Source organism: Geotoga petraea, assembly GCF_900102615.1.
GTDB classification, from domain to species: Bacteria; Thermotogota; Thermotogae; order Petrotogales; family Petrotogaceae; genus Geotoga; species Geotoga petraea.
The window spans coordinates 115,343-173,013 of sequence record NZ_FMYV01000002.1 but is presented as its reverse complement, the minus strand read 5'-3'; the positions used below and the strand labels follow the sequence as shown (position 1 = coordinate 173,013).

The window sequence follows — 57,671 nt, the reverse complement described above, 5'->3', positions numbered from 1 at the left end:
TATCAATAGAACCTTATGGTATTACTGAAAAAAATGAAAAACTCCTTTTTTATAAAGGAATAATCATCAAAGGCTGGACAGGGTATTTTAAGTTAAAAGGAAACAAAGAACTAATATCATTGACTCTCAACTCAGGGTTAGGAGCCAAAAATGCACAAGGTTTTGGAATGGTAATTCCAGCTGATAAAGACAATTATACTACACAATTAAGCCAAGAAGAGAAATTTGCTTTTAGATAAAATAGTAGGGGGGTTATAATAATGGGGAAGAACGCGGTTTATGCTCAATCCGGTGGAGTAACAAGTGTTATAAATGCTTCTGCTTATGGTGTAGTTAGAAGTTCTTTTAAATCGTCAAGCATTGACAACATTTATGTTGCTATTAACGGAATTAACGGAATAATTGGTGAGAATTTAATTAACATGAAAAATTTACCAAATAAAGAAATTGAATTACTCAAATATACTCCTTCAAGTACTTTTGGTTCATGTAGAAGAAAAATTAAAGACGATAACGATCCAATTTTTACCACAATTTTTGAAATTTTTAAAAAGTATAATATAGGTTTTTTCTTTTATAACGGGGGTAATGATTCTATGGATACCGCAAATAAAATATCTAATTATGCTAAATCAATTAATTATGATTTAAAAGTTATTGGTATTCCCAAGACAGTAGATAATGATCTTCCTTATACGGATCATACTCCTGGTTTTGGTTCGTCTGCAAAATATTTAGCTACTTCCATTTTAGAAGGAAGCATAGATGTAAAAAGCATGTCTAAAGATTCAACTAAAGTATTTGTTCTTGAAACAATGGGAAGGCATGCAGGTTGGTTAGCTGCATCAACTGCTATGGCTAATATAAACAACAAATTTGGGCCACATATAATACTTCTTCCAGAAGTACCTTTTGATAAAGTAAAATTTTTCAATAAGATAAACGACTTTATAAATGATGATGGTTACTGCTCTATTGCTGTATCAGAAGGAATAAAATATCCTGACAATAATTTTGTTTCTGATTTAGGATACAAAGATAATTTTGGTAATAAACAATTAGGATACGCAGGAAAAGTTATATCTGATATGGTCCATAACGAATTGGGGCTTAAAGTTCATACTGCAATCCCAGACTATCTACAGAGGAGCGGAAGACATTTATCTTCTTTAACCGATGTAGAAGAAGCTATAAAAGCTGGAGAAAAAGCTGTAGAGTTTGCCACTAATGGAATAAGTGGTTATATGGTGATCTTTGAAAGAGTATCAAATAACCCATACAAGATAGACTTCAAGTTAGAAAAATTGAATAAAATTGCAAATGGTACTAAATACCTTCCAAAAGAATTTATTTCTGAAGATGGTTTATATGTAACTGAAAAGTTTTTAGAATATTGTAAACCTCTAATAGAAGGAGAATTCACACCTCCATATAAAAATGGAATTCCTGATTATTTAAAATTAAATATTTATCAATAAACTAAAACCAGCTCTTTAGCTGGTTTTAGTTTAAGTATTTATAAATAATTTCAATTAATTTTATCTCCAAATCTTTTATGTCATTCATGTCTTGTACTGAATTATTTATTAATATGGTAAAAATGTAAAAATTATTATTAGAACTTTCGAGAATTCCCGATATTGCAGAATCAGTGAACAATGTGCCGGTTTTTACCCATAAATTCGATTTATTATATCTATTATAAAAAACACCTTTTTCAAAAGAAGTTGTTAATAAATATTTTGTTTTTTCAAGTGAAACTTCATCCACGATTTTTAAGATAATTTTATTCATTATCGATGGGGTTACTAAATTATATGTAGATAGCCCTGTGCCATCAGTTATTATAAACTCTTTATTTATAAATTCTATTTTTTCATTGATTTTGTTTATTATGTCTTTATATGAATAATTCATTCCCATATCCCATTCGTTTAGTAAATATCTGAATAAATGTTCTGATATGAAATTATCACTTTCTCTATTCATAAATTCTAAAATACTTTCCAATTTTTCAGAACTGTTAGTAAAAAAGGGATTGTAATTTTCTGGGACTTTATCTTCATATATTTCGCCTTGAAAATTTATTCCTAAATCATTTAGTAGATATACTGTTAAATACTTTATTCTATCTTTTTGACTTTCGTATGTTGTTTCTTTTGATATGGCATTGTTATTAGTCCAGATATTTAATGGAAGGATTTGTGGTTGTGGGTCGTTCCATATCCAACCCTCTCCATATCCAACTTTTTTAAAATAAGTAAAGTCAAATATTAGGTCACCATATATAGTATCAACACCACTTAATTTAAGCTTGTTAAGAAAGCTTTTATACTCTTCAACAGTTAAAAAAGGATCTCCTTTCCCTTGTATATATACATTAGAATTTAGCTGACTTTTTGGAGTTTCTTCTAAATAGATATAAGTATAAAAATTCTTATCCAAACCAAATTCATCTATTGACAGATATGTGGTTATCAATTTTGTTAAAGAAGCTGGACGAAAATATTTTTCAGAATTTATAGATACAACATCATTTCCTTTAATATCATCTATATCAATGCCAATAAAATAATTATTTTTTTCAATAATTTCTTCTAATCTATTCAAAAGATCTTCATTAGCTAACACATTAGTAATATCTGTTGATTCATTTTTGGGCTTGTAATTATAGTAGAATTCTCCTGTAGCAGAAAAAATAAGAATAGATAAAATTAAAGATATTAAGATAAAAACTTTTATTTTCATGTTATATCTCCTTATAAGTGAAAATATAAGATTTTATTTTTCCATTTAATATGTCTATTTTTGAATAGGCCTTCATGTCAAAATATTTTTCAAAATCTTTTAAACTAGTTATCACGGTAAGTCCCCAACCAGAAAATTCTTTTTTTAAGTATCGCATCTGATTAACCAATTTAATAGCTTGTTTATTATCTTCTAACCTGACTCCATATGGTGGATTGGTAATTATAACTCCCTTTTCATCAAAATCATTTTTTACTTTTTCCATACTTGATTTATAAAAGGATATGTTCAAATTTAAACCTATGTTATCATAATTTTTTCTTGATGTTTCTATCATATCGTCTTCTTTATCTGTTCCTATTATTTTCGGATTATTAAATATCTTATTTTCTTCATTAATTTTATTGTTTTCAATTATTTCCTTGAACTTTTTCATCTTCTCAAAGTCATATTCTCTTAAGAACCCAGCTGGTATACCTGCAGCAATTAATCCTGCTTCTAAAGGAATTGTTCCACTTCCACAAAAAGGATCTATTAACGGAGATTTTTTATTCCAGCCAGAGTTTATTATAAGCGCAGAAGCTATATGTTCTTTTAAAGGGGCTTTGGAAATAAACTTTCTATAATTTCTCTTGTGTAAAGGATCCCCAGATAAGTCCATTGCAACAACTGCTTTTATACCAAAGATAAAGACTCTTAATTTGTATGTATTTTTACTCTCCATCATAAAATCTATTTTATACTCATCCATCATACTTTTATAGACAGCTTTTTGGGTTAGAGATTGAAAGGTTTTTTGTGATTTATGATATTTACTGTTCAATATGACTTTATCGATAATAACCCTGTCTTTAATATCAAAATATTCATTCCACCTAATTCTGTATATATTTTCAAAATAATCATCTAATTTTTTAAACTTAAACTCTTTCATAATTAAATAAATTCTTTCTGCCGTTCTGATCTTTTTAACATCTTTTACTTTCTCTTCTTCTACATTGAAATAAACCATTCCATTTTTAACATCTTTAATTTTGAAGTTCAATTCTTTCAATTCTTGTTTTAATATTTTTTCTAAACCCAGTGAAGTGTTTGCTAATAGTAACATTTCATAACTCCCTTGTATTAGTCAAAGAACTTTTTATTAATTTACTGTAATTATTAACTACTTTTTTGTAATCTTTATCTTTCAACATTATCCCCATTCCTTTAGTAACTGAAGTAATAAACTCAAATATATATATAGGTTCTATATCATTCCTAATATCTCCATCATCTTGGAATTCTTTAATTTTATTCATTATCAAATGTCCAAAATGTTTATAATAAAAATTATTAATGAATTCTGTATATTCTTTATGTGCCATAAGATCTTCTATGCGATATTGTTCTATCCATGCTTTAGCGTCAAAATTAATATTTTCCAAATCATTTAGAGCATCTGATAAAGATTTGTATTTATTTAATAACTCTTTAAAAGGAGGAATAATATCCTCAAGAGTAGAGCTTATAACTGCTTTTATAAAACCATCTTTATTTATAAATATTTTATAAACTGTAGCTTTACTAAGTGATGTTGAAGAAATCACTTTATCAAAACTAAAATTTGATATACCTTTTTCTAACATTTCTGCTTTTGCAATATCTAATAATATTTCAATTTTCTTTTCAGTACTTTTTTTAATTTTTATAAAAAACACCTCATTTATCATCGTATATATTTTTATATATTTTATATTATATTTTACACTGCATTATATTACTATTATTGTTTCATAAATTTATTTATTTTTAGTAAATCATAATATACTATATCTTGCATATTTATATTTATATTGTTCATATACATATTTTTTGTAATATACCCTCTTTGTATTTTAGCCATAGAAACGCTTTTAAAAACTAAATAATGTATTTGTTCATTTTAAAATGACAATCACCACACAAAGGATTTTGAAAGGAGGCCTCTGAACCCTTTATATAATCACCTTTCTAAAGCTTTATTTCAAAATATTTTTAATATATGTCGGAAAACTTAGGTTTTCCGACAATAATTATGCTCTTTTGTCAATAAAATCAAGATCAATAAAAATTTATTTTTAATAAATTAATTTCATCTCAAAAAATATTATACCATTTTGATATTACACACATAATAAAAAATTTGATATTAAAAATTAAAAAGACTTTATAATATAGTGTATAAATATTTATATATTATACATAAAATTATAGCTATATATAAATGTGATATTATATATAGCTATATATTAATAATAAAATAATATTATTATATAGATATACAATATATAACAGATATATTATTATGTAGTATATATATCTGATTCAATTCTTCCATCTTTTAATTCTATAATTCTATCCGTTTTTTCAGCAACATGTTGATCATGAGTTATTATCACAAAGGTAGTGTTTAACTCTTTATGTATTTTTCTAAACAAATTGTATATACCTTCTGTTGTATCTGAATCCAAGTTACCAGTAGGTTCATCTGCAAGTATAATTGGCGGATCATTTATCAAGCTTCTTGCTATTGCAGTTCTTTGTTGCTGACCACCAGATATTTTGTTAGAATTCGAATTAATAACGTTTTTTAAACCAACTAACTCTAACAATTCTTTTGCTTTATTCTTTACTTTTTGATTTATTTTGTTACCAGAAATCTGATAAGGTATTAACACATTCTCTAAAACAGTAAACTCATTTAAAAGATAATGAAATTGAAATATGAATCCAATTTTTTTATTTCTTAATTCTGCTAATTCTTTTTTACTCATATTCCCTGTGTTAATTCCATCTATAATTATTTCTCCTGAAGTTTGAGTATCCAATGTTCCCATTAGATTGAGAAGTGTAGTTTTACCACTACCTGATTGCCCAATAATTGAAACAAAAGAATTTTCTCTTATCTCCAAATCAAGGTCGTGTATTACATGATTTTTTATTTTATCTCCGTATATTTTGTTTATCTTTTCCATTTTAATTAAGTAATTATCCATTCTTAATCACCTCAATAGGATTTAATTTAGAAGATTTTCTTCCAGCAATAATAGATGCAATAAGAGCAGAAGAAACTGCTATGGTAAAAGATAAAAGAATAAATCCGTAATTAAAAGTAAGAGGAATTACTGGGGTCCCATCTGCATTAATAGCAAATGTGGTAAAAGATAAAATAAGTCCAACTCCTAATACAACTCCTATAATTGCACCGATAACACCAAGAAATAAACCTTCAAGTACAAAAATTAAACTCGATTGATAATTTTTTATACCCATAGCTTTTAAGATGCCTATTTCTCGCGATTTTTGTAAAACAGATACTATCAAAACAGAGGCAATCGCTAAAGAAACAGATATAATTACAAAAACTTGTATTAATATACTGGAAAGAGACTGACTACTCAAAGCTGTTAATAAATCAGCATTTAACTCCTTCCAGGTTACTATTTTTAATTGTTCATCAAGAGATAGTGATTCAATTAAATTGGATTGTACAGTTTCAACTTCTAATGGTTTATCAACTTGCATTTCTATATTAGTAACAGAATTTGTTTCAAAGAGATTTTGTGCTGTGTCCAAATTAGTAATAAGCCAACTTTCGTTGATATTTTGAACTCCAAATTTAAAGAAACCAGAGATTTTCAGTGTTTCAGTTTTAAATTTTTCAAAAATAAAGATGCTAATTTCATCTCCAATTTTAAGGCCAAATTTTTCTCTATAATAATCACCCAAAATGACTTCTCCATCAACTGGAGTTTTACCTTCTAACAACTTTTGAGAAAATTCATAAATCTTTTCTCCTGAATCAATAGGCATTCCTTTTATAAATATATTTTTATTTACTGATTCAAATTGTAGAGTTGAAGGTTTTGAAATCACTGGATTAACAACTTTAATTTCATTATTAGAATTAGATTTTTGTATTTGTTTAGTAATATTTTCATAATCTTGTATGCTTCCATTTTCTAATTTTGAAGATACTGAAATGTGTGATGAGTCTCCTATAGTTTCATTTACAAGGCTGTCTTGGAGCCCTTGAATCAAAAGACCAAGAAAAATCTGTATGGCTACTCCAATAGCTATAGCTGATATAATCAATATAGTCTGTCCTCCACCTTTTTTCATAAACCTAAACGCTATTTTTGATAAAAAAGCCATTATTTATCACCTTCAGCAAGCTTTTCTATTTCATGAAAAGTATCAAGCAAAAAGTCAGCTTTAATTTGACTAAAAATATGGGGATTTAATCTAAAAGCTCTACCACCAACAATTATCTTTGATTGTGAATTGTTTTCTTTTAATTTTTGAATAACTTTTTTTGCAGATATTATGTTATAAGGATCGCTGACGCTTAACGCTATATAATCAGGTACATATACTTTTGTCATTTTAATTATTTCATTAAGCGGAGTATTAGCCCCAACATATAAAACATCATACCCGTTAAGATAAAAAATATCTGAAACTATCCTTGCGCCTATTTCATGATATTCTCCTGCGGGACAAGCTATAAAAACTTTCTTTCTTAATTCTGTTATAGTACCTTCTTCAATCAATTTCATCCTGTTCTGCACAATATAAGGATAGTTTATTTCTATTATTGATCTTATTATAGATGTAGAAACGTGCTCTTTAAAAATACATAATTCCTGAATGTCCTCATCACAATGCCAATTCGATAGATATGGTATTAATAGTTCCTGATATAGTTCTTTATAAGTAACTTCACCATTTTCGATCTTACTTTTAATAAAAGTTATCACTTTCTCTCTTTGTAATTTTTTCATCATACCATTAAAAGTTTCTTTGATTTTAATATCCAACTTTATCACCCCTTATTTCTCCCAGATAAATCAACTATAATACTGTTTAGAAATTTCACAAGCTAATAATACGTTGTTTTTTACTAACTCTATGTTAGAATCTAAACTCTTACCTTCGGTTATATTTTTTATCTCTTCCAATAAAAATGGAGTTAATTGTTTGCCTTCTATATTAAGCTCTTTTGCTTTTATTAATGCTTTATCAATAGATTTATTAATATAAGAACTATCCATTGAAAATTCTTCAGGAATTGGGTTTGTTATTAAAACTCCTCCAGAAAGACCTAAATCCCATTTTGTTTTCATCAAACCGGCAATATCTGCAACAGAATCTAACCTAAAAGGAACTTTTAGTCCTGAATCTTTAGAATAAAAAGCAGGTAGCTGATCTGTCCTATAGCCAATTACTGGTACTCCCATTGTTTCTAAATACTCCATTGTTAGTTTTAGATCTAATATAGCCTTAGCCCCAGCACATACTACAGCTACATTTGTTCTAGAAAGTTCTTGTAGATCGGCAGATATATCAAAATTTTTTTCTGCTCCTCTGTGAACTCCTCCTATACCACCTGTAGCAAAAATCTTTATCCCTGCCATTGCAGAAAAGATCATAGTAGCTGATACAGTAGTTGCTGCATTCAATTTTTGGGATATAACATATGATATATCTCTTCTGCTTGCTTTAACGATATTTTTAGTTTTTGCAATAAATTCAAGATCATCTTCATTTAACCCAATTTTAATTTTTCCGCCAATAACGGCTATAGTGGCTGGCACTACATTTTTTTCTCTTGCTAAATTTTCTAACATTTTAGCGGTTTCTACGTTTTGCGGGTACGGCATGCCATGTGAAATAATTGTTGACTCCAAAGAGATAATAGGTTTCCCTTCATCTATAGCTTCCTTTACTTCTGGTTTAATATCCAAAAAATCAAACTTAATCTTCATCATAACTCCTCCTGTATATTTCATTAATTTTTTCTATTTTTAAAATACTGGGAAATATTTTCTCTGATCTCAAAGATAGACTGGCAAAAACATTACCATATTCAATAGACTTTATTATACTAAAATTATTCATAAGGCCGTAAACTAACCCTGCTGTAAAAGAATCTCCAGCTCCATTTGAATTGATAACATCTGAACTAATTGTTTTAATATAGTCCATCTTTTGGTCTGAATAATATAAAACTTCTTTTTCTTTATTAGTTATAATTATATCATGAAATGATTTTATATTTTTACATTTTTCGAAAATTTGATGTTCTTCATCTAAATTGTAAAAATACATAAACTCGTTCTTGTTAGTCTTGAGAATATCAACATCATATCTTAATCCTTTTAGTTTCAAAATTTTGTTCATAGATACTGTTTCTATAATTGTAATTATATTTTTTGGTGTTAAAGACAAAACTTTATTTATAATCTCAATATTTAAATTAGTATCTATTAACAAAATTTCTGTGCTTTTTAGAATATTTTCCCATAATAATATATCTTCTTTACTAATATGATCATATATACTCATATCATTGGCCGCTACATACATATCGTTGTTTACATCATTAAAGGTTATATACTTGCCTGTACTTATTTTTTTATCTTTTTTTACATTTTTACAGTTCACTCCAGCATTCTCTGTTTCTTTTAAAACAAATTCACCTTCAAAATCCAACCCAACTGCTCCAAGCATTGTAATTTCATGTTTGTGATTTTTATAAAACGCCTTTCCCAAAACTTCCGCTATATTTCTGCCTACTCCTCCCGGAGAGTAATTAATTTTTGAAGGATTAGAATCAAATGGTATAATCTTATTAAGAGAAGTGATTGTTAAATCATAATTTATTCCGCCAATAATCGTCACTTTCATTTTGTCACCTCTTTGATATAAAAAAAAAGGTGCTTTTCAGCACCATCTAATGATTTTATGAACATAGAGAGAAAAACTTGATAAAACAACTACACATATATATTATCACTTTTTTAAGTATAAATTAAATTTCTTCAAAGACAATTATAACTATTTAACATCATTTATGCCTAAATAAACTTATATATATAAAATATTCTTACTTTTATAAAAGTTAACATAATTCAAAGGAGATGGTTAATATTTTTGAAAACATTGTAAATAGAAAAAACACTAATTCAGTTAAATGGGATTTAAACGAAACTATTTTTGGAAAAAGCGACGTAATCCCTATGTGGGTGGCAGATATGGATTTCAAAGCCCCTGAAGAAGTTTTAAATGCTCTAAAAGAAGTAGTAGATCACGGAGTTTTTGGTTATCCAACCAGAACTGATAGTTATTATAATGCCATAATAAGATGGTTTGGAATTTATCATGAATGGAAAATAGAAAAAAACTGGATATCTTTTTCGCCAGGAGTAGTCCCAGGTTTGAAAATTGCAATAAATGCCCTTACAAATCCTGGAGATAAAATCCTAATCCAAACACCTGTTTATTACCCTTTTTATGAAGTTATTAAAAATAATGAAAGAAAAATTGTTAAAAATGAAATGATCTATACAGATAGCGGATATATAATGGATTTTGAAGATCTCGAAGATAAATTTAAAGATGATAAAATGAAGCTTTTCATACTTTGCTCTCCACACAACCCTGTTGGAAGAGTTTGGAAAAAAGAAGAACTGAAAAAAATTGCAGATCTCGCTGAAAAATATGGTAAAATTGTAATTTCTGATGAAATTCATGCTGATCTTGTTTATAAAGGGTTTAAACATATACCCTTTCAAAAGATAAGTGAATATGTAAAAAACAACACTATCACTTTTACTGCACCAAGTAAAACTTTTAATATTGCTGGGTTAGAAACTGCTAATGCTATTATACCAAATAAGGAACTAAAGGAATTATTTGAAAAAACCAAAACACGTTATAGTTCAGACTTAACAAACATATTTGGTATCAGGGGTTTAGAAGCAGCATACAATTACGGAAGGGATTGGCTTGATGAATTGATTTGGTATTTAGAAGAAAACATAGACTTCATTGATGAGTATTTTAAATCCAACATTCCACAAATTAAATTTTTTAAACCCGAAGGAACATATCTTTTATGGTTAGACATGAGAGAATTGGGCGATGAAGAAACGGTAAAAGATATTCTGATAAATAAAGCTGGAGTTGGATTGGAAGAAGGTAGTATTTTTGGTGAAGGGGGAAAAGGATTTTTTAGAATGAATATAGCTACAACAAGAAAAATTATAGAAAAAGCTTTAAATAATATGAATGAAGCATTTAACAATTAAGGAGGAAAAAGTATGAGAGATTTTTTGAAAATCTACAACGAATGGTTAAATTCAGATCAACTATCACAAAAAGAAAAAGAAGAACTACTTAATTTGAAGGATAACCAGGAAGAAATACAAGATAGATTTTATGAAGACCTTAAGTTTGGAACAGCTGGTTTAAGAGGTAAACTTGGGATGGGAACAAATAGAATGAATGTTTTTACTGTTGGAAGAGCTTCTCAGGGATTAGCTAATTTCATTGAATCCAAAGGTGATGAAGCAAAAAAAAGAGGAGTAGCTATAGCTTACGATGTAAGGTACTTTTCAAAAGAATTTTCTGAATTAGCCGCGAGGATTTTAGCTAATAAGGGCATAAAAGTTTATTTACATGATGATATTACTGCAACTCCTATTCTTTCTTATTCAGTTAGAGAATTAAATGCTATATCAGGAATTGTAATAACAGCAAGTCATAATCCAAGAGAGTATAATGGTTATAAAGTTTATTGGGAAGAAGGAAGCCAAATTATGGCAGATATTGCAGAAGCCATTACCTCTGAAATTGAAAAATTAGATTATTTTAAAGATATTAATCCTATGAATTTAAAAGAAGCTGTTGATAAAGGCTTGATTGAATATATTGGTCAAGATATAAAAGAAAAATATAAAAAAGAAGTTCTTAATTTAGCTATTAAAGAAAATATAGACAAAAACATTAACATAATATACACACCATTAAACGGAACTGGAAACAAACCAGTTAGAGACGTATTGAAAAGAAGAGGATTTAAAAATGTTTTTGTAGTTCCTGAGCAAGAACATCCTGATCCAGATTTTTCAACTGTTGGATATCCAAATCCTGAAGATACAAAAGCGTTTAAACTTTCCGAAGAATTAGGCAAAGAAAAAAATGCTGATATATTAATAGCAACAGATCCAGATTGTGATAGGTTAGCTGTTGAAGTTAAAAATCAAGAGGGAAAATATATAGCTTTAACTGGTAACCAAACTGGGGCGGTACTTATTAACTATATCTTAGAATCAAGAAAAGAAGAAAACAAATTGCCAGAGAAAGGTTTTATAGTAAAATCTGTTGTTACAGGAAATTTAGGAAAATCTATCGGTGAAAAATATGGAATTGATACTTATGAAGCTTTAACTGGGTTTAAGAATATTTGTGGAAAAGAAAATGAATTACTTGAAAAAGGTGCTGGAGAATTCATTTTTGGCTATGAAGAAAGTATTGGTTTTGTTGCTGGTACTTTTGTAAGAGATAAAGATGGAGTTATTGCAGCAATGTTATTAGCAGAGGCGGCTGCTTTTTACAAAACTAAAAATAAGACATTATTAGATGTCATTCAAGATATATATGATGAACATGGTTATCAGCTTGAGAACAATTATTCTATGATCTTAGAAGGAATTGAAGGTAAAAAAAGAATTGAAAGGATCATGGAGTATTATAGAGAGAACTACCCTGAAAGAATAGAAGATATGAAACTAATAAAATATGCAGATTATCTCGAGAATAAAGAGGTAGATGTGAAAACAGGAAAAGAAGAAAAATCAGAAATTCCAACTTCAAATGTTTTGAGATTTTGGTTTGATGACGGTTCTTGGTATTCAATTAGGCCTTCGGGGACTGAACCAAAAATAAAGATCTATATTTATTCAAAGGATAAGGACAGGAAGAGATCAGAACAAAAATTAGATCAGATAAACTCAAAAATAAAAGAAATTTTTGACATGGTATAAAAATAAACGATAATTAGATAAAGTAAAATTGTACTATGAAATAGAAAAATTATTATAAAATTAATAACACAGAGATATCATATAGATGTCTCTGTGTTATTTCTTTTTCTATAATTAATAGATATTATACCTATTGCAACCATAAGTAAAGCAAACAATATCTGAATGTTCAGTTTTTCACCTGGTATAAAAATACTGGATAAAACTGAGCCTGATATTGGTATCATAAATCTATATATGGTAACTTCTCCAGCTTTATTGTATTTTAAAAGTGAATACCAAAGGCTAAAGGCAACAGCTGATAAAAGAGAACTGTAAATAAGTAAAGAAAAACTCAATAAATTGAAATCAAGAGAAAAAAATCCTACTTTAAAAGAACCAATAACAATTAATATCGTTGAACCAAAAAGCATTTGAATTGCTGTAATCAAAAAAGGGTTTAGGTTAATAGTAAGATATTTTGCCAAAATAGTTCCAAATGAGGCAACTAACCCGGCTATCAATAAAAATCCTTCCCCGTTAAATGAAAAATCAAGGTTGAACCCGCTCCCCCAATTTGCCAATATTATTCCCAAAAAACCAGTTGTCAAACCAATAATTTTTCTGTTGTTGATTTTATCATCATTGTATATAAAATGAGCCAATATAACTACAAAAAAAGTTGAACTTGATTGTAGTATCGCCGCCTTCATCCCAGAAGTGTTTGCCAACCCATTGTAGAAGAAAAAATATTGTAAAGTAGTTTGTAATAACCCCAGAATAAAAATCTTATATAAAGGATTTAATTTAATTCTCATCTTTTCTTTTCTGAATAACAAAAATATAAACAATAATATACTGGATCCAAAAAATCTAAAGCCTGCAAAAAGCACTTTTGACCATATATCATTATTTGACAAATTTAACTCTTGAAATGAAACTTTTAAAGTTGGAAAAGCTGATCCCCATAGTACACATGCCAATAGGGCTACAAAAAATATAATATATTTGTTTTCTAATATATGTTTTTCTCCCATAATTCACCTCTGAATTTTTAATCTAAAATATTTTATCACAAAAAAACTATATGTCCATTAAATCTTATTGATGATATAATTAATTTGGAGGGATATGCATGTTAAATAATACAGAAAAATATATAGAAGAATTTCTTTCTCATTTAAAATACATAAAAAGAAGGGCAGATTCAACAATAAAAGAATACAGAAAAATACTCAATTCTTATAAAGCATATATAGATGAGATGGGTATAAATAAAATAGCTTTTCTGAAATATTTAGAGGATAATTCCAAACTTTCTAAAAGGACCATAAGATTGAGAGTTGTTGTTATAAGATCTTTTTTAAACTATCTTTATGAAAATCAATACATAGATGGAATTCAATATTGGAAAGATGCATACACTGAAAGTCCAAATCAAGTCCCAAAAGGCTTAACTGAAGATCAATTGGAAATAATATTCAAGCACATAAGCAAAAACGAATATGACAAGAATTTTTTTGGATTGCTTTTAAAAATAGGGTTGCGTATTTCTGAAGCTCTAAATTTGAAAAGAGAAAACTTTATTGTTCACAAAAATTATGCAGAAATAATTGTTAATGGTAAAGGCTCAAAAGAAAGAATACTAAAAATTTCTTTTGATTATGCCAAAAATATTTTAAGTCTAACAGATACTTTCATCTTTGATAAACTTTTGAAGAATAAAAATGTACCCACTTCCAGAACTATGCAAAGAAGATTCAAGAAATATGTACAAATATCCAACGAAGAAATCAAAAAAATGAATGAAAATGGTGCCAACATAAATTTGATAAATGCAACTCCTCATGCTTTGAGACACACGTGTGCAAAAAAATTGTTGAATTCTGGTAAAAATATAGAAGAGGTCAGGTATATTCTGGGTCATACGAGTATTCAAACTACTGGTATTTATTTGAGGTCTGAACAACATACATCATTACTGGATGAAATATAACGGGGGTTAAAAATGATTATAAAAGAAGAATTGAAAAAGATTAAGAATTTTATTAACAATTTTTATAAAGAATATAACTATAAAGGTGCCTTAATAGGTATAAGTGGTGGATTGGATTCTGCTGTTGCAGCAAAAATACTGGTTGATTCTTTAGGAAAAAATAAAGTGTTTGGGGTATTGTTACCTGAAAGGGACTCATCTTCTGAAACTGTAAAAGATTCTAAAATCGTTTGTGATTTTTTGGGAATAGAATACGTTAAAAAAGATATCACTCCTATATTAAGAAAGTCAGGTGTTTATAGATTAGAGCCTCCTACTTTTTTAATACCAAGATCAATACAGAACAAATATGTAAAAAAGAGGTGGGAAGAATCTTCTGATGACACTTTTATCGATGATTTGAAAGGGGATGGAGACGAAGATTTTTTAAAAGGGCTGGCTTTTTATAGAATAAAGCACAGAATAAGAATGACACAACTATATTTCGAAGCAGAAAAGAGAAATTATTTTGTTTGTGGAACGACAAACAAATCAGAATATAAAACTGGATTTTTTGTTAAATACGGAGATGATGCAGTTGAAATAGAGCCACTTTTTCACCTATATAAAACAGAAGTTATTGAAATGGCTAAATATTTGAAAATACCTAACAAAATAATAGATAAATCCCCTTCACCCGATTTAATTCCAGGAATAACAGATGAATTTGCCATGGGAATAAGCTATAAAGAATTAGACCAAATATTATATGCAAAAGAAAATAATGGCAACTTAAATGATTTTGATAAGGCCAAGGTAGAAAGAGTAGAAAAAATATTAAAAAATTCTAATAAAAAAAGAATTAAGGCACTCCATTTATAGGAGTGCCTCGTTATTATTTTGAAATATAATTAAACAGTAATTTTGTTGTATTTTTAATCGCATCCTTATGAGTTCTTTCGTATCCGTGAGAAGCAAACACACCTGGGCCTATTAATCCATGTTTAATGTCATAACCAGCCCTTAAAGTAGCTTCAACATCAGAACCATACATGGGATAAATATCAACTGCATGATCTATATTACTATAACCAGCTATATCTATTAAATCGTTAGTCACATCGTAATCATACGGCCCACCTGAGTCTTTTGCACAAATACTGACCTGATATTCATTACAGTTTAAATCGTCTCCTATGGCTCCCATATCAACTGAGATCATTTCTTTTACATCAGAAGGGATACCAGCAGATCCTCCATGTCCAACTTCTTCATAAGATGTGAACATAATATACACTTTTCTTTTTAATTTCAATTTATCATCTTTTATCATTTTAGCTATTGCAATTAAAATACCCGCACTGGCTTTATCATCTAAGTGTCTACTTTTAATAAAACCCGAATTGGTATAAATTGTTCTTGCATCAAATGAAATAAAATCTCCCGTTTTGATACCCAGTTTTTCCACATCTTCTTTTGATTCTACTTTTTCATCTATAACAACTTCTATATTTTCATCATTTCTTTCCATAGTTTTTATATCTTTATAAACATGTGTTGATGGATGATTTAATTGAATAGTTCCTGTATAATTTTTTCCATCCCTTGTATGAATAATACAGTTTTCCCCCTCTATATTATTCTCTGGATATCCACCAATCTTTGTCAGTCTTATCCTTCCATTTGATTTTATCGATCTAACCATAGCCCCCAAAGTATCTATATGAGCTGCTAATAGTAATGGATTACCTTCTCCACCTAAGTCAGTGAGAAAAGCACCTTTATTGGTGATCTCATATTTAAATCCCAGATTATCAAATTCTCTTTTTAAATACTCTATAACTTTTTTGGTGTAGCCAGTAGGACTAGGAATTTTACACAATGATATAATCTGTTCTACTGCATAGTCGAAATATTCTTCCATTTTAGAACCCCCTGTTTAAAATTTTTGCTCTATAAACATTTCTCATTAATATTGTAGAAGTTACATTTCCAACTCCTCCTGGAACGGGAGTAACATCACAAATTTTTGAAATTGTTTTTTTTGCATCTCCAACTAATTTACCGTTTTCAACATTTATTCCTACATCAATAACTTTTTGTCCTTTTGATACAAAATCCTCGTTCAAGTATTCAGCAATACCTATAGCTATAATTATAGCATCTGCAGATTTTGTAATTTCTTTTTGACCTTTGGTCTTTGAATTTATCAAAGTTAAAGTTGCGTCCCTTCCTTTTTTCTGTAAAAGAATCGAAATAGGTTTACCAACAGTATAAGATCTACCCATTAAAGCAATTTTTTTACCTGTTATGTTCAAATTATCCTCTAATATTTTGACCGCTGATTCTGCAGTACAAGGAATGAAGTATTCATCTTCGTAAAACATTGCTGCTATGTTATGATAGCTGATCCCTTCTATATCTTTTTTAGGGTTTATCAATTTTGCAACTTGTTTATCGTCATAATCTTTTTTCAAAGGTTTTGCTATAAAAAGTGCATCAACAGAAATATCTTTGTTGTATTTTTTTATATCCTCATAAAGGTTATCTGATTTGATATACTCAAAATCTATACCATATTTTTTTGCTATTTCTGCTTGTGAATTTAGGTAAGCTTTAATCGAACCGTTTAATTTTGTAGTTAAACTTAGAAGCTTTGGTTTTTCTGTTTTACTTTTCAGATATTCAATTTCTTTTTCAACTTCTTTAACAGTGTTCTCTACATCTATTACCATCTATTTTTTCACCCCAGATATTATATTATGATAAACCTTTTATATTTCCTTCGTTATCTATATCAAGATTAACAGCATTCGGTATTTTTGATAAACCAGGCATCCTCATTATCTCACCAGATAACGCAACAATAAATCCAGCACCTGCAGAAAGCTCGAAATCTCTTATAGTAAACTCATATCCACTTGGCGCTCCTAATTTCTTTTTATCATCAGAAATAGATGATTGTGTTTTTGCTATTATAATAGGTAAATGATCAAAACCATATTTTTCAAAAAATTTTATCATTTTTTTAGCTTGTAGAGTAAATTCAACATTGCCAGCTCTATATATTTTTGTCGCTATCTTTTCGATTTTTTCTTCTATATCATCTTCAGGGTTGTAAATTGGTTTGAATTTAGTATTTGAATTTTCAACAGTTTTTACTACTTTTTCGGCTAAATCAATCGTACCATCTGAACCTTTTAGAAAGGCTTCATTAACACTCACTTCTACTCCCATATCTTCAGAAAAGTTTTCGACCATTTGGATTTCTTCTTCGGAATCAGAATCAAATTTATTGATCGCAACTACTACTGGGATATCGTATTTTCTCATATTTTCTATATGAACTCTCAAGTTTTCTAAGCCTTTTCTTAGATGGTATATACTTTCTTTTTTTAATTCCTTTAAAGACATTCCACCATGATATTTTAATGCTCTTACAGTTGCTACAATAACCACTACTTTTGGATCTAAGCCATAGTTTGGACTAACGAAGTCTAAAAACTTTTCAGCTCCCAAATCTGAGCCAAACCCGGCTTCTGTAACTGTATAATCTGACATTTTAATTGCCATTTTTGTTGCTATTATTGAATTAGTTCCATGTGCGATATTTGCAAATGGTCCACCGTGAATAAATGCTGGTGTTCCATCTATGGTTTGAACTAAATTTGGATTTAGGGCATCTTTTAAAATCAAAGCTAAAGCTCCTTCAATTTTAAGATCACCTATTGTTATTGGTTTTCTATCCATATTTCTTGCTATTACTATTTTAGATAATTTTTCTTTTAAATCATCAATGTTTTCAGATAAACATAAAACGGCCATGATCTCTGAGGCGGCAGTAATGATAAATCCATCTTCTCTAACTAAACCATTAGTTTTTCCACCAAGCCCAACAACAATATTCCTCAAGGCCCTGTCGTTCATATCGAGAGCTCTTTTCCAAAATACTTGAGTTGAATCTATTTCTAAATCATTTTTAAATTTTATATGAGAGTCTATTACAGCACTAACCAAATTATGAGCCGTTGTAATTGCATGAATATCTCCAGTAAAATGAAGGTTTATGTCTTCCATTGGTAATACCTGTGAATAGCCTCCACCTGCTGCACCACCTTTTATTCCCATTACTGGTCCCAAGGAAGGTTCTCTCAAGGCAACGATTGATTTTTTCCCCATTTTATTTAACCCCATGGAAAGACCAATGGAAGTTGTTGTTTTACCTTCTCCGGCTGGGGTTGGCGTTATTGCAGTAACCAAAATTAGATTTCCGTCTTTGTTATCTTTTATTTCTTCATAATACCTCGAAGACACTTTTCCTATATATTTTCCATAAGGATTTAAGTATTCTTCTGGTATGTTTAGTTGTTCTGCTATTTTCTCGATCTTTTCAAGTTTAGCTTCTTTTGCTATTTGTATATCTGTTTTCAAAAATATCCCTCACTTTCTAATTTTTTATTTACTAATTAATATAATAGAACTTTTAGCATCTACCATATATTTTAAATCAACTTTAACGGGTTTATCAAGGATATCATTAGGTGAATTTTTAGACGTATCTGCTATTAAATACCATGATTTATTTTTAAGGCGTGGCAATTCAAACTCTAAGGGTTTTGTATAAGAATTTAAAGCAACATATACATCATTATCTATTAAATGCTCTGGATCCAAAAAATCTTCACCGCTAACCATATAAGCAAGAGTGTGGGAATCATAACTAAAATCTGGACTATATGGCTTTACACCATGCCATGTAACATCAGCTATTCCATCTCCTGTATAATCTTGTCCGGTGAAAAAATGTTCTCTTCTTAAACAAAAATGATCTTTTCTAAATTGTATGATCTTTTTATAAAAATTAAGTATATCTTTATTCTTTTTTTCCAAAGACCAATCAACCCAAGTAAGTTCATTATCATGACAATAAGCATTGTTATTTCCATTTTGTGATCTTAAAAGTTCATCACCCATAAGTAACATCGGAGTTCCCTGTGAAGTCATAAGTATCACCAAAAAATTCTTAATCTGTTTTTTTCTTAAATTTAGTATACCAATGTCATCTGTGTTTCCTTCAATACCATGGTTGAAAGAAAAGTTATCGTTTGTCCCATCATTATTATTTTCACCATTCAAATAATTGTGTTTTCTATTGTAAGAAACCAAATCCCACATTGTAAAACCATCATGAGCAGTAATAAAGTTAACACTATTTGTTGGGTTCCTTCCGTCTTTTTTAAATAAATCAGGACTTCCGGCTATTCTTGTTGCTAAATCTCCGACTTGTCCTTTATCTCCTCTAACAAATTTTCTTACCGTGTCTCTATATTTACCATTCCATTCAGCCCAACCTGTAGGAAATTCTCCTACGTAATAACCCCCTGCAGCATCCCAACCTTCTGCAATTAGTTTTGAACCAGAAATTATTGGGTCATCAGCAATGTCTTTCAAAAGAGATAAATCTCCTATCCAGTTTCCATTAGAATCTCTACCCAAAATTGCAGCTAAATCAAATCTAAAACCATCCACATGCATATCTTTTACCCAATATCTTAGTGAATCAGTTATCATTTCTTTTACAACAGTATGAGAGCAATTTAAAGTATTACCAGTGCCAGAATAATTTGCATAATAGCGCTTGTCTTTTTCTAATATATAATAAATTTCATTATCAATTCCTCTAAAGGATATTGTTGGGCCATAATGATTTCCTTCACCAGTATGATTATATACAACATCTAAAATAACTTCCATATTTCTTTTGTGGACTTCTTTAACAAAGTTTTTAAATTCAAAGACTTGTTCTCCTAATCTTAACCCTGTAGTATAATTTCCAGTAACAGCAAAAAAATTTAAGGGGTTATATCCCCATACATCTTTTAATTTTTCACCAGTTTTAGGATTTTTATTTATATTAGAATCTGGATTAAATTCAAAAACAGGCATCAATTCAAGTGAAGTAACTCCCAGATTTCTAAGATAATCCAATTTTTCAATTAAGCCATTAAAAGTTCCTCTATTTTCAACCCCTGAATTTGGATTCATTGTAAATAACCTTACATGCATTTCATATATTATAGTATCATTAAACTTTATTCTTGGATTTTTTATTCCTTCCCAATTATAATTTTTATCTTCTACAATAATACTTTTACAAGAACAACTTGAAGAATTTTTATTTGAAAACGTTAAATCGTTTTCAGTTGATTTATCATATCCATATATTTGATGTTCGCTAAAATCGTAAGTTCCTGATACAGCAATTGAATATGGATCAATAAGAAGTTTGTTTTTATTAAATTTTTTCCCTATTTTTGGATTGTATTCACCATCAACTCGCCATCCATAATATGTCCTATCTTTAATATTTTTTATATATACATGCCATATATCTCCTGTTTTATTATCTTCTTTATCTAATTCATAACTGAAAAAAGGTTTTTCATCATAAAAATTTTCATATAACTCTAAAATAACTTTACTTGCATTTCTTGAAAAAAGCCCAAAATTAACCCCCCCATCCATAAATTTAGGGCCAAAAATTGGCTCTCCTATTTCAATTTTTAGTTTTGCCATAATATCACCTCATATAAATTATACATGAATGGCACATTTTTTAATAATTTTTTTAATATGAAAAAAATTATGCTCGTTCAAGTATTATATAATAACAAAAAATGATATAATTATTTAGGGAGGTGTTATTAATGTTTAATTTATTTAAAAAAGTCAAAGATAGAATATCTAAGAATGGAGATTTTTATAATGAAGGGAAAAATATAGTTGTATACTTTAAATGTGATAATTGTGGAGAAAAATTTAGAACTCATTTAAGAAGAGGATACGATTTTTCAAGAGATTATGAAAATGGTGGTTATGTTATAAACAAAGAATTTGTAGGTAGCAAATGTTATAAAAAAATTAATTTAACTGCTAATTTTAATGAGGGTTATAAAGTTTTAAATTACGAATTGACTGGAGCAAAAGTTATTTCAAAAGAAGAGTGGGAAAATGAGTAATAATAAGGACAAAAGTATAAATGCATTTGAATATAGACCTGTTAGACCTTTTATACAAATACCTGAAAAGGTTTTAATGTACATATTACAGTTAACACCAAGTTCTTTTTCAAAAGTCTATTTATATTTATATAATATTAGTTATGGAGCGGGAAAGAATTATAATGTTATGTATACTTCTGTAAGGGAGATTGCAAGAAACCTAAATATATCTGTTGGAAGAACACATAATGCAATCTCATATTTTAAAAAGTTAAATGGATTAGTTAAAATTGAATCAAAGGCTGTTATAGGTACCAAATTCAAGGTAAATGTTCCAGAATTTTCTTCTACGGGGAATTGGTACTTTACAGAACCTGAAATGGTGAGATATTTAATGATGAAAGAAAAATTAGTTACCTCAGACAAAATCGTTGAATCTAAAATAAAAAGATATAAAAGTGTCAGGGATTCACTAAAATTAGGGCTTTTTGATAAAGAATAATTATTTAAGCCCTTTTTCAGACAATCTTTGAGCATCAATCTTACTTAATAAATTTTTTAGATAAAGAGGATTATCCTTTTCTAACTTTTCATAGTAACCGTTTATAATTATTTCAGATACAATAAATTCACTAATTCTTGAACTTAAAAATTCAATCTTCGAAGTATCTTTAGCATACGCAGTTGTGAGAACAATTTTACTTAATTTAGCCAAAGGTGATTCTATCCCCGAAGTTATTGAAACTATATTTCTTGAATACTCTCTTATAGCTTCACTTAAAATCACTATATCTTTGGTTACTCCAGTATGAGATATAACAATAATGAGATCATTAGAATTTAAAGTGGGAATTATTGAGTTCATCATATGTGTATCGCTATAATATAAAGAATATTTGCCCAAAACATTCAACTTTTTTGCGAAGTATTCACATACAAAAGATGAACTGCCTACTCCTAAAAAGAAAACTCTTTCTGTTTCATAAATTTCGTCTATAACTCTTTGTAAATCATCATAATTAAGCAAGTTTAAAGAGTCTTCAATTAAGTTGATGTTATTTTCAACAATTATTTTTGCATAACTTGGAATGTTATCATCCATATTTCTTTTTTTCTTTTTGAAAGATAATTCTTGAGTCAACTTAATTTTAAAGTCATTATAACCAATAAAACCTATCTTCCTAATAAACCTATAAACTGTCGAATCACTAATTCCAATATTTTTTGCCAATTCTGAAATAGTTGAATTTATAACAGTTTCAGAGTTATTTATAATATAGTCAGCAATTTCTTTTTCTTTTAATGATAAGCTATCATATATTCCTTTTATATATGTTTTAATCATGATTATCTACCCCATTTGATGAAATTATTTTTCACTAATATTATATAATAAAAATATATTTTTTTATAATTAATTTATTTATGTTTATTTTTAATAAATAACCGATAACATTACTGTGAGGTGATTATATGGATTTTTTAAACATTAATTCTAATTTAATAAAAAATTTCAACAGTACCATAAAAAGTGAAGAAAACAATAAAGTAAAAGCAAAGGTTCTTTTTGCTAATAAAGACTCTTTAATAGTAAATTATAGGGGGAAAGTCCTTTTATTAGAAAACAAATCTAATGTACCACTAAAACCAGGTATGATTATATATTTATCTTTTGATCAAGTACAAAATAATTCAAAAAATCAAATATTAACTAAAGCTCTGGGACAGATTGTTGAAAATATGTTCAATTTGAGTTTGATGATTAATGACAGCCCAATGAATTTTGATATAGAATTAACCAATATTCCAGATAACAAAAAAGCATCTTTTATAAAATGGTTGAGTGATTTTTTCACTACTTTAGACAAAAATATACCTGAAAAACCAGCTAATAGCGTGCCATCACTTTCAAATGATAAAATAAAATTTATTTTAAAAAATATAATTGAAGATATAGGTAAAAATTTTACAAAAAATAAATCTATAAATCCAGATCCTATACAGTTTGCAAAAAATATAGCTAAGAAACTCTTTTCGTATTTCCAAAATAAAACCAGTACAAATACTTATAAAAATATATCTAATGAAAATATTTTTCAAAAAAATAACTTTACCACATCTAAAAATAATCTCAATGAGAAAAAAAACTTTTCTAAAAATCAAACTTCTGAAATTAAGCCTAATATTATTGATCAAAAAAAAGTCAATAGTTCTTCAAATAAAGCAATTAACAACCTTCAAAATATTAAAGAATTTAATAGAGAATTATCCAAAAAATCTAATGATGAGATGATAAAAAATAATTATACCAATAAGCCTTTAAACAACAAAAAAATCATAACTCTACTAAAAACTGATAGTTCAAACAATGATAAGATCTTAAGAACTAATAATTTAAAAAATATTTTTGACAATTTTATAAAAAGTAATGACAAATCAAAAAATATTTTCTTAATTTCTAATAGTAAAAATTTTAATAAAACTTACATGGATTCTTTAACAAAATTTTTAATGAATTTTCAAGATAAGAATGAAAAAATTTTTCTTAATAAATCTAATTTTTTATTACAATCAAAAAATAACAAACCGAGTATAAAGCCACTCATACCAAAACAAAAACCAAATTTTATACTTAATATTAATCCAAAAATAATTTTAAAAACTACTATAAAAAACGAACCATTTCTATTAAAAAATCTAAATGGAAAAAATCCAATTATCAAATCTGATAAACCTATAAATAAAATATTCGTCAATTTTGAAAATTTTACTAAGAGTGAAAAGGTTGAATATTCAATAAAAGAATTTTTTCAAAAACTATCAAAAAATATACAAAAGCAAAATATAACTACAAAAAATATGAAAAATATAATAGTAATAAGGGCAGAAATACCTAATCAATTAGCAAAACCAATCAAAAACAATTTTAATTTATTATTTAATCATGATACCTTAATAAATATAGATAAAAACATTAAGGAAATTGTAGATTCAATAAGTCAAAAAGATAACTCATCTTCCAATCAAAATAATGTTTTGTTTAACAATGTAATAGATAAAGCTATTTCAGCCTATCAAAACATGGAAGGAATGAAAAATATTAGTGATACGAGTTACATGATGTTTAATATGTTTGGTTTACCTGTTTATCTTTCTTTTAACAAAGAAGAAATTGTTCAAAATGAAAATAAAAAGAGCTCAAAAACTTATGGAAAAATTAGACTAATATTACCAACAGAATCATTTGGAGTTACTGATATTAATTTATTTGTAAATGAGAGAGATGCCTTTGTAAATATAAAGATGCAAAAGAATACAGAGATATTTGAAACCGAAATTGAGAAATTGAAAAAGAATATAGAAAGCCATAACATCAATTTAAATTCATTATCAATAAAACAAGATACAGAACTTATCAATATTGAAAAAGAGATTTCTGTCTCCTAAAAGAATAATTTTTTATATGAAAAATTATATTTCGTTCAAGTATTGATGATTTTTATAAGAAATCCTAATTTTAAGTATTTTATCCAAATAAATGTTATTAAAACGATAAATTTACCCCTTATTGCTATTATTTTTATACAAAAAAAGTGTTATAATTAATATAGAATACAATGAGAGGTGATTCAGTTGATTTTTGAAGATCTTGGAATGCATTATGAAGTTCACGGTGAAGGAGAACCATTGATTCTTTTGAACGGTATCATGATGAGTGCTTTAAGCTGGAAAGATCATGTCCCTAAATTTAAAGAAGGATACCAAATTATCACGTATGATATGAGAGATCAAGGGCAATCCGCAAGGTTAGAAGAAGGATATACTATTGATGTTCATGTAGAAGATTTAAAGAAACTCTTGGATTATTTGAAAATTGATAAAGTAAATTTATTAGGTGTTTCTTATGGCTCACAAGTAGCTTTGTTATTTGTTTTAAAATATCCTGAAAGAGTAAATAGGATGATTTTACCAAATGCAACTGACTATATTGATAACTATCTTCAAGCAGTTGGAGAAGTTTGGAAAATTGCAGCTAGATCGTATGATGGTGAAAAATTTTTTGATTTAGCTCTTCCCTTTATTTATTCAAGACCTTTTTATGATACTAATTTGGAATGGCTTTTAAATCGAAGAAAAATGTTTAAAGAGACCCTAACAAAACCATGGTTTGATGGATTATATAGGTTAGCATGTTCAAACGCCGATTATGATGTTAGAGATAAAATATCCAAGATCGATAAAGAAGTTCTTTTTATATCTGGTGAAGAAGATATCTTAACTCCTCACAGTCATATGATGGAAATGCATGAAAAAATTGAGAACTCCACTTTGATAAAATTAAACGGAACTGGACATGCACTATTTTTCGAAAAACTTAACGATTTCATGGAAATAATAAATGATTTTTTGTAATATTAAAAGGCGGATAATTTAAAAATTATCCGCCTTTAATTTTTTATTTATTTTTTAATTCCATTTGTCATATATATTTTAAGTTCTTTAATAATCATTTTTTCATCATCTATTTTTTGTAAGAAAAATTTTTCAATACCCATGTAATGAGATATACCCATCAAAATATTTGATACAAGAATATCAGCATCATATTTTATATTTACCAAATTTTTCAAATAACCTTTTTCAAAACTTTCATAATAATCTCTAACGTCTTTATTTACCACAAATTCTGCTTCTCTTACAATTTCATAGTAATTCTTGTTTTCAGAGAAAAACTTCAAAAATAGATAGATACCTCTTAACTCTCTTTCAAGTCGATTTTTAGAAAATTCTGAATTTTTAGTAATGAATCTTCTCGTTAATTTACTAATTTTTTTAACTATAGTGGATAAAAATTCTTCTTTTGAATTAAAGTAAATATAAAATGTTCCAATTGCATATCCAGCTTCTTTAACTATATCGTAAATATTGACATTATAATAACCCTTACTTCCAAACAACTGAATTCCAGAGTTCAATAATCTGTTTCTTGTATCGTCTCTCTCTTTTTTATCTACATTTACTAATTCTTTATTAAAAACGCTTTCAAAATTTACCTCATCATTATAAAATATTCCATTCAATATTATATCTTTTAATTGTTCTTTCTGATATTCTTTTCCATTAAAAAGGTTTCTAATATTAATAAATCTGGCTGCACCAGCAATATATAAATATTCTGCTTCTGAAATATCCCTATTAAAAATTCTTGAAATGCCTGTTATGTAGATTCTTCTCAATCTTTTTTCATATTCAGGAAATCTATACTGAGCTTCTCTATAGATGGTAATTTGCTTTTTATACTTTAAAGAACTTTCAATTACAATATCTAAGAATTTATTCAATCTATCTTCTATAGTAACACCTCTTATTGAATTAAATTCTCTATCAAAAAATTTTATTAATTCATTTAGTTGATATTCGAAAATTCCTTTTTTATTTTTAAAATATCTATAAAAAACTCCATTAGACACTCCTGCTTCTCTACAAATTTCAGCTACTGATACAGTTTCAAACCATTTTGAGGAAAATAAATCTCTCGAGGTATCTATCAACTTTTCTAAAGTCTTAGTTCTTCTCTTTGACATTTAAATGGCTCCTTTTAAGCTAAAAAACTAGTTAATTCCTTTTTAAATAATTCTGGATCTTCTATTATTATTGAATGCCCTACATGGTCAAAATATTTTAATTCGCCATTTAGAACTTCTAATGTTTTTTCTGCCATGTCCCTTGTTATTAATAAATCTTTTTTACCAACAAAGAATAGCACAGGATTTTTAAATTTTTTAGCTAAATCAGAATAATCATACGATTCTAATGCCCTTGCATTTTCTGTAAAACATTTTGGATTCATTAATAAGCCTTCATTTGTTAATATATTCAGCATTTTTCTGTCTTCAGCTGTGGGCATAATAGATTTTAAGGATGTTTTTAAAAGTGTTTTACTCGTTTTTAGTAATTGCAATCCGTTATAGTTTTCTTCAGGAGTATTTAACCCATCAATAGGTGCTGAATCAACTAAAACTAATTTTTTAACCATATCTGGATTATTATATGCGAGTGATTGAGCAACAGCTCCTCCTAAGGAATGAGCAACTATATAAGCACTCTCAATATTTAATTTTTCCATAAATTCTTTAACATATTCTGCGTAAGTATCGATGTTTATTTCTTCTATTCTATCTGAATGCCCAAAATTAGGAAGATCTAAGGCGTAAGTCTTATATCCTTCTAAATCATTTACTTTATCAAACCATCTATGCGATCCATAGTTCCCATGTATCATTATAACAGGTTCGCCTTCTCCTTTAACATTATAGTAAAGATCTTTACCTTTAACATTAACTTTTCCAGTTGGAAAAGACTTTCTCTTCCACAAAATTCTGCTTAGAGCTACAAACGGTCTTTCAAAGTATTTGTAATATCCCATCATTATTCCATATATTAATCCTCTTGGGAAGAACAAAACAAATATAATTAACAATGAACCAAAAATTATGGACATAGGTATATCAGTTCTTGAGAATAAGAAAGGCATACCTGTTATTATAACAGCACCAACTAATCCACCATCAACAGAAGCTAAGCCGCCAATAACAATCATTGCTAAAATATTAAGAGAAGCATTTAATCCAAAATCACTTGGACCTATATAACCAATTGTATGCGCGTATAAAGTACCTGCAATTCCTCCATAAACCGCTGAAACAACAAAAGCTTCGAGTTTAACAAAAGAAATTCTCTTACCAAAAGATCTTGATGCATATTCACTATCTCTAATCATTTGGTATGAAATACCATTCGGAGACTTTATTAATTTTGTTGCTATAAAAGAAAGAACTACATAAAAAGCTAAATTTAATATATACATCCAAAAATCATTTGGCAGAATATCAGGAATATTTCTAAGCCCTATATGACCTCCAAAAATATCAAAAGAAGCTATTAATTGCTCTACTGTTATACCAAAAGCCATTGTAGCTATAGCCAAATAAAAACCTTTCAGTCTTAAGGCTGGTAATGATATTATTACACCAAGGACAGCAGAAAGAACTATAGCTATAATTAAGTTTAAAATAAAAGGTGTACCAAAGTTTATTGATAAATAAGACGTTGTATAAGCTCCTATGGCCATAAATGCAGCATGACCTATAGATATCTGACCAGTATAACCCATCAATATATTTAATCCCATTGAAGCTATACCCCATACTAACACTGTAGATAATATCATCAAGAAAAATGATTGATTTATAAATACTACTCCCAATAAAAGTCCAGCTATTAATAAAAGTATTGATTTTTTCATACTCAGACTCTCCCTTCAAATTTAGATCCAAAGAGGCCTGTAGGCTTAACAACAAGCACTACTATAATTAATATTAGGATAATAGATAATTGATAGTCTGGTGATATGTAATATCCAACTAATTTTTCCATAATACCAAGCAAAAGTCCACCAGCAATAGCACCAAATAGGTTATAAAAACCACCTAATACACCTGCTGTGAAACCATATAGTTGATAATTAGTCATCATCTGTGGATGAACATAAGTTCTAGGTGCAGCTAAAACAGCAACCAATGCTGCTAATGAAATACCAATTCCCCAAACTAATGCATCTACTTTATTTATATTAATACCAACTACAGAAGCTCCAACTTCATCCTGTGATCTCGCTCTTATAGCTGTTCCTAACTTAGTAAATTTAAGGAACAATGCCAATGCAACAGTAACTGATAAGGCAATTACCATATTAACCAAATCGTTTAGAGGTAAAACTAATAAATTATCTCCTAAATTCATTAGAAATGGGGCACCTTCTGCAATTTGCGGAAATTGTTGGTAATCAGTTCCCCAAATTATTATGGAAAGACCTTCGAAAATCATCAACAAACCGAGAGTTATTATGATCATAGCAGCATGAGAAAGATGTTTAACTGGTCTCATTAAAAATCTTTCTATTAATTGAGCTAAGATAAATCCAAATATTAAAGCTCCAATTATTGCTATGAACAAATTTTGTGTCCATGAATATACTGAAAATGCGAAAAATGCTGCCATCATACCAGATGATCCATGGGCAAAATTCATTACAAACACTGTTTTAAATATTAAAGCAATACCAAAAGCCATCAATCCATAAAGAGCACCCTGAGGTATTCCTAATAATACATTTTGTATAAATGCCATCAAATCACCCCTATATTCCTAAATACGCTTTTTTAACTGATTCATCATTCAATAAATCTTTAGCATCACCTTGAATTGCTATTCTTCCAATCTCTAATATATATGCTCTATCACTTATTTTTAGTGATCTTAAAGCATTTTGTTCAACAAGTAAAATTCCAACTCCTGTTTCCTTTAACTGAACTAAAACATCAAATATCTCGTCAGTTATTAGAGGAGCTAATCCCAAAGAAGGTTCGTCTAACATCAAAATCTCTGGAGAGCTCATTAACGCCCTTCCAACTGCAAGCATTTGTTGTTCTCCTCCAGATAACGAACCAGCTTGTTGTCTCTTTCTTTCTTTTAAAACTGGAAATAGGTCATAAACCTTTTCAAAGTTTTCTTTCTCATTACCTCTGGCAAAACTTCCCAATTTTAAATTCTCTTCTACCGATAATTGAGGAAAAACTCTTCTGTCTTCAGGAGCTAAAACAAGCCCTTTTTTTACTTTTTCTTCAGTAGAAGCCTTACTCAAATCTTCTCCTTGAAAATTTATTTTTGATGTAGATTTTACTATTCCCATAGTGCCAAAAAGAGTAGATGTTTTTCCAGCTCCATTAGCACCAAGAATGCTAACAATTTCACCTTTATCTATTTTAAAGGAAATATCTTTCACAGCGCTAACGTGTCCGTAATTTACTTTTAAATTCTCTACTTTAAGCATTTTCACTCTCCCCCAAATAAACTTTTATTACTTCTTCATTATTTCCAACCTCTTCAGGAGTTCCTTCAGCAATTTTTTCTCCGAAACTCATTACAGTAATTCTATCTGAAATTTTCATAACCAAATTCATATCATGTTCAACCAACAAAATTGTTTTTCCTTGATTTTTTAAAAGTCTCATAATATCTCTTATTTCAGAAGTCTCGTTATGATTAAGCCCTGCAGCAGGCTCATCAAACAACAATAATTTTGGATTGGATACTATAGCTCTAGCTATTTCTACTCTTTTTAAAATTCCATAAGATAACGATGCTGGATAAGAACTCAACCTATTCTTTATTTGTAATAACTCAGAAATTTCCAGTATTCTTTCTCTAGCTTCTGATTCAAAATGTGATCTATTTTTTGAAAAAAGGTAAAATATATTTTTGTCATAATTATGTATATATCCGGACAAGATATTATCATAAACGTTCATTCCGCTAAACAACTGAAGATTTTGGAATGTTCTACTAATTCCTTTATATATAATTTGTTCTGGCCTTAAATCCATAAGAGAATTTTCTTCATATGACACACTTCCCTTAACAGGTTGGATAACTCTTGTAATTACGTTAAACAGAGTTGTTTTACCCGCTCCATTGGGTCCTATAAGCGAATGAATAATTCCTTTTTTCACATTCATTGTCATATCTTTTACAGCTATTAAACCACCAAAGGATACCGTAACATTTTTAACTTCTAACATCTATTATTACACCCCTTTAAAAAAGCGGGGAAATTTATTCCCCGCATTATTTAAATATTGTTAATATTCCATGTAGTAAAGCCAATCAGTAAATCTCTCAAATACACCGTCTTTAACTTCCAGTATGTACATAGAATCTTTACCAATTCTTGAGATATCTTTGTTTGACCCTTCAAAGTCGTAATAAGTTATTCCAGAAGCAATATCTCCTTGCCAATCATCGAAGGTTTCTAATGCATTTACCAATGATTCTCTAGTTAAGTTGTCTCCAGCTCTTCTTACTGCTTCTGTAAATGTTTCAGCAGCGATTAAACCAGCAACAGCGTATGCATTAGGGATTTCTCCATTGTTGTATTCACCATAAATTTTTAATGCTGGTGTTTCAGGATCAGTAAAGTCTACATCAACCCATGCCATTGATCTAACACCTTCAGCGGCATTTCCTAACATATCAATGAAAGTTACACTTGCATTAGCATAAGAAGTAACGTATTCAACATCTCTTAAACCATATTGTTTTGCTTGTTTTATGAAGTTAGGAGCTTGTGTTCCATAAAGCATAACTCCAATTGCTTCAGGTCTATTTGTTAACAATCTTGTTACTTCTGCAGAGAAATCTTCTGCTGAAGGATTAATAGGAATGTATGTTGCTTTTATCCCTCTTGATTCTAATAATTCTTGTGCAGCTTCTCTGAATTCTTTACCATCATCAGCATTTCTGTAAACAATTGCAATCTTTGTGTAACCAACGTCAGCAAAATAGTTGGCAACGATGTTTCCTTCTACTGTGTAGTTTGGTTGTACTGGGAAAACGAATTCTTTTGGTGGAAAACTCAATAATGATGTACCTGAACCTTGATAAACAAACGGAACTTTATTTGAATTCAAGTAATCCATAACAGCTAATACACCTGGAGTTCCTAAGCCACCAACAATAGAAAATACTTTATCGCTTTCTACTAATCTTTTTACTTCAACTGTTGTTTTTGCTGGATTAAATTGGTCATCTGCAACTAACAAGTTAATTTTTCTTCCATTTACTCCTCCATTGTCGTTTACCCAATCAAAGTATGCTTGCATACCTTTTGTCATTGGTTGTCCAATAGAAGAAATAGGGCCAGACAAAGCTTGGAAAGAACCTATCAATATTTCGTCATCTGTTACTCCAACTTCGGCAAAAAGCCCTACTACCATAAGTAAAGCTACCAAAAGTGTTAATACTTTTTTCATAAGATCACCCCTTTATTTTATATTACGTACTACAACTGCAGTACCCATGCCTCCCCCGATACAGAGAGAAGCCAATCCAATTTCTTTTCCTTGTTTCTTCATTTCGTGCAATAAAGTTACTATAATTCTATTTCCAGAAGCTCCGATTGGATGCCCTAATGCAATAGCTCCTCCATTTACATTAGTTCTTTCTATAAACCAATCTTTTGATTTTCCGTATTCATCACCAAGCTCTTTGATGACTCCCAGTGATTGTGAAGCAAAAGCTTCGTTTAACTCTATTAATTCTATATCATCTATAGAAATATTGTTTTTACTTAGAACATTTTTAATTGCTGGTACTGGCCCTAATCCCATGTATGCAGGATCTACACCAGCTTCATCATACGCAATTAACTCAGCTATAGGTTTTAAATTGTATTTTTCAACAGCATCTTCTGATGCTAATATTATACCACTTGCCCCATCATTTATACCAGAAGCGTTACCAGCTGTAACAGAGCCATCTTTTTTAAATGCTGGTCTTAATTTCCCTAAACCTTCAACTGTTGCATTGAATCTTGGATGTTCATCAGTATCAAAAACAATTGTACCTTTTCTTGTTTTTATTTCATAAGGAATTATTTCGTTTTTAAATCTTCCTTCTTCAATAGATTTTTGGGCTCTATTTTGAGAATTAACTGCAAACTCATCTTGTTCTTCTCTGGTTATACCATGTTTTTCAGCAATGTTTTCAGCAGTCACACCCATATGGTAGTTGTTAAATACATCTGTTAATCCGTCTAAAATCATATGGTCATATATTTTTTGATTTCCAAATTTACTTCCAAATCTATTTTTAGCATCGATTAACAGTGGAGCTTGAGACATGCTCTCCATTCCTGCAGCAACTACTATTTCTGCATCTCCTACTTTAATATCTGTAGCTCCAATCATTACAGATTTCATCCCACTTCCGCAAAGCATGTTTACTGCATAAGCTGGTTTGCTTTCTGGAATTCCAGCATATAAAGCTACTTGCCTTCCTGGCCCCATTCCTTGGCCTGCTTGTAAAACATTTCCAACTATTGTTTTATCTACATATTCTGGTTTTACATTAGCTTCTTCTAAAATTGTTTTTACAACATGAGCCCCTAATTTTGTGGCTGGTTCATTTTTTAGTGTTCCACCAAATGTTCCTATAGCAGTTCTTTTGGCGGCAACTATGTATACTTTTCTCAAAGCAATTCCTCCTTTATAATATGTAACCAATTTCCTTTGCTTCTCGTTTCAATTGTTCTCTGTAATTCGGATGAGCAATGCTAATCAATAATTTAACTCTTTCAGATAAACTTTTACCTCTTAAATGTGCTACCCCAAATTCTGTTACTACATAGTCTACGTCATGTCTTGGCACTGATATTGTAGCACCTTTTGGGTGAGCAACGGTGATTGTAGAAATTTTTCCATTTTTAGCTGTTGATCTTAGAGCAATTATACCTTTTCCATTTTTACTTTTTATAGCTCCTCTATGCGTGTCAAGTTGTCCACCAGTTCCAGAAAATTGTCTAGCCCCTATTGCTTCACTAACTACTTGTCCTTGTAAATCAACAGAAATAGCAGTATTTATTGAAATCATGTTATCATTTTGAGCTATTACATAAGGATCATTAACATAATGACCTTTCATAAACCATACACCCGGATTATCATTTAACCACTTGTACATTCTCTTAGAACCTAAAGCAAAAGCGCAAACTGATTTACCTCTCCAAAGAGTCTTTTTGGTGTTGTTAATTGCTCCGCATTCAAAGAGATCTATCATAGATTCTGTAAACATTTCTGTATGAACTCCAAGATCTTTTTTATTGTCCAAAAGTTTTGCAACAGCATTAGGTATACCACCTATACCAATTTGAATAGTAGAACCATCTTCAACTAAATCAGCAATGTATTGAGCAATTGTTTCTTCTGTTTCTGTCGGTTCCACAGCAGGTAGTGTAGGAACTTCCCAACTGTTTTCAACTACAGCATCTGCTTGGTTTATGTGTATTCCTGTTTCACCATGGAGAAAAGGCATTTGATCATTAACCTCAAGTATAACTCTATCGGCTTGTTCAAAAACTTCCATTTCATAAACATTAGAAATTCCTAAACTGAAAAAACCATTATCTTCATGCATTGGTGAAACAGTTCCCCAAAAAACCAATGTTCTGCCTTCATTCTTCTCGGCAACTAATTTATCTGTTCCAGCCATGTGAAGATTATTTGGAATATAGTCTACTGTTTTAAGCCCATTTTCCCTTGCTTTCCTTGTTGGAGGGCTAAAAAACCATGAGTGATTAACCATCTTTCCTTCGTACTCTTTATTTTCGAAAAAAGGATATTCTTTCATATCTAAACATGTTAAAACTCTTAATGAATCAAAATGGTCTTTATATTTATGAACATTACTTAAAAAGCCTTGTGCTTCTGAAGCTGCTAACCCTACGACTACAGTAACTGTTTTTGGTAGTGATAATATTGCTTCTTCAATTGACTCTAATTTTTCGTTATATACGTTTTTCCACATACATTATCCCCTCGCAATTCTTATAATATTGTTCCTCCGTTTACGCTTAATACATGGCCTGTAATATATGACGCTTCATCTGAAGCTAAGAAAAATACTGCATCTGCTACTTCTGATGATTCTCCCATTCTACCTAAAGTTACTTTTTTAGTAATAGCGTCTAATACTTTTTCAGGCATTTTTTCTGTCATAGGAGTTTTTATAAATCCAGGAGCTACAGCATTTACTCTAACATTTGCACCTTTTCTTGCAAATTCTTTAGCCCAAGTATATGTCATTGAAATAACTCCGCCTTTTGTTGCTGCGTAATTTGTTTGTCCAATATTTCCTCTTTCTCCAACTATAGAAGAAATATTAACAATGTTCCCTTCACCATTTTCAATCATTATTGGTGCAATGGCTTGAGTCATGTTGAAAACACCTTTAAGATTAACGTTTAAAACAAAATCCCAATCTTCTTCCGACATTTTTTGAATCAATGCATCTCTTGTAACTCCTGCATTATTTACCAACACATCTATTTTTCCATATTCATTTTTAACATTTTCTACAAATTCTTTAATTGAATTTCTATCAGTAACATCAAGAACATATCCTTTTACATTAGAAAATTCTTTCTCCACTTCTTTTAAAGCTTCTCCATTCATATCAATTGCATAAACTACTTTAGCCTCTTCATTTGCCATTTTAGTCACTATTGATAAACCAATTCCTCTTGCTCCACCTGTAACTACACAAACTTTACCTTTCATTCTATTCATGATTATGCCTCCTAATGTATTTTAATTTTTAATTAACCTTTATATTCTCCCCAATGAACATGAGCTGCAGCCCAAACAAAACCTATTCCTGCTCCAACCATTACTACATTATCTCCATCATGAAGTCTTCCTTCTTCAAGTGCTATTTTCAATGATAAAATTTGATCGTTCTGTCCAATATGACCATAATTTTGAAGATAAGTAGTTTGATCTTCATTTAGGTTAAATTCTTTAACAACTGCATCATGAGAAGATTTTTTGAAATGCAAAATAGCTAAATAGTCGATATCTTTATCGGTTTTATCAGATTCTGCCAAAGCTTCTCTGATTACAGAGTAGAAGTTAGGCATTGTTCTTTCACCAAGTTTTTGTTTAAAAGAGTCAACATCATCTATAACAAAATGCATTTTGTCTGTATCTTCAGGCTTCATTGGCCAATTTTTTGTTCCTCCAACTGGTACCACACAATCTTCAGAAAAATCACCGTCTCCTTTAAATGCAGTCCCTAAAATTACGTTCTTATTATAATCTTTTTTAAGAACCATAGCTGCACCGCCAGCTCCAAGATCAAACATAAAAGATGTTTCTGGTACATTGTAATCTATTAAATCTCCATTTCTATAACCACTAACTAATAAAGCAGTTTTATACTTTTTATTTCCCAATAATAGTGATTTTGCTGTCTCCATACCAGCCATCATAGATCCACACATTGCTTCCATGTCAAAACCCCAAGCATTTTTTGCACCTATTTCATCGGCAACTTTCAAACTCGCTAACCAACAAGGATAGTCTTTATGCTGTGCTCCATTCCAAATTACTATGTCGATTTCTTCAGGATTGATTCCAGCATCTTCAATGGCTTCTTTTGCTGCTTGAATTCCCATATAACTTGTTGTATCTTTTTGACCAGGAATAGGTTTTTTTGTAACTCCAAATTTTTCTCTTATAACCCATTCTGGTATACCAGTTTTTTCAGCAATTTCATCTGATGTAATATAATTATCTGGAATATAAATTCCCATTCCCATTATTCCAACGTTCACTTTAAAATCACCTCTTTAATTAATCTAAATAAAAGAACAAATTATATTCTGAATCACTTCTCATTTTAATATATTTTAATATATTTTTCAAGAGCGATTTTTAATGGTTTAGAGATAATGAACTTTAATTATTATTAAATAGATTAATAAAATTAAAGATTAAGCATTTTTGAAATAATTCGGTTCTCATTATATTTCTCATAAAAAATAGAGATGGTTTACCATCTCTATTTGGTTAATAATAATATTTTATTAAACGCACCTTTAATTTTGTTAGTATTTTCAATTATTTTTGTAAAAGACATTAGTTTTTCGTGACTAAGATTATTCTTTATTAATGAATCAATTACCAAAACATCTAATAAATCACCAGTACCAAATTTATAAGTTAGTTCTTTCCCATTACTGGAATAAAATTTATTATTATAACAGAATCCTTTTAAATCCATTTTTAAAAGATCACATTTTTCATGGGTTATATTATTATTGTTAGAATTAGATATAAGAAAGTGGTTTTTCTTTTTATAATATTCATTTAATAAAAAATGTCTTGGCCCAGTATCTATAAAAATTATTCTATAATCTAATTCTAATATTCTGTTCAAAGATTTAGGATTTATCTCTGAGTTGACAAAAGCATATTCGGATAATTTTTTTGGAATATCAATCTCTAAATCATTATTTTTTCTTTGTACAGCAAATGGTTTTTCATTCTCACTTATAAAAACGTCCGATTTCCCATCATTTATTTTCAGATAATCGATATTTATATTATTTTTCTCAAATTCTTCATTTATTTTTGTTTTAAATAAATCATTACCTATATTGCCAATAAATCTAACATCATTATTCAATATAGATAATCCCAATGCGATATTGAATCCTGATCCTCCGGGAAAAATGTCAATGTTTTTTTCGTGAGGTTTTTCTCCATTTACATAAATATCTAAAAATATACCTCCGTAAACGTCTATCATTTTAAATTTTTATAAGATTATAATCTGTTGTACCTATTCCCATTTCTTCACCATAGCTTATTTGAATATACCCTTGAGAGTCCTCTCTCATTCCTACAAACTTGTCTTTTCCAGGCTCAAAATTAGATTTTAATTGTGATCCTTCAAAACCATGTTGATTATTTACAAGATCATAACAAGCTTTGTCCAATGCTATTGGGTCTTTAGAAGCTAATATTCCAATATCTGGAACTATTGGGGCATCTGACCAAGGTGCACAATCACAATCAGGAGTAACTTTCATAACAAAGTTTATGAATCCAACTTTATCTTTTTTATTTTTTATTGCTCCATAAGCATATTCTGTCATTCTTTCCATAAAACCTTTTACCTCAGTTTTCCAGTTAACTCCGATAGCGTCTTCAGGACAAACCTGCATGCACTCTCCACAGCCTATACATTTTCTTACATCAATTTGAGCTTTTCTATTAATCATTTGTATAGCATCTTCAGGGCAATTCCTAAAACATGTTTGGCATCCAGTACAAAATTCTTTATCTACTTTTGGTCTCATAGAATGTTCTTGCATCTTCCCTACTCTTGGGGCACAACCCATAGCTAAGTTTTTTAAAGCCCCACCAAAACCTGCTAAATTATGGCCTTTAAAATGAGACATCACAATCATGCTATCAGCATTTTCAATATCTCTAGCGATTTTAACAGTTTTAAAATGCTTTTGATTTATTTCTACATCTGAAATATTTTTACTCAACATTCCATCAGCGATAATAATAGGGGCTCCAATAACAGAATAAACAAAACCGTGTTCTGTAGCAGTAACAAGATGATCTACAGAATTTTTTCTTTCACCTTTATACAAAGTATTTGTATCAGTAGCAAAAGGCTTACCTCCTGCTTCTTTTATTTTATCCACAACAGGTCTAACAAAAATAGGGTTAATAAAACCATCATTTCCCCTTTCGCCAAAATGAATTTTAATAGCGGTTAAATCGTTTTCGTCTATTAAATCAGCAAAACCAGCCCTTTCAAAAAGTTTTTTTATTTTATTAACTTTGTTATCTTGTGGTTTTCTTGCATTCAAATCTGCAAAATAAACTTCAGCTGCCATATTAACACCTCCAAGTATTCTAAATTAAACCATTATATATTATAATATATTTAATCAATATTTTATAGGGGGTATAATAAATGAATCTATACGATAATTTTTCAAAAATTTATAAAAAAGATTATTTAAAATTCAGCAAAAATATTGCGGATATTTTTCCATTTTTAATAAAAAATTACATAGAAAAATGCGATAGTATTCTTGATCTTGCTTGTGGTGAAGGTACTTTTTGTAGAGAATTAACAAAAAAAGGTTTTAACGTTGAAGGAGTAGATTTATCCAAGGGGCAAATAGATAACGCTAAAAAAAAATCTTTTGAAGAAAATCTCAATATAAAATTTTATGTCCAAGATATAATAAAATTTAAAATTGATAAGAAATACGACATTATAACCAGTTGGTTCGATTCTTTAAATTATATCATTGATAAAAATAATCTCAAAAAGGTCTTTGAAAATGCTTATTATATGTTGAATGATGATGGAGTTTTTATGTTTGATATGAACACTATTCACGGATTGATTACTGTTTGGAATGACTTGCCTTATTATATTTTTGAAGATACAAAAGATTTATTTGAAGTTCATCAGTCTAATTATGATTACGAAAACAATTTAGCATACATGAAAATAAGTTTCTTCTTAAGACAAGGAAATAATCAATGGCAAAAATATGAAGAAGAACATGTTGAAAAAGGATATAAAAAAATAGAAATCAAGGATTTGTTGACTTCTGTTGGATTTAACGAAATATACTTTTATAGTAGTTTAAACCCTTTGTTACCTGATTTAGAAGAGTCTAATAGAATGTATGTAGTAGCAATTAAATAACTCTATTTTTATATGATTATATTTATTACTTTAACGTAAATAAAAATAAATATTTTTTTGCTATATTATTATAAATTTACGATATTTTAACTTGATTAATGTTTTATTGTGTATTTTAATTTTATAACAGTTATATTATGGATTGTGTAATGGGGGATATAAGATGAAAAAATATTTTTTTATAATCAACGCTATTATTATGCATATCATAAGCATAATAATAAACAAATTTACTTTATTTGGAGAAAGTTCATACGAAATATCAACATTCTTTTTGTTCAGTGGATGGGGCATTTATATACTAAAATCTCTTTACTTTTCTTCACTAAAATTAGCCAAAAAATTCAAAGAATACAATACTCTAAAATTTTATCTATTAAGTGTGCTAAAGACTTTTTTACTATCTTTGATTACCTTTGGATCTGATATATTTGGAGAATATAGTTTTATTTTGAATATTTCTCTTTTCACATATTTTAATCTGTTAATTGTCTTACTATTAACAAAGCTATCCATAATGCTTTCCACTAAATTGAAATATCTAAAAAATATTATTAGTATTTTTATAGTTTTTTCTTTTTCATTGTTTTCTTTCTCTAATCCAATTGAAAATATAAATATAATTTACAATCCAGTCTTTGATTATTATGAAAATTATTCAAAAATATCAAAAAATTCTTTTGATTTTATAATAGAATATATGGCAAAGTTTATAACAGGCAGAGAATTGACAACGCGAGAAGATAAATTTATAAACGATGAACAAAAAAAAGACATAATAAAACATTTAGAACCAGGAGATATATTGCTCAGAAGAATGAACTGGCAGATGACGAATATTGGAGTAGGCGGTTTTTGGACTCACTCAGGAATGTACCTTGGAACCTTAGAAGAGTTAGATAAGTATTTTGAAGGCATAGAAGAATTAAATAATACAATTTATTCCCAATGGTTAAAGCAAGAGTACCCTTTGATATATGATTTGATGAAAAGAAACCCTGAACTAATTCTTTATGAATCTAATTACAAGGGAGTTGTTTTAAACGAATTTGACTCAATGGGAGAGTCTGATTATTTTTCAGCTTTAAGACCAAATTTATCCAAATCAGAAAAGTTTTTAGCCATTAAAAACTCCTTCAACTATTTTGGTAAAAGTTATGATTATAAATTCAATTTTAAAGATGATCAAGATTTAGTCTGTTCTGAATTATTATATGTAGCTTATACTAAAACAGAATTATTAGACTTTAAACCATATTATTCAATGGGTAAATACTATATGAAACCAGATGATTTTGTTAAATACTATCTAAATAATCAAGAAAAACTTAGTTTTGTTATTTTTTACGATTCATCCGAAAAAACAAAAAAAGCTTTTAAATCAACAGAAGATTCTTTTAAAAACTCTATAAATCGAGATACTTTAGACATAATATCTGGATAGGCTTTAACTAAGTTTATGCAGATTTTGACTTTTTATTCCAAAATATGGCAAGTTGTCACTTCTTAGTTGTAGATTTAACAAAAATATTCTATAATAAAAATGTAATAAATGATTGTGATTAAATTTTTAAACCAATGAAGGGGGGATTTTATGAAAAAAACAATTTTTTCCGGGCTATTAGTAATTACTTTGTTAGTTTTTGCAAGTTGTGTTCCATATGAAGGACAGGTAAACGCGACTCAATTACAGGAAACTTTAGAAGGTACTTATACATTAAATTTCACAGTAGAAACTTCAAATAATGTAAAAGCAACAAACGCAGATCCTAAAACTGCAATTGATGAGATACCTTTTAAATTTTACTTGGAGCCAAATTATGATAATAGATATAAAATGATAGCGAAATTATACGATTGGCCTAATGACTATGACTCTTCAGGTGATGGTAATTTTGTTTATTTCGATGATGAACCAGAATTCACAATAAATTATGATGAAAATACTGTTAGTTTTATTTTTAATGTAAATTATCAAAACCTAAATGCTGAGACATACAGTGGCCTTTTTAGATTAAAAGGCGATATAATAAATGAATTATCTAATTTAACTTTAGAAGGAACACCAACAGAAACTATTAAAATAACGTATAATGGTTTTGATAATTATGTTAATAAATGGATAGCAACAAAAGACTAATAACTATAGGAGGTTATTTGAATGAAAAAAACTTTACTAATAGTAACTCTAATTGCGTTAACTTTGATTTCTTTTTCAGCTAAATTCTTATTTGTAGGTAATTTTGACGGAAGTGGTTCAATTATGTATAATTTAGACCATTTTGATTCAATAGAAATAACAAGTGATGCCATTATTCTTTCTATGGTCAGCACATCAAGTAGCTCTTATTCTTCAACGAATAATGGAATTGAAATTTCTACAAGCAGCCCTTTAGAAGATAAAAAATTAGAAAAGTTAAATCAAATGGTTTCTAACGGATATATTGTTAAAGCAAATACCAATAACAAATATTTTGGGACAAATTCTTCAAGAAATTTAACAGTTAAATCCGTAAAAAATGTTAAATCACAGGTATTTACAAATGCCATAGTAGAATTTATGAATTCTAACGACAATATTTTAAATTTAAACAATTTAATGGTTGACTTTGCAAACGAAATTCCTGTTGAAATAAATTAATAAAAAAATTAAAAATCAAATCCGGCTTAGGCCGGATTTTTTATTATGTTATAATTTATATAGACTTAAAAATTTATTTTAATTATTTATTTTTATACTTTTTAGAGGTGCTTATGAAAAAATACAACAATTTTGTTGCTTTTCTCCACAAATCCAAAAGTTTTTTTAGATTCATCTATGTGTTTTTTATTTTAATATTTTCTTTTATCTATGGTGGAATAGTTCTTGTTATAGCTTTTTTCACTTATTCAACGATATATATCTTAAACTTGTTATTTAGAAAGCTACCACTTAATATAAAAAAAGATGTAAAAGTTAAAACAGTACACTATAAAACAACAAAAAACAAGAAAAAACTAAAAATGGATATTTATTACCCTGAAAAAAAACAAGAAAAATATCCAACAGTTTTGTTTGCCCATGGGGGTGGATGGATATCAGGTTTTAGAAGACAAGCTAACAACGTTTCGTGGTGTAAATATTTAGCTGTTAATGGTTTTTTAGTTTGTTCTATTGATTACAGATTGGGAATATCCAACACTATGGATGAAATTCTTGAAGATTACGAAGATGCACTTAAATATATAAAAAATAATAATAATGAACTAAAAGTAGACAAATCAAAAATTAACCTAATGGGGCTTTCAGCTGGAGGACATTTAAGTTTCCTTTATGCTGCTTACCATTCGGCAATGATGCATGAAGAAGAGATGAAAGGTATTAAAAGTCTAATAATTTATTACACTCCTTACGACCTTAAAGATATTTTCAATAAAGATGTAAAGTCTCTTTTTGCTAAATTTGCAGTACTTTCAACTATGAAATCGATGCCTGAGGCAAATGAGTTAGATTATGAATTTTACTCACCAAAACATTGGATGAACGAGAATCTGCCTCCTGTTTTGATAGCTCATGGAAAATTGGACGATACGGTCCCTTTTTGTTCTTCTGTAAAAATAGCTAAAAAACTAAAGCATTTAAATGTTCCTTATGAATTTTTAGTACACAAAAAAGGCGGCCATACTTTTGAATTCTATATGAACGATTATCAAACTATTAAAATAATAAAAAGAACGATAAATTTTTTGAAAAGGATGAATAAATGATGAAAGTCAACTTTAACTATGAAAAGAATCCTTTTGATTACAGTTCTGGTTATATTTTTAAAGGGAAACACTATAGATGTAGCTATATAACTTATAAAACAAGATATAAAAACCCAAAAATGGGAACAGAACAAGTTCAGATTTATAACTTTAAGCCAAAAGGGAAAATATTCGCATCTTCTTTGATTGTTCATGGTTTGGGCAGTTCAAATATAAAATTCTTGATCTGGATGGGAAGACATTTGGCTTCTGTTGGAATAAATTCTACTATTCTAATTTTACCCGGTAATTACACCAGAGTAGATGACTCATCCGTTAGTGGAAGAAGTTTTCTTTGGCCAGAAATGAATCAATTGGTTCAATTTTGGGAAAATGCTGTTGTAGATTTAAGATCAACGCTTGATCTACTTGAATCTTTAGACCTTTGGAAAGAAAATAACATTGTAATTGGATATTGCCTTGGTGGAATGGTTTCTACAATTACAGCTGCTGTAGATAAAAGGATTAGTGAACTTGTTTTAATGACTACCGGCGGGAGTCTACCAGAGATATTGTATCGTTCTCCCACAACAAAGTTTATAAGGAGGTTAATAGATAAAGGTTTTAAAACTGATTACAACTTACATGATGTTGAATACATAAATTCTATCTACAAAAAAAACTTAGACAAAGTTAAAACCATGAGTGCACAAGAAATAATGGAATCAGATATTCACCCTCTTTTTAAAATCGATCCTTTATCTTATGCTCATTTGGTAGACCCAAAAATAATAACTTTTATAGAAGCGATTTTTGACAACACCCTCTCAAGGAAAAGTAGAAAAATGCTTTTAAAAGAGTTTAAAGGATGTAAATATTACATGATACCAGTTGGACACGTTACGTGGTTGCCCTTTGAATATCTTTTAGCACATTATATTTTGAATAAACTAAATATAAAAGACAGTAAGATTAGAACCAGATTGCTCGAAAGAGATAAGATCTCTGATAACTTTGATAATTTTATACACAAATAAGGAGGTAGTAAAAATGAAAAAAACATTATTGGTATTTTTATTGGTTTTATCTTTTACTCTTGTTTTTAGTGCTTCAAATAACGAAAAAACTTATTCAATGAAAAGTAGTTTTGGCGGAGGTGTAGCTTTATTAGACGTAGAAGCCATAAATTCTACATTTCAAGAACATGATCTTCCAACAATAAATACACCTATTTTCAACATGGCTAATTCTAATAGTTTTATTCTGGATAACAATTTGGCACTAATAATGGATACAAATATTTTTATGAATTTAAGTAATGAAAATAATAACTACAAAAATAGGTTTGTTGGCACTACTTTTACTGGTGGTGTTGGCTATAATTTAGAATTTGGAACAATTAGCCTTATGCCAAATTTTGGTATGGGAATAGGGTCTCAAATATTTTTGATTCAAGAAAAATCTGTTGAAAATGTTCAAAATGTGTTAGATAATCCTGGTAACAGTACAATTTTATATTCTATGGAAGTTCCTCTTAAAATTGGTGTTGACTTAGGCTTTAATATAAATAAAAATAGATATACTTCTATAAATATGGTTTTAAAAACTGATTACTTCTTCAACATTGCAAATATTGGTTGGACTAACAACTTTGTTTCTATGTTTCCAAACTTCTTAGAAAATAGCGCAATAGATAACAAATTAGAAGGATTTTTAATATCTATGATGTTTGAAATAGATACAGATTACTAAAAATATTTCCGGAGCTATTTTAAAAGCTCCGGAATTTTTATTTTTTTAGATAATTCGCTTTTTCTTACTCTATAATCTGGCAAAATCTTTTCCACTAATCGCCAAAATTCTTTTGAATGATCCATATGAACTAAATGGCACATCTCATGTACTACAACATACTCTATTACTTCTTCTCTAAAACATATAAGCTTTATGTTGAAGTTCAAGTTGTTTTTTGATGAACAACTTCCCCATCTTGACTTTAAATTTTTTATTTTTATAATATTTATATTTTTTTGTATATGAATTTTATGTTTTTCAACATATTTTAATATCAAATCTCCCAGTTCTTTGTAAAAGAAGTTTATCTGTTCTTTTTCAATAATTTCTTTTTTAATATTTTCTGGAAGATTTTTATTGTATACTACCAATAAATTATTCCCCAATTTTTTTACATCAACGTTCATAACTTGTGAATTTTCTTTGTAAGCATAATCAATTTCTTCACCCAAAAAATGAAAATCATTAGTAATTTCTTTTTCTTTATTGAATTCTTCTATAATGTTTTTTTCATTTTTTAATATAAAATTTTTAACCTTTGCCATAGGGTAATCTTTTGGTTTATGTATAACCAGTTTTTTATCTTCGGAAACATATATCTTTAAACTTTTTTTAGTTATGTTCTTTATAAGAAGATCCATTTCTATATTTTGGATTTTTATTCTACTTATCAAAATTATCACCAAAAGTATTTTACCATTTTTATAAGAATCTTCCTACATCTTTATCTCCTCTACCAGATAAGTTAACGATTATCTTTTTTAAACCTTCTACTTTTGCAATTTTCTTTGCTAAAGCAATTGCATGGGCAGATTCTATAGCTGGAATTATACCTTCTTCTTTTGAAAGAATTTTAAATGATTCTATAGCTTCATCATCATTTATTGGATAATACATAATTCTATTTGATTCTTTGAAAAAAGCATGTTCAGGTCCTATACCTGGATAGTCTAAACCTGCTGAAATAGAATATGCCTCTATAGGATTTGATTCTTGATCTGTTAGGCAATAAGAGAATGAGCCTTGGAATATTATAGGTTGACTTTTACTTGAAAGTGTGGCTGCCGTCCTTCCAGAGTTTATACCCTCTCCACCACCTTCTGCTGCATAAAGTTTTACTTCATCTTTTATAAAATCATTAAAAATGCCAATAGAATTCGAGCCCCCACCTATACAAGCAAATATTCCATCTGGTAATTCCCCTTCAAAATCAAAAAATTGCTTTTTAGCTTCTTGCCCAATAACAGATTGAAAAAACTTAACCATTTCTGGATAAGGTGAGGGCCCTACAGCTGAGCCAAGCAAGTAATAGCTCTCTGGATTATCAACATAATATTCAAGTGCCTTATCAACAGCTTCTTTTAAGGTTTTTGTCCCATTTGTTGCCGGTATAATTTCTGCTCCTAATATCTTCATTCTCTCTACGTTCATTTTTTGCCTATTAATATCTTCTTCTCCCATGAATATTTTACATTTCATATTAAATAATGCTGCAGCTGTTGCAGTTGCTACACCATGTTGCCCTGCACCTGTTTCAGCTATTATCTCTTTCTTACCCATTCTTTTTGCTATAAGAATTTGTCCAATAGCGTTGTTTATTTTGTGAGCACCAGTATGATTTAGATCTTCTCTCTTTAGATATGTTTTAACACCAATTATTTTGCTCAAATTTTTTGCATAATAAAGTGCAGAAGGCCTTCCAACATAGTTTTTAAGATAATATTGATATTCAGAAATAAAAACCGGATCATTTTTTATTTCTTTAAAAACATCTTCTAAAATTTCCAACTTTTTATCCAAATGATCAGGAACATATCTTCCACCAAATTCACCATAATAAATACCACTTGTTTTCAACATTTTTTTTCACTCCTTTTGATTTTATATAAAAAAATCCCCTTCCTCTTTTTATAGAGAAAGGGGTATATACCCAATAAAAAAGAGGCATCCATATAAATAGGATGCCTCGCTTATTTTTTTATATAGCGATAAATGACATCCTAAGTTAGATGCCACCACCAATTATTATTTACATTTAAAGAGTTAATAAACATGATACCCACTCCCTAAATTTTATATTTTAATAATAACACAATATTGATTAATTGTAAAGACCATAAATTTCCTTAACTTCTTTAATTGAAGATTCAAACATTTCAACTATTTCAGGGTCAAAATGATTTCCCGAGCCTTTTTTAATTAAATTAAAAGACTCTTCAAAACTAAAAGCATCTTTGTAAGGTCTTTTGCTCATTAATGCATCAAAAACATCAGCTACTGCTACTATTCTTCCAGCTAAAGATATATTCTTTCCCTTTTTCCCTCTTGGGTAGCCAGAACCATCAAATTTTTCATGATGTCCGCTTATTATATTTATTGCAGTATTTAAAAGGCTCAAATCGCTTAAATTTTCAATATTTTTATTCATATCATTTATAATATTTTCCCCAATAGTTACGTGTTTTTTCATAATATCGTATTCTTCTTTAGTTAATTTACCCGGTTTTAAAAGAATTTCGTCTGGTATACCAACTTTTCCAATATCATGTAATGGGGCAAAAAGATAGAGTTCTCTTATAAATTTTGGTGTTATATCTGAATTTATAAAAGAAAGTTTTTTAGCTATTAGTCCTGAAACATTTGCAACCCTTGAAATATGATCGCCGGTTTCATTATCTTTCCCTTCAACTAATTTAACAAATCCATTTGATGTTGAAGCTATGATTTGTTGAACGATATAATGGCTAAAAATATTTTGCTTTAATATGTTCACAATTCTTTTAGCAAGGTTTATGTGGTATTGGCTGTATATATTTTTCTTTGATGAGGCAAAGAAAATGAATCCTACCACTTTGTCACTAAATTCAATTGGCGCGGTTAAATTTGATCTTATACCTTCTTTTAATAAAAGTCTTGTTGCTTCAGATTTTCTTTTGTTGTGGTAATGATCTTCCAAATCATTTATTATTCTATATTCCTTTGATTTGACTAATTCCTTTAAAGATCTGTTGTCTAATTTATCAGCAAATCCTGCATCTAAAAATATATTACCAAGTTTTGTTGAAGCAGTTTCGGCAATTACATTTCCTGTAGTGTCTATAAATGCAAAAGATAACCTATCAATAGGAAGTTTAGAATCTACTGTATCCATAATTTCTTTAAGTAATTCATACATAGAATTGTATCTTCCAATTTCTAATAAATTCTTGTTTATTTTCATTTCTTCATCGATTTTTTCAATTTCTTTTATAAATATTTTTTCTTCTTGCCATTCATAATCTATTTTTTTGTCTATCTTTTTATAACTTAATATATGTTCAATATCTTTAACGCCTTTATTTATTTTTTCAAAAAAATTGTTTAAATTAAATCTTTGATATGTAACTAAAACAGTCAATACCCCTATGGATAGCATAAGAAATACCAAAGAAAATCTGTTGAATTGAAAGGCCTGGTCTATTCTTTCTTGTTTATAATCTCTAATATATCTTGCGTATTTTGAAATTTCATTAATTACATCTTCTACTGGTTGTGAATTAAAATCCTTTAAAAAACTATCCGTAATATAGAAGCTATATTCTATGTTTAAATTTTGATTTTGATTTTTTATTTCTCTTAATAAATTTAATATATCATCTAGTCTCTTATCGCCTGGAGATACTTCATTGTCCCTAATATAATAAAGGTTCGAAATTATGGAATTTACATCACTTATATTTTCGTCTATAACTATATTAATTTTTTCATTCTCATTGAATTGAAAGAAACTGAAAAAAAATACAAAAAAAGATATCAACAAAATAGATAAAGCTAATAAGAATATAGTTCTATTCAATTTTTTTAAGCTTTTTATCATATTTACCCCCAACAGAATAAAGTTCATATAATTATATCATATATTTATTTTATAGCCAACGCCAAATTCTACAAACCTTTCTGCCAGATCTCTCTTTAAAATATTTTTTGCTCTATCTCCAGTGCAATGAGTTGGAGCAATAAAATCTATGTCAGAATTTTTTAAATAATCAATTTCATTTTGTAGTTTATCTTCGTTTAACTTATAAAAATGAAACCCCCCAATCAAAAAATGGATTCTATCATTAAAAGTATTTTGAACTGTTTCTATTATCTTTGAAATTCCAGGGTGTGAACATCCTACAAAAAGAACTAATCCTTTTTTTGTTTCAATTACTAAAGACTGCTCTTTGATATCTTCTCCAATAATTCCTGTTGTATGAATATTCATATCTAAAGTAGTTGGTGATTTTATGTTCATGGTTCTTGTATTTCTAAGCGAAGATACTAATTCTAATATGTTTTTATCAATGTCGTAAGGAATTGCTATGTTGTTTAAATAGAAATTGTTTGAAAAGTATTTTATGCCTCCCGTATGATCTGAATGATTATGCGATATAAACAACAAATCAATATTTCTATTTTTGTCATCCAGGTTCAATTTTTTCATATTGTGTTTTAAAATTTCTGGATCATTTCCCGTATCAAAAATTATATTATAATGGTCCATACTTATAGCTACAGAAAAACCCCAATCTGTTTTGTATTCATCAGATTTTTTATAATTATCTACTATACCTAAAATTTTCACATCTATCATCTCCATTTATATCTTGTTATGTCCAATTATTTTTGATTAGATTAATATTTCTTTGTTTTTCTTAATATTTGTATGTTATAATATATTATATCAAGGAGGTGTTTCTAATGGCATTGTATAATGTTATATGGTTTGGTTATAATGATTATTCACCTCTATCTGGTTCAAAGGATATTTTTGCTAATAATAAAGAAGAAGCTAAAAAAATAATAAAAAATATTTTAATTAGGAAAAATATAACTATTGAAACAATAAGAGTGGGTGAATCTAATAAAGGTTACTATTATCATAATAAAAACCGGGAAACCCCGGTTTAATTCTATTTATACGCAATTTTTAATACTTCTAATATCTTCTTTTTGTCCATATCTTGTATTTGGCCAAAAGGAGCTATTTGTGCTGCGTTATCTGCAATAACCTCTATTTTTTCTTCTTCCAATCCAATTTCTTTTAATTTAACTGGCTGCCCTATTTTTTTATACCAATCTTTCAAAGCTTTTATTGCTAAATCAGAATCATAACCTTTGCTTCCTGTATCAATTCCAAATATTTTTTCTGCGAATCTATCTAATTTATCCATAATTTTATCTTTTGAAAATTCAAGAAAAGCTGGGAAGACTATGGCTAATCCTTTCCCATGTGCTACATCTGTAACTGCAGATAGAGCATGTTCAATCATGTGAGAAGACCAATCTCCTCCTTGCTTTCCCGTTGCCAAGAGCCCATTTAATGCTAATGTTGCACCCCAAGCTAAAGCAGCCCTACATTGATAATCTTCGGGATCCTCTATCAAAGTTTCTGTTGCTTTTATTACAGTTTTTATTATACCTTCTGCTAAAGCATCCTGAATTTCTGTTCTTGGAGTAGTATCAAAATAAAATTCCATTACATGTGAAATAGCGTCTACCGCACCATTTATCGTCTGACTCTTTGGTAAAGAGTATTGCAATTCAGGAGAAATATAAGTTACTACAGGATAAAGAGCTTTTGAAGATATATCCCATTTTTGCTGGGCTTCTTCATTTGTTATAACGGCGTTACCATTCATTTCTGAACCTGTTGCGGAAAGGGTTAAAATAGTATAAATTGGTAATCCCTCTTTAACGGGGGCTTTTTTTGCAAATAAATCCCATATGTCGCCATCATAATAGTAGCCTGCAGAAATGGCCTTTGAAGTGTCTATTACACTTCCTCCGCCTACTGCCAAGATAGCTTGAGATTTTGTTTCCTTAAATTTTTTCAATCCCTCTTTAACCAAGCTTAATCTTGGATTTGGCTGTACTCCTGATATTTCATTTACTTTTATACCAGCTGCATTTAAAGATTCAATTAAAGTATCATAAAGACCTATTTTTTTTATTGAACTTCTTCCATAAACCATTAGTATTTTATCTATCCCGTCTTTTTTCAACTGTTCTGGTAATTTTTTATAAGACTCTTTCCCAAACTCAACTTTTGTTGCATTTTGAAAAGTAAAATTTCTCATAACTTCTCCCCCTTTTGTTAGTTTTCATACACAATGATAAAACAAAAAAGAAATAAAACTCTTTCATTTAAGTTAAATCATTTTAAATATACCACTATTTTTTTCTGAAAAAGTAAACGTATCATAAATACTTTCATTTAAACATAAATTGATATCTTCTATTAATTTTAATTCCTTTAAGTTTTTATAATGCTTCGCTTTTTTGATAATATCTTTAGATAAATCAATCTTGTACGACATTTCAGTAGCATCATTTGTGTCTGGATACTTTGAATATATATTTTTAATTAATCTATAGGCTGTATAATAATCTTCTAAGGAATAGTTCCCATTTAAACCACTACAAACTACTCCAATATCAGAATAAATTTCTATTCTATTAATTACCGTTTTTAAATTAGTTAAACTTAATGCAATTACATTAGAATTTTTATTCACATTTCTAAAGACTTTTGCACCATTAGTAGTATTTATCAATACTTTTTTACTTTTTATTTTGTCCTCTTGTTTTAACAACTCAGAAGGTGAATTTGAAAAATCAAATCCTTTTATTTTTTGGCTGTTTCTTTCTCCACACAATACATAGCCAGATTCTTTTAATTCAAAAGATCTTTCGATATCATCTGTCATAAGAACTTCTTTTGCCCCTAAATGAAATAATGTGTTAATAGTTGTAGTGGCTCTAAAAGTATCTATCAAAACTATTATTTCGTGGTTTAATAGATTTTCTTTTGGAGAAAGATAGGTGTACAATCTTTTCACTGCAAATCTCTTTCTTCTGCCGTTTCATATATGGCCATATTGAAATGTATTAGATGCCATGTTTCATTTAAAGATTTTAACCTGAATTTATTATTTTCATAAAGGACTTCCGATACAGAACAGTTATCTATTCTAAAATTAGAGTTTGAAGTTATTGGCAATTTTAAAACCCAAGAAATAATAGTTCTTATTACTAAACCATGGGCTACAACTATTATTTTGTCGTCTTTTTCATGTTTTGAGATTATATTCTTAACTGCTTTAACCGATCTTGATTGGACATCTCCCAGAGATTCCATCCCTTCAATATTTGACCAAGGGTCTCCAGACCATTCCTTAAACTCTTTTTTGTACTTATTTTTTACCTCATCAATGTGCAGCCCAGAAAAAGGCCCAACCTTACATTCATCGAGGTTGCTTAATTTATTTATTTCTAAATTATGGTTACGATTTATTATTTCTGCAGTCTTAATTGCTCTTTTTAGAGTAGACGAGTAAATACTCTTTATATTATCACCTGCAAATCTTTTTTGCACAGTCTCAGCTTGGTTAATCCCTTCAGCATTTAACTCTTCATCCTCTTCACCTTGCCATCTATATTCTTTGTTCCAATCAGTAATACCATGTCTGACTAAATATATATTCAAAATAAATCCCTCCATCTTTTATTAGTCCCTAAAATAATTATATCACAATATAATTTATCATTTAAAAAACAGCCTTATAAAAATAAGGCTGTTATATTACTCCCATTCAATAGTTGCAGGCGGTTTTGAAGTTATATCATAAACAACTCTTCCTACTTCAGAAACTTCATTGGTTATTCTGTTTGAGGCTTGATTGAGTATATCAAAAGGTATCCTTGACCAATCTGCTGTCATCCCCTCAACACTATCAACAGATCTAAGTGATACAACGTATTCATATTTTCTTGAATCCCCTGCCACTCCAACTGTTTTCACTGGTGTAAGTATAGCAAAAGATTGCCAAACTTTGTTGTACCAACTATTTTCTTTTAAAGTTTCTATAAATATTGAATCAACATTTTTTAAAATTTTCAATTTTTCTTCTGTTATTTCACCGATTATTCTTATAGCTAAACCTGGTCCGGGAAAAGGATGCCTATATAAAATGTTTTTTGGAATTCCCAATATTTCACCAGTGCTTCTTACTTCGTCTTTGAATATTTCTCTAAGTGGTTCAAAGATTTTTAGATCCATTTCTTTGGGAAGTCCACCAACATTATGATGACTTTTTATAACAGATGTGTTTGAACCAGAAGCAGCACTTTCAATAACGTCCGAATATATAGTACCTTGTATTAAATACTCTATATCATCATTCTCCTTCGCAAATTTTTCAAAAACTCTTATGAACTCTTCTCCAATTATTTTCCTCTTTTTTTCAGGATCAGATACACCTTTTAACTTTGATAAAAATTTTTCTTTGGCATTTATAGTTATTAAATCTAACCCTATCATTTCTTTGAAAATTCTTTTCACTTCTTCTGGTTCGTTTTTCCTTAATAAGCCGTGATCAACAAACACCGCTTTAAGATTTTTGCCTATAGCCTTGTGAACAAGGACAGCAGCAACAGAAGAATCAACCCCTCCAGAAAGAGCAATAATTGCTTTTTTATCACCAATTTTATTTTTTATCTCTTTTATTTTTTCGTCAATGAAATTAGATAATGACCAGTCTCCTTTTATTTTACAAATATCCAAAACAAAGTTTTCTATAATATCACTACCAAACTCAGAATGTCTTACCTCAGGATGAAACTGAATTCCCCATATTTTTTTTGATTTTAACCTAAACCCGGCTATTATTCCATTTTTAGTTTTAGCAATTGGTTCAAAGCCTTCGCTTAGACTAATTACACTATCTCCATGACTCATCCATGTAGTTATTTTATCAGGTATTTCATTAAACAACTCATCTTTTTTTTCAATAAGTATCTCTGTTCTTCCGTATTCACCATTTGCATCTCTTTTTACTTCACAATCCATATTATAGGCAATCAATTGCATTCCATAACAAATTCCTAAAAGAGGAATATCTAATTTCAACATATTACTTTCTAATACTGGAGCATTTTCAGAATATACACTATTCGGTCCACCTGACAATATAATCCCTTTTACATTTTTTAGATTTAGCTTTTTATTAGGAGGCACAACTTCAGAATAAACCCCAAATTCTCTTATTCTTCTTGCCAATAATTGAGTATATTGGCTGCCGTAATCAATTATCAAAATTTTCTCCATATATATACCTCCAATAATCAATATTTTATTACACTATTGTTGAAATCCATGGTTTCCAAATAGTCTTTTGATCTTTTATTGTATAAACTCGCATATATATTTGATGCAAGAATATCTTTTTTAAAAATATAATTCATAACTTCTGAATTAACTTTATATTTTGAATGAGAAAGCATGTCCTCATCTATTCTTTTTTTAATGTTTTGATATTTTGAAACTGTTGTGATAATTGGTATTTTAATATCTTTTTTTATTTTAGATAAAAACTCCTGTCCATTATTATTAAAGCCCAAAACTCTTATATATTGAGGTCCATATTTGTTAATCATCTTTACATCAACTTTTTTTATTTCAAAAAGTATGTTTAGTAAGGTTCTCTTTATTCTGGTTCTTGTGAACCTTTTTGTTTTAACATTGTCAATTAGCTCGTAAATATTATTCGTCTTTTTTGATGCATCTAAAAATCTTTTTGATAAACCTTCTATGACTCCATGATACTCCTCTAACTCTTCTCTTGTTAATGAATATAATTTGTAAAACACTATTTTTTCAAGGTCTTTTATATTAATTGGTCCTCTTTTTGATGTTATTTCAGATTCTAAAATACTGAGTGTTTTTTGTGGAACAAAATCATTAAGATCATCTAAACCATCTTTATAAATAGCTTCTCTAATAGCTGTAGCAGAAGATATTTCAGTTTGTAAATTCTTTTCATTGTATTTTGAACCAATTCTTTTTATTGTGTTTGGACTTATATCTGACTTATACTTTTTCAAATGTACCAAATATTCTATACCCAATATATCATTTGAGCTTTCTATTATTTCTTTTGCTTCTTGCTTTTTTAAAATATCCAATAAAGCTTTTTTTCTTGCATTCGGATAAGAAATACCTTCTTTTAAATATTTCTTCAATTTGCTATTGTAAGAAGCAGGTTTACTATATATTATTTCTGCTATTTCATCTAACAACTCTAAGTTATTTGATTCACTTCCAAATACCAAATTATTTATTTTCCCCATTCTGGCTAAAGTTCCCACAGAACCGTTAGCAAAGCCTCCAGCATCCTGTATGCTGTAAACAAAAGGTAATTCCACAACTAAATCTATGCCATTATTCAAAGCCATTTTTGTTCTTGCAAATTTGTTTATTAAAGAAGGTTCTCCTCGTTGTACAAAATTACCACTCATAACTGCTATAATATGAGTGGGATTTGTTTTTTCTTTTGCTTTTTTTAAATGATATAAATGCCCTTTATGAAAAGGATTATATTCAACAATTACTCCTAAAGAATTCATATTTTAACTCCTTAATGAAAATGAAAGTATACATAGTCTCCTTCTCTAATCACATAATCTTTCCCTTCAATAGAGATAAGCCCTTTATTTTTTGCTGTTTTTATACTTCCTAATTTTTTCAACAATTCTGTGTTTATAACTTCTGCTTTTATAAAACCTTTTTGTATGTCTGTGTGTATTTTTCCCGCCGCTTCGTAGGCAGTTGTCCCGTTAATTACATTCCAAGATTTCGTTTCATTCTTGGTACCAGTTATAAACGTTATTAAATTAAGCAAATCTTTTGATTTTTTAATAAATTTGTCCAAACAATCTCCATCTATACCTAATTCCTCTATAAACATTGCTCTTTCTCCGTATTCCATGGATGATAAATCCATTTCTATCTTTGAATTAATTTCAAAAATTTGTCCATCAATCTTTTTTACATATTCTTTTAACGATTCAACATATTTTTTATTATTATCTTTGTTTTCATCAATGTTTGCTACATACAAAACGGGTTTTTCAGTTAACAGAAATAAAGAATCAATAATTTCTTGTTCTTTTTCTGATCTCTCTTTTTTAAAGTTTCTTGAAGGATTGCCCACTTCTAAAAAATTTTTCAAATTTTCCAATAACTCGATTTCAACCTTAGCATCCTTATCTCCAGCCCTGGCTAATTTAAATTTCTTTTCATATCTATTTTTTATAGTTTCTAAATCTTTTTCGATTAATTCCAAATCTATAATTTCCGCATCTGTGGCTGGATCAACGCTCCCTTGAGAGTGAGTTATATTTGAATCTTCAAAACATCTCACCACATGGGCAATTGCATCAACTTTGCTAATATTATCCAAAAATTTGTTTCCCAATCCTTCACCTTTACTTGCTCCTTTTACCAATCCAGCTATATCAACAAATTCTATTGAAGGCTTTACCTTTTTTTCTGATCTTTGTAATTCATATATAAAATCCAACCTTTCATCCCCATATTCAACTATTGCAAGATTGGGGTCAACTGTACAAAAAGGATAGTTCTCTGCAGGAACTTGTTTTTCTGATAAAGCATTAAAAAGAGTTGATTTACCAACATTTGGCAATCCAACAAAACCTATTTTCAACATATGAAATTCTCCTTTTGTTTTTCTTTATTCAATTTATATTATAACAAATATTGTAACATAATTTAATATATAAGGTATATTCAAATCCTTATGTATGTATTTTTGTAAAATACATTAAACAAATCTATGCTAATATATATTAAAGTAAATATTTTGCTTATATTTTGGCTGGAGGTTGGTTCATGGTAATTAATTTAAATAAAAACATTAAATCAAGAATTTTAAATGGGCATCCATGGATATACAAAAATGAAATTAAAAATATTCCAAATAATGTAACTAAAGGGGAAATAGTAGATGTTTTCCATGAAAATAATTTTTTAGGTAGGGGGTATTATAACGAAGATTCCCTAATAACTATAAGATTGCTCACAAGAAAAAATCATAAAATAGACCAAGATTTTTTTGATAATAAAATTGAAAAAGCTTTAAAATACAGGAAAAGGTTTATAAATGATAATTCCTTTAGATTATTTTTTTCAGAGTCAGACGGAATACCAGGGTTAATAGTTGATAAGTTCGAGGATTATCTTGTAATGCAAATTAACACCTTTGGAGCTTACGAATATAAAGACTTGATTTTAAATTCTTTAATAAAATTTTTAGGTCCAAAGGGTATATTTGAAAAGGATGATGAACGTTCTGCAAAAATTGAAGGCTTCACTTGCATAGAGGGTTGGGTATATAAAAAAGGGCCAGAAATAATACCTTTCCAAATTGATGGAATAAACTTTTTTTCTGACACCAAAGGTCAAAAAACTGGCTTTTTCTTAGATCAAAGAATTAATGCAAAAAAAGTTATGGAGATTTCTGAAAATTTAGATGCTTTGGATGCTTTTTCTTATACAGGAAATTTTGGTTTACACGTATTAAAAGGTGGGGCAAAAAAAGTAACTTTTATAGATTATTCAGAAAGAGCTCT

Annotated in this window: 55 protein-coding genes (2 of these 55 running past the window's edge); 19 read left to right on the top strand and 36 right to left on the bottom strand. The window is 28.8% G+C overall.

Features of this window, described 5'->3' with window-relative positions:
• Window positions 1-239, top strand: partial view of a CRISPR-associated endoribonuclease Cas6 gene (cas6, locus tag BLS00_RS03135; RefSeq protein WP_091402740.1) — the end only. The gene continues 550 nt to the left of window position 1, outside the view; the window shows 239 of its 789 coding nt (coding positions 551-789); its start codon lies off the left edge, out of view; it ends in the stop codon at window positions 237-239.
• 21 nt (window positions 240-260) lie between these two features.
• Window positions 261-1,478: a 6-phosphofructokinase gene (locus tag BLS00_RS03130; RefSeq protein WP_091402739.1), complete on the top strand. Its 1,218-nt coding sequence runs from the start codon at window positions 261-263 to the stop codon at window positions 1,476-1,478.
• 25 nt (window positions 1,479-1,503) lie between these two features.
• On the opposite strand, the gene BLS00_RS03125 is transcribed toward BLS00_RS03130, so the two are convergent.
• The 8 genes from BLS00_RS03125 to BLS00_RS03090 all read right to left on the bottom strand — a co-directional run bounded on the left by BLS00_RS03125 (window position 1,504) and on the right by BLS00_RS03090 (window position 9,459).
• A complete protein-coding gene (locus BLS00_RS03125; protein WP_091402737.1) occupies window positions 1,504-2,748 on the bottom strand; it encodes a D-alanyl-D-alanine carboxypeptidase in 1,245 nt (414 codons plus the stop codon).
• A gap of 1 nt (window position 2,749) precedes the next feature.
• Window positions 2,750-3,856 (bottom strand): THUMP domain-containing class I SAM-dependent RNA methyltransferase, encoded by a 1,107-nt coding sequence (locus tag BLS00_RS03120; RefSeq protein ID WP_091402736.1) that lies wholly within the window; start codon window positions 3,854-3,856, stop codon window positions 2,750-2,752.
• A gap of 1 nt (window position 3,857) precedes the next feature.
• Window positions 3,858-4,448: a TetR/AcrR family transcriptional regulator gene (locus tag BLS00_RS03115; protein ID WP_167848960.1), complete on the bottom strand. Its 591-nt coding sequence runs from the start codon at window positions 4,446-4,448 to the stop codon at window positions 3,858-3,860.
• A 624-nt stretch (window positions 4,449-5,072) separates the two neighbouring features.
• Window positions 5,073-5,765 carry an ABC transporter ATP-binding protein gene (locus tag BLS00_RS03110; protein ID WP_091402732.1) on the bottom strand — a complete coding sequence of 231 codons (693 nt, stop codon included), beginning with the start codon at window positions 5,763-5,765 and terminating at the stop codon, window positions 5,073-5,075.
• Complete coding sequence (locus BLS00_RS03105; RefSeq protein WP_091402731.1) at window positions 5,758-6,924, bottom strand: ABC transporter permease; 1,167 nt, start codon at window positions 6,922-6,924, stop codon at window positions 5,758-5,760. Before BLS00_RS03105 ends, BLS00_RS03110 begins: the two co-directional genes overlap by 8 nt.
• The gene (locus tag BLS00_RS03100) at window positions 6,924-7,589 is read right to left on the bottom strand and encodes a cobalamin B12-binding domain-containing protein (protein ID WP_091402729.1); all 666 of its coding nucleotides are present in this window, start codon (window positions 7,587-7,589) and stop codon (window positions 6,924-6,926) included. The genes BLS00_RS03105 and BLS00_RS03100 overlap by 1 nt, the downstream gene beginning before the upstream one ends.
• Before the next feature lie 30 nt (window positions 7,590-7,619).
• Window positions 7,620-8,537 (bottom strand): pseudouridine-5'-phosphate glycosidase, encoded by a 918-nt coding sequence (locus BLS00_RS03095; RefSeq protein ID WP_244885731.1) that lies wholly within the window; start codon window positions 8,535-8,537, stop codon window positions 7,620-7,622.
• Complete coding sequence (locus tag BLS00_RS03090; protein ID WP_091402726.1) at window positions 8,527-9,459, bottom strand: carbohydrate kinase family protein; 933 nt, start codon at window positions 9,457-9,459, stop codon at window positions 8,527-8,529. Before BLS00_RS03090 ends, BLS00_RS03095 begins: the two co-directional genes overlap by 11 nt.
• Window positions 9,460-9,692: 233 nt before the next feature.
• Here BLS00_RS03090 and BLS00_RS03085 point away from each other — a divergent pair, with 233 nt between their 5' ends.
• Window positions 9,693-10,862 (top strand): MalY/PatB family protein, encoded by a 1,170-nt coding sequence (locus tag BLS00_RS03085; protein WP_091402725.1) that lies wholly within the window; start codon window positions 9,693-9,695, stop codon window positions 10,860-10,862.
• Between the two features lie 12 nt (window positions 10,863-10,874).
• Window positions 10,875-12,599, top strand: a complete 1,725-nt coding sequence (locus tag BLS00_RS03080; protein ID WP_091402723.1) for a phospho-sugar mutase — start codon at window positions 10,875-10,877, stop codon at window positions 12,597-12,599.
• Between the two features lie 77 nt (window positions 12,600-12,676).
• Here the strand turns inward: BLS00_RS03080 and BLS00_RS03075 are convergent, their stop codons facing one another.
• Window positions 12,677-13,615: a DMT family transporter gene (locus BLS00_RS03075; protein ID WP_091402722.1), complete on the bottom strand. Its 939-nt coding sequence runs from the start codon at window positions 13,613-13,615 to the stop codon at window positions 12,677-12,679.
• Between the two features lie 98 nt (window positions 13,616-13,713).
• Here BLS00_RS03075 and BLS00_RS03070 point away from each other — a divergent pair, with 98 nt between their 5' ends.
• A complete protein-coding gene (locus tag BLS00_RS03070; protein ID WP_091402720.1) occupies window positions 13,714-14,574 on the top strand; it encodes a tyrosine-type recombinase/integrase in 861 nt (286 codons plus the stop codon).
• A gap of 12 nt (window positions 14,575-14,586) precedes the next feature.
• Window positions 14,587-15,435, top strand: coding sequence for an NAD(+) synthase (nadE, locus tag BLS00_RS03065; protein WP_091402718.1), 849 nt, complete (start codon window positions 14,587-14,589; stop codon window positions 15,433-15,435).
• Between the two features lie 13 nt (window positions 15,436-15,448).
• Here nadE and BLS00_RS03060 read toward each other — a convergent pair whose 3' ends face one another.
• From BLS00_RS03060 to glgX, 4 genes are read right to left on the bottom strand one after another with little or no spacing between them, the layout of a single operon-like run.
• Window positions 15,449-16,477 carry a M42 family metallopeptidase gene (locus BLS00_RS03060; protein ID WP_091402716.1) on the bottom strand — a complete coding sequence of 343 codons (1,029 nt, stop codon included), beginning with the start codon at window positions 16,475-16,477 and terminating at the stop codon, window positions 15,449-15,451.
• A 1-nt stretch (window position 16,478) separates the two neighbouring features.
• On the bottom strand, window positions 16,479-17,288 hold the full coding sequence (locus tag BLS00_RS03055; RefSeq protein WP_091402714.1) for a bifunctional 5,10-methylenetetrahydrofolate dehydrogenase/5,10-methenyltetrahydrofolate cyclohydrolase: 810 nt from the start codon (window positions 17,286-17,288) through the stop codon (window positions 16,479-16,481).
• 25 nt (window positions 17,289-17,313) lie between these two features.
• Complete coding sequence (locus BLS00_RS03050) at window positions 17,314-18,984, bottom strand: formate--tetrahydrofolate ligase (protein ID WP_091402712.1); 1,671 nt, start codon at window positions 18,982-18,984, stop codon at window positions 17,314-17,316.
• Window positions 18,985-19,008: 24 nt separating this feature from the next.
• Window positions 19,009-21,129 (bottom strand): glycogen debranching protein GlgX, encoded by a 2,121-nt coding sequence (gene glgX / locus BLS00_RS03045; RefSeq protein WP_091402710.1) that lies wholly within the window; start codon window positions 21,127-21,129, stop codon window positions 19,009-19,011.
• 131 nt (window positions 21,130-21,260) lie between these two features.
• On the opposite strand from glgX, the gene BLS00_RS03040 reads away from it, so the two are divergent.
• Together BLS00_RS03040 and BLS00_RS03035 are read left to right on the top strand one after the other, a co-directional pair.
• Entirely contained in the window at window positions 21,261-21,572 is a 312-nt protein-coding gene (locus BLS00_RS03040) for a hypothetical protein (protein WP_091402709.1), read from the top strand.
• On the top strand, window positions 21,565-22,056 hold the full coding sequence (locus tag BLS00_RS03035) for a hypothetical protein (RefSeq protein ID WP_091402707.1): 492 nt from the start codon (window positions 21,565-21,567) through the stop codon (window positions 22,054-22,056). Before BLS00_RS03040 ends, BLS00_RS03035 begins: the two co-directional genes overlap by 8 nt.
• Here BLS00_RS03035 and BLS00_RS03030 read toward each other — a convergent pair whose 3' ends face one another.
• Window positions 22,057-22,899, bottom strand: coding sequence for a MurR/RpiR family transcriptional regulator (locus BLS00_RS03030; RefSeq protein WP_091402705.1), 843 nt, complete (start codon window positions 22,897-22,899; stop codon window positions 22,057-22,059).
• Between the two features lie 128 nt (window positions 22,900-23,027).
• Here BLS00_RS03030 and BLS00_RS03025 point away from each other — a divergent pair, with 128 nt between their 5' ends.
• Together BLS00_RS03025 and BLS00_RS03020 are read left to right on the top strand one after the other, a co-directional pair.
• On the top strand, window positions 23,028-25,001 hold the full coding sequence (locus BLS00_RS03025) for a hypothetical protein (protein ID WP_091402704.1): 1,974 nt from the start codon (window positions 23,028-23,030) through the stop codon (window positions 24,999-25,001).
• 177 nt (window positions 25,002-25,178) lie between these two features.
• Window positions 25,179-25,967: an alpha/beta fold hydrolase gene (locus BLS00_RS03020; RefSeq protein WP_375338210.1), complete on the top strand. Its 789-nt coding sequence runs from the start codon at window positions 25,179-25,181 to the stop codon at window positions 25,965-25,967.
• Window positions 25,968-26,014: 47 nt separating this feature from the next.
• On the opposite strand, the gene BLS00_RS03015 is transcribed toward BLS00_RS03020, so the two are convergent.
• The 12 genes from BLS00_RS03015 to BLS00_RS02960 form a co-directional block, all read right to left on the bottom strand.
• Window positions 26,015-27,139: a TetR/AcrR family transcriptional regulator gene (locus tag BLS00_RS03015; RefSeq protein WP_091402701.1), complete on the bottom strand. Its 1,125-nt coding sequence runs from the start codon at window positions 27,137-27,139 to the stop codon at window positions 26,015-26,017.
• Window positions 27,140-27,153: 14 nt separating this feature from the next.
• On the bottom strand, window positions 27,154-28,860 hold the full coding sequence (locus BLS00_RS03010; RefSeq protein ID WP_091402699.1) for an alpha/beta fold hydrolase: 1,707 nt from the start codon (window positions 28,858-28,860) through the stop codon (window positions 27,154-27,156).
• Window positions 28,861-28,862: 2 nt separating this feature from the next.
• Window positions 28,863-29,744: a branched-chain amino acid ABC transporter permease gene (locus BLS00_RS03005; protein ID WP_091402698.1), complete on the bottom strand. Its 882-nt coding sequence runs from the start codon at window positions 29,742-29,744 to the stop codon at window positions 28,863-28,865.
• A 10-nt stretch (window positions 29,745-29,754) separates the two neighbouring features.
• Window positions 29,755-30,447: an ABC transporter ATP-binding protein gene (locus BLS00_RS03000; RefSeq protein ID WP_091402696.1), complete on the bottom strand. Its 693-nt coding sequence runs from the start codon at window positions 30,445-30,447 to the stop codon at window positions 29,755-29,757.
• The gene (locus BLS00_RS02995) at window positions 30,440-31,195 is read right to left on the bottom strand and encodes an ABC transporter ATP-binding protein (RefSeq protein WP_091402694.1); all 756 of its coding nucleotides are present in this window, start codon (window positions 31,193-31,195) and stop codon (window positions 30,440-30,442) included. The genes BLS00_RS03000 and BLS00_RS02995 overlap by 8 nt, the downstream gene beginning before the upstream one ends.
• A gap of 60 nt (window positions 31,196-31,255) precedes the next feature.
• A complete protein-coding gene (locus tag BLS00_RS02990; protein ID WP_091402692.1) occupies window positions 31,256-32,425 on the bottom strand; it encodes an ABC transporter substrate-binding protein in 1,170 nt (389 codons plus the stop codon).
• 12 nt (window positions 32,426-32,437) lie between these two features.
• Window positions 32,438-33,646 carry an acetyl-CoA C-acetyltransferase gene (locus BLS00_RS02985; RefSeq protein WP_091402691.1) on the bottom strand — a complete coding sequence of 403 codons (1,209 nt, stop codon included), beginning with the start codon at window positions 33,644-33,646 and terminating at the stop codon, window positions 32,438-32,440.
• Window positions 33,647-33,659: 13 nt separating this feature from the next.
• Window positions 33,660-34,976 carry an acetyl-CoA hydrolase/transferase family protein gene (locus BLS00_RS02980; RefSeq protein WP_091402689.1) on the bottom strand — a complete coding sequence of 439 codons (1,317 nt, stop codon included), beginning with the start codon at window positions 34,974-34,976 and terminating at the stop codon, window positions 33,660-33,662.
• Window positions 34,977-34,996: 20 nt separating this feature from the next.
• Window positions 34,997-35,737: a beta-ketoacyl-ACP reductase gene (locus BLS00_RS02975; protein WP_091402687.1), complete on the bottom strand. Its 741-nt coding sequence runs from the start codon at window positions 35,735-35,737 to the stop codon at window positions 34,997-34,999.
• A gap of 32 nt (window positions 35,738-35,769) precedes the next feature.
• Window positions 35,770-36,783, bottom strand: a complete 1,014-nt coding sequence (locus BLS00_RS02970) for a 3-oxoacyl-ACP synthase (RefSeq protein ID WP_240724334.1) — start codon at window positions 36,781-36,783, stop codon at window positions 35,770-35,772.
• A 227-nt stretch (window positions 36,784-37,010) separates the two neighbouring features.
• Window positions 37,011-37,760, bottom strand: coding sequence for a PfkB family carbohydrate kinase (locus BLS00_RS02965; protein ID WP_091402684.1), 750 nt, complete (start codon window positions 37,758-37,760; stop codon window positions 37,011-37,013).
• 1 nt (window position 37,761) lies between these two features.
• Entirely contained in the window at window positions 37,762-38,868 is a 1,107-nt protein-coding gene (locus BLS00_RS02960) for a DUF362 domain-containing protein (protein WP_091402682.1), read from the bottom strand.
• Between the two features lie 80 nt (window positions 38,869-38,948).
• Between BLS00_RS02960 and BLS00_RS02955 the strand changes: the two genes are divergently transcribed.
• From BLS00_RS02955 to BLS00_RS02925, 7 genes are all read left to right on the top strand, one after another.
• Complete coding sequence (locus tag BLS00_RS02955; RefSeq protein WP_091402680.1) at window positions 38,949-39,698, top strand: class I SAM-dependent DNA methyltransferase; 750 nt, start codon at window positions 38,949-38,951, stop codon at window positions 39,696-39,698.
• A 163-nt stretch (window positions 39,699-39,861) separates the two neighbouring features.
• A complete protein-coding gene (locus tag BLS00_RS02950) occupies window positions 39,862-41,142 on the top strand; it encodes a YiiX/YebB-like N1pC/P60 family cysteine hydrolase (protein ID WP_091402678.1) in 1,281 nt (426 codons plus the stop codon).
• Window positions 41,143-41,292: 150 nt separating this feature from the next.
• Window positions 41,293-41,838 (top strand): hypothetical protein, encoded by a 546-nt coding sequence (locus tag BLS00_RS02945; RefSeq protein ID WP_091402676.1) that lies wholly within the window; start codon window positions 41,293-41,295, stop codon window positions 41,836-41,838.
• Window positions 41,839-41,859: 21 nt separating this feature from the next.
• Window positions 41,860-42,339 (top strand): hypothetical protein, encoded by a 480-nt coding sequence (locus BLS00_RS02940; RefSeq protein ID WP_091402675.1) that lies wholly within the window; start codon window positions 41,860-41,862, stop codon window positions 42,337-42,339.
• 113 nt (window positions 42,340-42,452) lie between these two features.
• On the top strand, window positions 42,453-43,445 hold the full coding sequence (locus BLS00_RS02935; protein ID WP_091402673.1) for an alpha/beta hydrolase: 993 nt from the start codon (window positions 42,453-42,455) through the stop codon (window positions 43,443-43,445).
• On the top strand, window positions 43,445-44,461 hold the full coding sequence (locus tag BLS00_RS02930) for an alpha/beta hydrolase family protein (RefSeq protein ID WP_091402672.1): 1,017 nt from the start codon (window positions 43,445-43,447) through the stop codon (window positions 44,459-44,461). Before BLS00_RS02935 ends, BLS00_RS02930 begins: the two co-directional genes overlap by 1 nt.
• A 13-nt stretch (window positions 44,462-44,474) precedes the next feature.
• Window positions 44,475-45,176 carry a hypothetical protein gene (locus tag BLS00_RS02925; protein WP_091402670.1) on the top strand — a complete coding sequence of 234 codons (702 nt, stop codon included), beginning with the start codon at window positions 44,475-44,477 and terminating at the stop codon, window positions 45,174-45,176.
• A 14-nt stretch (window positions 45,177-45,190) separates the two neighbouring features.
• Here BLS00_RS02925 and BLS00_RS02920 read toward each other — a convergent pair whose 3' ends face one another.
• The 4 genes from BLS00_RS02920 to BLS00_RS02905 all read right to left on the bottom strand — a co-directional run bounded on the left by BLS00_RS02920 (window position 45,191) and on the right by BLS00_RS02905 (window position 49,824).
• On the bottom strand, window positions 45,191-45,892 hold the full coding sequence (locus tag BLS00_RS02920) for a M48 family metallopeptidase (protein WP_091402669.1): 702 nt from the start codon (window positions 45,890-45,892) through the stop codon (window positions 45,191-45,193).
• 28 nt (window positions 45,893-45,920) lie between these two features.
• The gene (trpB, locus tag BLS00_RS02915) at window positions 45,921-47,078 is read right to left on the bottom strand and encodes a tryptophan synthase subunit beta (RefSeq protein ID WP_091402667.1); all 1,158 of its coding nucleotides are present in this window, start codon (window positions 47,076-47,078) and stop codon (window positions 45,921-45,923) included.
• Window positions 47,079-47,319: 241 nt separating this feature from the next.
• Complete coding sequence (locus BLS00_RS02910) at window positions 47,320-49,074, bottom strand: HD-GYP domain-containing protein (protein ID WP_176759824.1); 1,755 nt, start codon at window positions 49,072-49,074, stop codon at window positions 47,320-47,322.
• 36 nt (window positions 49,075-49,110) lie between these two features.
• Entirely contained in the window at window positions 49,111-49,824 is a 714-nt protein-coding gene (locus BLS00_RS02905; RefSeq protein WP_167848958.1) for an MBL fold metallo-hydrolase, read from the bottom strand.
• A gap of 116 nt (window positions 49,825-49,940) precedes the next feature.
• Between BLS00_RS02905 and BLS00_RS02900 the strand changes: the two genes are divergently transcribed.
• Entirely contained in the window at window positions 49,941-50,150 is a 210-nt protein-coding gene (locus tag BLS00_RS02900; protein ID WP_091402663.1) for a hypothetical protein, read from the top strand.
• 2 nt (window positions 50,151-50,152) lie between these two features.
• Here BLS00_RS02900 and BLS00_RS02895 read toward each other — a convergent pair whose 3' ends face one another.
• The 6 genes from BLS00_RS02895 to ychF form a co-directional block, all read right to left on the bottom strand.
• Entirely contained in the window at window positions 50,153-51,319 is a 1,167-nt protein-coding gene (locus BLS00_RS02895; RefSeq protein ID WP_091402661.1) for an iron-containing alcohol dehydrogenase, read from the bottom strand.
• A gap of 72 nt (window positions 51,320-51,391) precedes the next feature.
• Complete coding sequence (locus tag BLS00_RS02890) at window positions 51,392-52,081, bottom strand: 2-phosphosulfolactate phosphatase (RefSeq protein ID WP_091402660.1); 690 nt, start codon at window positions 52,079-52,081, stop codon at window positions 51,392-51,394.
• Entirely contained in the window at window positions 52,078-52,728 is a 651-nt protein-coding gene (locus BLS00_RS02885; protein WP_176759823.1) for a histidine phosphatase family protein, read from the bottom strand. Before BLS00_RS02885 ends, BLS00_RS02890 begins: the two co-directional genes overlap by 4 nt.
• Before the next feature lie 96 nt (window positions 52,729-52,824).
• Window positions 52,825-54,348 (bottom strand): glutamine-hydrolyzing GMP synthase, encoded by a 1,524-nt coding sequence (guaA, locus tag BLS00_RS02880; RefSeq protein ID WP_091402657.1) that lies wholly within the window; start codon window positions 54,346-54,348, stop codon window positions 52,825-52,827.
• Window positions 54,349-54,365: 17 nt separating this feature from the next.
• Entirely contained in the window at window positions 54,366-55,646 is a 1,281-nt protein-coding gene (locus tag BLS00_RS02875; RefSeq protein WP_091402655.1) for a nucleotidyltransferase, read from the bottom strand.
• Between the two features lie 11 nt (window positions 55,647-55,657).
• Window positions 55,658-56,749 carry a redox-regulated ATPase YchF gene (ychF, locus tag BLS00_RS02870; RefSeq protein ID WP_176759822.1) on the bottom strand — a complete coding sequence of 364 codons (1,092 nt, stop codon included), beginning with the start codon at window positions 56,747-56,749 and terminating at the stop codon, window positions 55,658-55,660.
• Window positions 56,750-56,931: 182 nt separating this feature from the next.
• Here ychF and BLS00_RS02865 point away from each other — a divergent pair, with 182 nt between their 5' ends.
• On the top strand, window positions 56,932-57,671 hold the 5' portion of the coding sequence (locus BLS00_RS02865) for a class I SAM-dependent rRNA methyltransferase (RefSeq protein WP_091402652.1). Its footprint extends 439 nt past the window's final position; 740 of the gene's 1,179 nt are visible here — the first part of the coding sequence; the start codon lies at window positions 56,932-56,934; its stop codon lies beyond the right edge, outside the window.

What these genes read in the sequence shown, in the direction of transcription:
- BLS00_RS03130 (WP_091402739.1), top strand. Translation starts at nt 261, where the DNA reads ATGGGGAAGAACGCGGTTTATGCTCAATCCGGTGGAGTAACAAGTGTT.
- BLS00_RS03125 (WP_091402737.1), bottom strand. Translation starts at nt 2,748, where the DNA reads ATGAAAATAAAAGTTTTTATCTTAATATCTTTAATTTTATCTATTCTT.
- BLS00_RS03120 (WP_091402736.1), bottom strand. Translation starts at nt 3,856, where the DNA reads ATGTTACTATTAGCAAACACTTCACTGGGTTTAGAAAAAATATTAAAA.
- BLS00_RS03110 (WP_091402732.1), bottom strand. Translation starts at nt 5,765, where the DNA reads ATGGATAATTACTTAATTAAAATGGAAAAGATAAACAAAATATACGGA.
- BLS00_RS03105 (WP_091402731.1), bottom strand. Translation starts at nt 6,924, where the DNA reads ATGGCTTTTTTATCAAAAATAGCGTTTAGGTTTATGAAAAAAGGTGGA.
- BLS00_RS03095 (WP_244885731.1), bottom strand. Translation starts at nt 8,537, where the DNA reads ATGAAGATTAAGTTTGATTTTTTGGATATTAAACCAGAAGTAAAGGAA.
- BLS00_RS03090 (WP_091402726.1), bottom strand. Translation starts at nt 9,459, where the DNA reads ATGAAAGTGACGATTATTGGCGGAATAAATTATGATTTAACAATCACT.
- BLS00_RS03085 (WP_091402725.1), top strand. Translation starts at nt 9,693, where the DNA reads ATGGTTAATATTTTTGAAAACATTGTAAATAGAAAAAACACTAATTCA.
- BLS00_RS03080 (WP_091402723.1), top strand. Translation starts at nt 10,875, where the DNA reads ATGAGAGATTTTTTGAAAATCTACAACGAATGGTTAAATTCAGATCAA.
- BLS00_RS03075 (WP_091402722.1), bottom strand. Translation starts at nt 13,615, where the DNA reads ATGGGAGAAAAACATATATTAGAAAACAAATATATTATATTTTTTGTA.
- BLS00_RS03070 (WP_091402720.1), top strand. Translation starts at nt 13,714, where the DNA reads ATGTTAAATAATACAGAAAAATATATAGAAGAATTTCTTTCTCATTTA.
- nadE (WP_091402718.1), top strand. Translation starts at nt 14,587, where the DNA reads ATGATTATAAAAGAAGAATTGAAAAAGATTAAGAATTTTATTAACAAT.
- BLS00_RS03060 (WP_091402716.1), bottom strand. Translation starts at nt 16,477, where the DNA reads ATGGAAGAATATTTCGACTATGCAGTAGAACAGATTATATCATTGTGT.
- BLS00_RS03055 (WP_091402714.1), bottom strand. Translation starts at nt 17,288, where the DNA reads ATGGTAATAGATGTAGAGAACACTGTTAAAGAAGTTGAAAAAGAAATT.
- glgX (WP_091402710.1), bottom strand. Translation starts at nt 21,129, where the DNA reads ATGGCAAAACTAAAAATTGAAATAGGAGAGCCAATTTTTGGCCCTAAA.
- BLS00_RS03040 (WP_091402709.1), top strand. Translation starts at nt 21,261, where the DNA reads ATGTTTAATTTATTTAAAAAAGTCAAAGATAGAATATCTAAGAATGGA.
- BLS00_RS03035 (WP_091402707.1), top strand. Translation starts at nt 21,565, where the DNA reads ATGAGTAATAATAAGGACAAAAGTATAAATGCATTTGAATATAGACCT.
- BLS00_RS03030 (WP_091402705.1), bottom strand. Translation starts at nt 22,899, where the DNA reads ATGATTAAAACATATATAAAAGGAATATATGATAGCTTATCATTAAAA.
- BLS00_RS03025 (WP_091402704.1), top strand. Translation starts at nt 23,028, where the DNA reads ATGGATTTTTTAAACATTAATTCTAATTTAATAAAAAATTTCAACAGT.
- BLS00_RS03015 (WP_091402701.1), bottom strand. Translation starts at nt 27,139, where the DNA reads ATGTCAAAGAGAAGAACTAAGACTTTAGAAAAGTTGATAGATACCTCG.
- BLS00_RS03010 (WP_091402699.1), bottom strand. Translation starts at nt 28,860, where the DNA reads ATGAAAAAATCAATACTTTTATTAATAGCTGGACTTTTATTGGGAGTA.
- BLS00_RS03005 (WP_091402698.1), bottom strand. Translation starts at nt 29,744, where the DNA reads ATGGCATTTATACAAAATGTATTATTAGGAATACCTCAGGGTGCTCTT.
- BLS00_RS03000 (WP_091402696.1), bottom strand. Translation starts at nt 30,447, where the DNA reads ATGCTTAAAGTAGAGAATTTAAAAGTAAATTACGGACACGTTAGCGCT.
- BLS00_RS02995 (WP_091402694.1), bottom strand. Translation starts at nt 31,195, where the DNA reads ATGTTAGAAGTTAAAAATGTTACGGTATCCTTTGGTGGTTTAATAGCT.
- BLS00_RS02990 (WP_091402692.1), bottom strand. Translation starts at nt 32,425, where the DNA reads ATGAAAAAAGTATTAACACTTTTGGTAGCTTTACTTATGGTAGTAGGG.
- BLS00_RS02980 (WP_091402689.1), bottom strand. Translation starts at nt 34,976, where the DNA reads ATGTGGAAAAACGTATATAACGAAAAATTAGAGTCAATTGAAGAAGCA.
- BLS00_RS02975 (WP_091402687.1), bottom strand. Translation starts at nt 35,737, where the DNA reads ATGAATAGAATGAAAGGTAAAGTTTGTGTAGTTACAGGTGGAGCAAGA.
- BLS00_RS02965 (WP_091402684.1), bottom strand. Translation starts at nt 37,760, where the DNA reads ATGATAGACGTTTACGGAGGTATATTTTTAGATATTTATGTAAATGGA.
- BLS00_RS02960 (WP_091402682.1), bottom strand. Translation starts at nt 38,868, where the DNA reads ATGGCAGCTGAAGTTTATTTTGCAGATTTGAATGCAAGAAAACCACAA.
- BLS00_RS02955 (WP_091402680.1), top strand. Translation starts at nt 38,949, where the DNA reads ATGAATCTATACGATAATTTTTCAAAAATTTATAAAAAAGATTATTTA.
- BLS00_RS02950 (WP_091402678.1), top strand. Translation starts at nt 39,862, where the DNA reads ATGAAAAAATATTTTTTTATAATCAACGCTATTATTATGCATATCATA.
- BLS00_RS02945 (WP_091402676.1), top strand. Translation starts at nt 41,293, where the DNA reads ATGAAAAAAACAATTTTTTCCGGGCTATTAGTAATTACTTTGTTAGTT.
- BLS00_RS02940 (WP_091402675.1), top strand. Translation starts at nt 41,860, where the DNA reads ATGAAAAAAACTTTACTAATAGTAACTCTAATTGCGTTAACTTTGATT.
- BLS00_RS02935 (WP_091402673.1), top strand. Translation starts at nt 42,453, where the DNA reads ATGAAAAAATACAACAATTTTGTTGCTTTTCTCCACAAATCCAAAAGT.
- BLS00_RS02930 (WP_091402672.1), top strand. Translation starts at nt 43,445, where the DNA reads ATGAAAGTCAACTTTAACTATGAAAAGAATCCTTTTGATTACAGTTCT.
- BLS00_RS02925 (WP_091402670.1), top strand. Translation starts at nt 44,475, where the DNA reads ATGAAAAAAACATTATTGGTATTTTTATTGGTTTTATCTTTTACTCTT.
- trpB (WP_091402667.1), bottom strand. Translation starts at nt 47,078, where the DNA reads ATGTTGAAAACAAGTGGTATTTATTATGGTGAATTTGGTGGAAGATAT.
- BLS00_RS02910 (WP_176759824.1), bottom strand. Translation starts at nt 49,074, where the DNA reads ATGATAAAAAGCTTAAAAAAATTGAATAGAACTATATTCTTATTAGCT.
- BLS00_RS02900 (WP_091402663.1), top strand. Translation starts at nt 49,941, where the DNA reads ATGGCATTGTATAATGTTATATGGTTTGGTTATAATGATTATTCACCT.
- BLS00_RS02895 (WP_091402661.1), bottom strand. Translation starts at nt 51,319, where the DNA reads ATGAGAAATTTTACTTTTCAAAATGCAACAAAAGTTGAGTTTGGGAAA.
- guaA (WP_091402657.1), bottom strand. Translation starts at nt 54,348, where the DNA reads ATGGAGAAAATTTTGATAATTGATTACGGCAGCCAATATACTCAATTA.
- BLS00_RS02875 (WP_091402655.1), bottom strand. Translation starts at nt 55,646, where the DNA reads ATGAATTCTTTAGGAGTAATTGTTGAATATAATCCTTTTCATAAAGGG.
- ychF (WP_176759822.1), bottom strand. Translation starts at nt 56,749, where the DNA reads ATGTTGAAAATAGGTTTTGTTGGATTGCCAAATGTTGGTAAATCAACT.